The organism is Acidovorax sp. GW821-FHT11A03 (genome assembly GCF_058809075.1).
In genome coordinates, this window is record NZ_JBXASG010000002.1 from 53972 (window position 1) to 111221 (window position 57250).

Annotated in this window: 50 protein-coding genes (2 of these 50 cut by a window edge); 16 read left to right on the plus strand and 34 right to left on the minus strand. The window is 61.8% G+C overall.

Annotation, left to right across the window (positions count from 1 at the left end; all coding sequences use genetic code 11):
* The 11 genes from AC1RVY_RS04035 to AC1RVY_RS04085 form a co-directional block, all read right to left on the minus strand.
* Positions 1-388: the 5' portion of a transposase gene (locus tag AC1RVY_RS04035; RefSeq protein WP_492805418.1), read on the minus strand. The gene continues 311 nt to the left of window position 1, outside the view; only the first 388 of its 699 coding nucleotides appear in the window; its start codon is at positions 386-388; its stop codon lies beyond the left edge, outside the window.
* Positions 389-475: 87 nt separating this feature from the next.
* Positions 476-1444: a class I SAM-dependent methyltransferase gene (locus AC1RVY_RS04040; protein WP_492805958.1), complete on the minus strand. Its 969-nt coding sequence runs from the start codon at positions 1442-1444 to the stop codon at positions 476-478.
* An 8-nt stretch (positions 1445-1452) separates the two neighbouring features.
* Positions 1453-2079, minus strand: coding sequence for a DUF1415 domain-containing protein (locus AC1RVY_RS04045; RefSeq protein ID WP_492805419.1), 627 nt, complete (start codon positions 2077-2079; stop codon positions 1453-1455).
* 116 nt (positions 2080-2195) lie between these two features.
* Positions 2196-3401: a deoxyguanosinetriphosphate triphosphohydrolase gene (locus AC1RVY_RS04050; RefSeq protein WP_492805420.1), complete on the minus strand. Its 1206-nt coding sequence runs from the start codon at positions 3399-3401 to the stop codon at positions 2196-2198.
* Positions 3402-3455: 54 nt separating this feature from the next.
* On the minus strand, positions 3456-4559 hold the full coding sequence (gene aroB / locus AC1RVY_RS04055) for a 3-dehydroquinate synthase (RefSeq protein WP_492805422.1): 1104 nt from the start codon (positions 4557-4559) through the stop codon (positions 3456-3458).
* Between the two features lie 340 nt (positions 4560-4899).
* Positions 4900-6426, minus strand: a complete 1527-nt coding sequence (locus AC1RVY_RS04060) for an Ig domain-containing protein (RefSeq protein WP_492805424.1) — start codon at positions 6424-6426, stop codon at positions 4900-4902.
* Positions 6427-6448: 22 nt separating this feature from the next.
* On the minus strand, positions 6449-8593 hold the full coding sequence (locus AC1RVY_RS04065) for a type IV pilus secretin PilQ (protein WP_492805425.1): 2145 nt from the start codon (positions 8591-8593) through the stop codon (positions 6449-6451).
* Positions 8590-9132 carry a pilus assembly protein PilP gene (locus AC1RVY_RS04070; RefSeq protein ID WP_492805427.1) on the minus strand — a complete coding sequence of 181 codons (543 nt, stop codon included), beginning with the start codon at positions 9130-9132 and terminating at the stop codon, positions 8590-8592. The genes AC1RVY_RS04065 and AC1RVY_RS04070 overlap by 4 nt, the downstream gene beginning before the upstream one ends.
* Entirely contained in the window at positions 9129-9806 is a 678-nt protein-coding gene (locus tag AC1RVY_RS04075; RefSeq protein WP_492805429.1) for a type IV pilus inner membrane component PilO, read from the minus strand. Before AC1RVY_RS04075 ends, AC1RVY_RS04070 begins: the two co-directional genes overlap by 4 nt.
* Positions 9807-9809: 3 nt before the next feature.
* Positions 9810-10418: a PilN domain-containing protein gene (locus AC1RVY_RS04080; protein WP_492805431.1), complete on the minus strand. Its 609-nt coding sequence runs from the start codon at positions 10416-10418 to the stop codon at positions 9810-9812.
* Positions 10415-11494: a pilus assembly protein PilM gene (locus AC1RVY_RS04085; protein ID WP_218293418.1), complete on the minus strand. Its 1080-nt coding sequence runs from the start codon at positions 11492-11494 to the stop codon at positions 10415-10417. The genes AC1RVY_RS04080 and AC1RVY_RS04085 overlap by 4 nt, the downstream gene beginning before the upstream one ends.
* A gap of 268 nt (positions 11495-11762) precedes the next feature.
* Between AC1RVY_RS04085 and AC1RVY_RS04090 the strand changes: the two genes are divergently transcribed.
* Positions 11763-14156, plus strand: coding sequence for a penicillin-binding protein 1A (locus AC1RVY_RS04090; RefSeq protein ID WP_492805432.1), 2394 nt, complete (start codon positions 11763-11765; stop codon positions 14154-14156).
* 67 nt (positions 14157-14223) lie between these two features.
* Here the strand turns inward: AC1RVY_RS04090 and cyaY are convergent, their stop codons facing one another.
* A complete protein-coding gene (gene cyaY / locus AC1RVY_RS04095) occupies positions 14224-14553 on the minus strand; it encodes an iron donor protein CyaY (RefSeq protein WP_218293416.1) in 330 nt (109 codons plus the stop codon).
* Positions 14554-14565: 12 nt separating this feature from the next.
* Here cyaY and lptM point away from each other — a divergent pair, with 12 nt between their 5' ends.
* The gene (gene lptM, locus AC1RVY_RS04100) at positions 14566-14775 is read left to right on the plus strand and encodes an LPS translocon maturation chaperone LptM (protein WP_218293415.1); all 210 of its coding nucleotides are present in this window, start codon (positions 14566-14568) and stop codon (positions 14773-14775) included.
* Between the two features lie 134 nt (positions 14776-14909).
* Positions 14910-15728 carry an oxygen-binding di-iron domain-containing protein gene (locus AC1RVY_RS04105; RefSeq protein ID WP_218293414.1) on the plus strand — a complete coding sequence of 273 codons (819 nt, stop codon included), beginning with the start codon at positions 14910-14912 and terminating at the stop codon, positions 15726-15728.
* Between the two features lie 109 nt (positions 15729-15837).
* Here the strand turns inward: AC1RVY_RS04105 and msrQ are convergent, their stop codons facing one another.
* The 5 genes from msrQ to AC1RVY_RS04130 all read right to left on the minus strand — a co-directional run bounded on the left by msrQ (position 15838) and on the right by AC1RVY_RS04130 (position 21985).
* A complete protein-coding gene (msrQ, locus tag AC1RVY_RS04110; protein ID WP_218293413.1) occupies positions 15838-16488 on the minus strand; it encodes a protein-methionine-sulfoxide reductase heme-binding subunit MsrQ in 651 nt (216 codons plus the stop codon).
* A 64-nt stretch (positions 16489-16552) separates the two neighbouring features.
* Positions 16553-17557, minus strand: a complete 1005-nt coding sequence (gene msrP / locus AC1RVY_RS04115; protein WP_492805435.1) for a protein-methionine-sulfoxide reductase catalytic subunit MsrP — start codon at positions 17555-17557, stop codon at positions 16553-16555.
* A gap of 150 nt (positions 17558-17707) precedes the next feature.
* Positions 17708-19054, minus strand: coding sequence for a c-type cytochrome biogenesis protein CcsB (gene ccsB, locus AC1RVY_RS04120; RefSeq protein WP_218293411.1), 1347 nt, complete (start codon positions 19052-19054; stop codon positions 17708-17710).
* A complete protein-coding gene (locus AC1RVY_RS04125) occupies positions 19051-21207 on the minus strand; it encodes a cytochrome c biogenesis protein ResB (RefSeq protein ID WP_218340351.1) in 2157 nt (718 codons plus the stop codon). The genes ccsB and AC1RVY_RS04125 overlap by 4 nt, the downstream gene beginning before the upstream one ends.
* A 148-nt stretch (positions 21208-21355) precedes the next feature.
* A complete protein-coding gene (locus AC1RVY_RS04130; RefSeq protein WP_218340352.1) occupies positions 21356-21985 on the minus strand; it encodes a c-type cytochrome in 630 nt (209 codons plus the stop codon).
* Positions 21986-22057: 72 nt separating this feature from the next.
* On the opposite strand from AC1RVY_RS04130, the gene yihA reads away from it, so the two are divergent.
* Both yihA and AC1RVY_RS04140 read left to right on the plus strand, forming a co-directional pair.
* Positions 22058-22801, plus strand: a complete 744-nt coding sequence (gene yihA / locus AC1RVY_RS04135; protein ID WP_218293408.1) for a ribosome biogenesis GTP-binding protein YihA/YsxC — start codon at positions 22058-22060, stop codon at positions 22799-22801.
* Positions 22802-22850: 49 nt separating this feature from the next.
* A complete protein-coding gene (locus AC1RVY_RS04140) occupies positions 22851-23756 on the plus strand; it encodes an alpha/beta fold hydrolase (protein WP_492805437.1) in 906 nt (301 codons plus the stop codon).
* A gap of 120 nt (positions 23757-23876) precedes the next feature.
* Here the strand turns inward: AC1RVY_RS04140 and AC1RVY_RS04145 are convergent, their stop codons facing one another.
* Positions 23877-24743, minus strand: coding sequence for a lysophospholipid acyltransferase family protein (locus AC1RVY_RS04145; protein ID WP_218293406.1), 867 nt, complete (start codon positions 24741-24743; stop codon positions 23877-23879).
* The gene (locus AC1RVY_RS04150) at positions 24740-25594 is read right to left on the minus strand and encodes a lysophospholipid acyltransferase family protein (protein ID WP_492805439.1); all 855 of its coding nucleotides are present in this window, start codon (positions 25592-25594) and stop codon (positions 24740-24742) included. The genes AC1RVY_RS04145 and AC1RVY_RS04150 overlap by 4 nt, the downstream gene beginning before the upstream one ends.
* A 132-nt stretch (positions 25595-25726) precedes the next feature.
* On the opposite strand from AC1RVY_RS04150, the gene metK reads away from it, so the two are divergent.
* The 3 genes from metK to AC1RVY_RS04165 all read left to right on the plus strand — a co-directional run bounded on the left by metK (position 25727) and on the right by AC1RVY_RS04165 (position 27833).
* On the plus strand, positions 25727-26908 hold the full coding sequence (metK, locus tag AC1RVY_RS04155) for a methionine adenosyltransferase (protein WP_492805440.1): 1182 nt from the start codon (positions 25727-25729) through the stop codon (positions 26906-26908).
* A 227-nt stretch (positions 26909-27135) separates the two neighbouring features.
* Positions 27136-27321 (plus strand): DUF1328 domain-containing protein, encoded by a 186-nt coding sequence (locus AC1RVY_RS04160; RefSeq protein WP_218340356.1) that lies wholly within the window; start codon positions 27136-27138, stop codon positions 27319-27321.
* A gap of 59 nt (positions 27322-27380) precedes the next feature.
* Positions 27381-27833 (plus strand): hemerythrin domain-containing protein, encoded by a 453-nt coding sequence (locus tag AC1RVY_RS04165; protein ID WP_218293402.1) that lies wholly within the window; start codon positions 27381-27383, stop codon positions 27831-27833.
* An 84-nt stretch (positions 27834-27917) separates the two neighbouring features.
* Here AC1RVY_RS04165 and AC1RVY_RS04170 read toward each other — a convergent pair whose 3' ends face one another.
* A complete protein-coding gene (locus tag AC1RVY_RS04170) occupies positions 27918-29162 on the minus strand; it encodes a diguanylate cyclase (protein WP_492805442.1) in 1245 nt (414 codons plus the stop codon).
* A gap of 192 nt (positions 29163-29354) precedes the next feature.
* A complete protein-coding gene (locus AC1RVY_RS04175) occupies positions 29355-30056 on the minus strand; it encodes an NUDIX hydrolase (protein ID WP_492805443.1) in 702 nt (233 codons plus the stop codon).
* A gap of 157 nt (positions 30057-30213) precedes the next feature.
* Here AC1RVY_RS04175 and AC1RVY_RS04180 point away from each other — a divergent pair, with 157 nt between their 5' ends.
* The 4 genes from AC1RVY_RS04180 (at position 30214) to AC1RVY_RS04195 (ending at position 35295) form a co-directional block, all read left to right on the plus strand.
* Positions 30214-31071, plus strand: a complete 858-nt coding sequence (locus AC1RVY_RS04180) for a cysteine hydrolase family protein (RefSeq protein ID WP_492805445.1) — start codon at positions 30214-30216, stop codon at positions 31069-31071.
* A gap of 46 nt (positions 31072-31117) precedes the next feature.
* Positions 31118-32308, plus strand: a complete 1191-nt coding sequence (gene pncB / locus AC1RVY_RS04185) for a nicotinate phosphoribosyltransferase (protein ID WP_492805446.1) — start codon at positions 31118-31120, stop codon at positions 32306-32308.
* 142 nt (positions 32309-32450) lie between these two features.
* Positions 32451-34151, plus strand: coding sequence for an NAD+ synthase (locus AC1RVY_RS04190; RefSeq protein ID WP_492805448.1), 1701 nt, complete (start codon positions 32451-32453; stop codon positions 34149-34151).
* Between the two features lie 106 nt (positions 34152-34257).
* Positions 34258-35295: a bifunctional nicotinamide-nucleotide adenylyltransferase/Nudix hydroxylase gene (locus AC1RVY_RS04195; RefSeq protein ID WP_492805450.1), complete on the plus strand. Its 1038-nt coding sequence runs from the start codon at positions 34258-34260 to the stop codon at positions 35293-35295.
* A 79-nt stretch (positions 35296-35374) separates the two neighbouring features.
* On the opposite strand, the gene AC1RVY_RS04200 is transcribed toward AC1RVY_RS04195, so the two are convergent.
* The 5 genes from AC1RVY_RS04200 to AC1RVY_RS04220 all read right to left on the minus strand — a co-directional run bounded on the left by AC1RVY_RS04200 (position 35375) and on the right by AC1RVY_RS04220 (position 42545).
* Positions 35375-36631, minus strand: coding sequence for a Zn-dependent hydrolase (locus tag AC1RVY_RS04200; protein WP_492254678.1), 1257 nt, complete (start codon positions 36629-36631; stop codon positions 35375-35377).
* Positions 36632-36669: 38 nt separating this feature from the next.
* On the minus strand, positions 36670-38121 hold the full coding sequence (hydA, locus tag AC1RVY_RS04205) for a dihydropyrimidinase (RefSeq protein WP_218340363.1): 1452 nt from the start codon (positions 38119-38121) through the stop codon (positions 36670-36672).
* 71 nt (positions 38122-38192) lie between these two features.
* Entirely contained in the window at positions 38193-39653 is a 1461-nt protein-coding gene (locus tag AC1RVY_RS04210; protein WP_369641623.1) for an NCS1 family nucleobase:cation symporter-1, read from the minus strand.
* A gap of 179 nt (positions 39654-39832) precedes the next feature.
* On the minus strand, positions 39833-41146 hold the full coding sequence (gene preA, locus AC1RVY_RS04215; protein WP_218340365.1) for an NAD-dependent dihydropyrimidine dehydrogenase subunit PreA: 1314 nt from the start codon (positions 41144-41146) through the stop codon (positions 39833-39835).
* A 31-nt stretch (positions 41147-41177) separates the two neighbouring features.
* Entirely contained in the window at positions 41178-42545 is a 1368-nt protein-coding gene (locus AC1RVY_RS04220; RefSeq protein ID WP_492805453.1) for an NAD(P)-dependent oxidoreductase, read from the minus strand.
* A gap of 330 nt (positions 42546-42875) precedes the next feature.
* Between AC1RVY_RS04220 and AC1RVY_RS04225 the strand changes: the two genes are divergently transcribed.
* On the plus strand, positions 42876-43589 hold the full coding sequence (locus tag AC1RVY_RS04225; protein WP_218340367.1) for a TetR family transcriptional regulator C-terminal domain-containing protein: 714 nt from the start codon (positions 42876-42878) through the stop codon (positions 43587-43589).
* A 185-nt stretch (positions 43590-43774) separates the two neighbouring features.
* On the opposite strand, the gene AC1RVY_RS04230 is transcribed toward AC1RVY_RS04225, so the two are convergent.
* Positions 43775-44662 carry a LysR family transcriptional regulator gene (locus AC1RVY_RS04230; RefSeq protein WP_492805455.1) on the minus strand — a complete coding sequence of 296 codons (888 nt, stop codon included), beginning with the start codon at positions 44660-44662 and terminating at the stop codon, positions 43775-43777.
* A 103-nt stretch (positions 44663-44765) separates the two neighbouring features.
* On the opposite strand from AC1RVY_RS04230, the gene argC reads away from it, so the two are divergent.
* From argC to AC1RVY_RS04245, 3 genes are all read left to right on the plus strand, one after another.
* Positions 44766-45704 (plus strand): N-acetyl-gamma-glutamyl-phosphate reductase, encoded by a 939-nt coding sequence (gene argC / locus AC1RVY_RS04235; RefSeq protein WP_492805457.1) that lies wholly within the window; start codon positions 44766-44768, stop codon positions 45702-45704.
* A 200-nt stretch (positions 45705-45904) separates the two neighbouring features.
* Positions 45905-47899, plus strand: a complete 1995-nt coding sequence (locus AC1RVY_RS04240) for a tetratricopeptide repeat protein (RefSeq protein WP_492805459.1) — start codon at positions 45905-45907, stop codon at positions 47897-47899.
* Between the two features lie 70 nt (positions 47900-47969).
* Entirely contained in the window at positions 47970-49808 is a 1839-nt protein-coding gene (locus tag AC1RVY_RS04245; protein ID WP_492805461.1) for a glycosyltransferase, read from the plus strand.
* Positions 49809-49999: 191 nt separating this feature from the next.
* Here AC1RVY_RS04245 and AC1RVY_RS04250 read toward each other — a convergent pair whose 3' ends face one another.
* The 7 genes from AC1RVY_RS04250 to AC1RVY_RS04280 all read right to left on the minus strand — a co-directional run.
* Positions 50000-50758, minus strand: a complete 759-nt coding sequence (locus tag AC1RVY_RS04250) for a glycosyltransferase family 2 protein (RefSeq protein ID WP_492805462.1) — start codon at positions 50756-50758, stop codon at positions 50000-50002.
* Positions 50755-51702, minus strand: a complete 948-nt coding sequence (locus AC1RVY_RS04255) for a GDP-L-fucose synthase family protein (protein WP_492805464.1) — start codon at positions 51700-51702, stop codon at positions 50755-50757. The genes AC1RVY_RS04250 and AC1RVY_RS04255 overlap by 4 nt, the downstream gene beginning before the upstream one ends.
* On the minus strand, positions 51695-52780 hold the full coding sequence (gene gmd, locus AC1RVY_RS04260) for a GDP-mannose 4,6-dehydratase (RefSeq protein ID WP_492805466.1): 1086 nt from the start codon (positions 52778-52780) through the stop codon (positions 51695-51697). Before gmd ends, AC1RVY_RS04255 begins: the two co-directional genes overlap by 8 nt.
* Positions 52781-52892: 112 nt before the next feature.
* Complete coding sequence (locus AC1RVY_RS04265) at positions 52893-54890, minus strand: hypothetical protein (RefSeq protein ID WP_492805467.1); 1998 nt, start codon at positions 54888-54890, stop codon at positions 52893-52895.
* A gap of 93 nt (positions 54891-54983) precedes the next feature.
* The gene (gene rffA, locus AC1RVY_RS04270) at positions 54984-56108 is read right to left on the minus strand and encodes a dTDP-4-amino-4,6-dideoxygalactose transaminase (RefSeq protein WP_492805469.1); all 1125 of its coding nucleotides are present in this window, start codon (positions 56106-56108) and stop codon (positions 54984-54986) included.
* Between the two features lie 52 nt (positions 56109-56160).
* On the minus strand, positions 56161-56535 hold the full coding sequence (locus AC1RVY_RS04275; RefSeq protein WP_492805470.1) for an EamA family transporter: 375 nt from the start codon (positions 56533-56535) through the stop codon (positions 56161-56163).
* Positions 56532-57250, minus strand: the 3' portion of a protein-coding gene (locus AC1RVY_RS04280) for a hypothetical protein (protein WP_492805471.1). It continues 211 nt past the right edge of the window; 719 of the gene's 930 nt are visible here — the last part of the coding sequence; its start codon lies off the right edge, out of view — the gene reads right to left on this strand; the stop codon is at positions 56532-56534. The genes AC1RVY_RS04275 and AC1RVY_RS04280 overlap by 4 nt, the downstream gene beginning before the upstream one ends.

Below are 57250 nucleotides of genomic sequence, written 5' to 3' on the forward strand. Positions count from 1 at the left end.
GCCCCGCGCGCACCGGGTTCAAATCAAGGTAGACCATGCAGGGCAGCAGATACCGTTCTGGCTGCAGCACCGTGGAGCGATAGCGCCCCTCCCACAAGGTGCCCGTGCGCGCATGGCGCCGGTTGAAATACTGCACATAGCGTCGCCCCACCGCCTGCATCATCTGCGGCAAACCATCGACGGTGGTGGGAGTTGCCAGCAGATGAAAGTGGTTGTCCATCAGCACATAGGCGTGCACAGCCACCCCGTATTTCTGAGCGTTGTCCGCCAGCAGCAATAGCATGGTCTCGAAGTCTTCGTGGTCGATGAAGATGCTTTGGCGGTTGTTTCCACGCTGGATGACGTGGTGCAGATGACCGGGCAAGGTCAGGCGTGGCAGGCGGGCCATGGATGTCGATGGGAGCAAGGATGGGGGGCGATCATAAATCCGTCCCCGATTATCCCGTCCAGGCGGAGCCCTGCGTGCGGTGCGAGGCTAGTGTGGCACTGCGTCCGCAGCCACTGGCGTATCGCCAGCCTGCGGCTTCAATCCAAAACGCGCCCCCAGCGCCCTGTCGAGCCCGAACTCTTCCAGAATGGCGCGCAGCCGATCCGAGGCGCTGCGCTTTTTCTGGCCTGTGTACCGGGCAATGATGAGCTCGTTCTTCATGCTGTGCTCCCAGCCCACCAACTCCGTCACCGTGACCTGGTAGCCACTGGCCTCCAGGTACAGGCAGCGCAGCACATTGGTGACCTGGCTTCCCAGCTCGCGGGTGTGCAGCGGATGGCGCCAGAGCTCGGCCAGTGGCGTGCGCGCCAGCTGCAGGGCCTTGCCCTGGCGCAGGCAGGCGGCCATTTCGGCCTGGCAGCAAGGCACCAGCACCATGGCCCGGGCGTTTTTCTGCAGGCCGAAAGCGATGGCATCGTCGGTGGCCGTGTCACAGGCATGCAGGGCGGTGACCACGTCGATGTGGGCTGGCAATTCATCTGCGCCTGTGGATTCCGCCACGGACACATTCAGGAACGACATGCGCTGAAAGCCCAGCTTGTGCGCCAGCACACGCGACTTTTCCACGAGCTCGGCGCGCGTCTCCACGCCGTAGATATGGCCACGCCCGAGCGCCTTGAAATACAGGTCATACAGGATGAAGCCCAGGTAGGACTTGCCCGCGCCATGGTCTGCGAGCGTGGGTCCCTGGCTGGTGGTGGACAGCTCTGCGAGCAGTGGTTCGATGAAGTTGAACAGGTGGTACACCTGCTTGAGCTTGCGCCGCGAGTCCTGATTGAGGCGCCCATCGCGCGTGAGGATGTGCAACTCCTTGAGCAATTCCACAGATTGCCCGGGCCGCAGCTCGGACAGTTCCCCGGTCGGGGCAGCCTTGGCCTTAGCGCCAGCACCACTACCCGAGGAGCCCGGCACCTGGGAATGGGTGCGGGCAGCTTTCTCTTTCGCGGCTTTCGTCATTGCCATGGTCATCGCTCCGTATCTTTTACCGCTGGCGGTGCCGGCAGGGAGACCCCAGGCCCTACGCTCAGAGCGGCCCAACCCGACATGCCTAGTTCTTGCAAAACCTCGATGTTCCGCTCGAAGATCGTTTCCGCCTCGGGGAACACCTCGACAGCGCGGTCGATGCTCTCTTCGCGCAGCAGGTGCAACGTGGGATAGGGTGAGCGGTTGGTGCAGTTGGTCACATCGTCTTCCCGCGTACCCGCAAACTGGAACCGCGGGTGAAAGCTGGCGATCTGCAGCGTGCCTTCCATGCCCACTTCTTCCAGCACGGCCTCTGCCTCTTCCAGGAAGTCGTTGAAATCCAGGAAATCATGGAGGCAATGGGGAAGGATCAGCAGCGTGGTGTCTCGCACCTCGGAAGGATTAGCCGCCAGGGCGGCAAGTTCACTGCGCAGTACCTCCAGAATCGTTGCCAGATCCCCAGTCAGCGCTACCGCGTAGTGAATCTGCCCCTTCACGTGAACGCCCTTTGCAAAGGGGCACAGGTTGAGGCCGATCACCGCCCGCTCGAGCCACTGGACCGTGTCGCGAATGAACAATGCGGCAGGCTCCTCGGAGCCCACCGTAGCCGTGGAAGGGAATGAAGTCATGGGGAGGCGCGCGAAGCGCAATGAAGTGCCTGCGGATTTTACCGGGCGCCATTGCCTCCGGCGACAGCCTCCGCCGGCAACGACACGCCCCTCATGCGCACAGCCGCGCGCAGTCCTCAGTCGAGAAGTCGCCGCCCAGTAAGGCGCTCATGTTCGCGCGCCGCAAATCGGTCGGTCATGCCCGCAATGAAATCCGCCACCGCCCGTGCCCTCAACGGGCCCTGGTCTGCCGAGGCCTGCTCCGCGAAAGCCGCCTTCATCTCTTGCGGCGACACCGTGTAAGCCGCGAACAAGTCGCGAACCACTTCCTGCGCGCGGCCCGTGGTCTCCATCACACGCGGATGGCGGTACAGATTCTTGAAAAGAAACCGCTTGAGAACCTGGGAGCGCTCCCGCATGCCATCACTGAACATCACCAGCGCGGGGGCTTGGCGAACTCCATCGACGCTGGCCGGGCCATGCCGTGCGAGCGCCGTCCTAGTGGTGTCGATCACGTCATAGACCTGCGCGCTGAGCATGCGCCGTATGGCCTCGTACAGCAGGCGCCGCTGGCGTGGCAGCTGGGCGAGGTCCGGATGCTCCGACTCGGCAGCAGCCCGGTACTCGTCGAACAATGGCACATCCTGCAACTGGTCCAGCGTGATCAGCCCCGAGCGCACACCGTCGTCGATATCGTGCGCGTTGTAGGCGATCTCGTCTGCCAGATTGCACAGCTGTGCCTCCAGGCTCGGCTGTTCGTGGCGCAAGAACCTCGCACCGACGCCATCGGGCTCTTCGTCTTCCAGCTGCCGGGCGTGCTGCCGGGAACAATGCTTGAGAATCCCTTCCCGCGTTTCGAACGTGAGATTCAGCCCGTCATACTGTGGATAGCGCTCCTCCAGCTTGTCCACCACGCGCAAGCTCTGCAGGTTGTGCTCGAAGCCCCCGTGCTCGGCCATGCAGCCATGCAGCGCGTCCTGGCCAGCATGCCCGAAGGGCGTGTGGCCCAGGTCATGGGCCAACGAGATGGCCTCTACCAAATCCTCATTGATGCGCAGTGAACGTGCTATGGAACGCCCGAGTTGGGCTACTTCCAGCGAGTGGGTCAGGCGAGTACGGAACAGGTCGCCTTCGTGGTTAAGAAAAACCTGCGTCTTATAGACCAGCCGCCGAAACGCTGTGGAGTGAACAATTCGATCCCGATCCCTCTGGTACTCCGTCCGCGTAGGCGCAGCTGCCTCAGGATAGCGCCGCCCACGGCTCACTGCGGGGTCGCAAGCATAGGGGCGGAGATCCGAGTTGCGCCCCCAATTGGGGGCCAGCGCTCCGTCTTTATCGCGCATTTCTAGCTACAAAAAAATAGCAGCAATCGGCATTGCAATTGCATCGCGTTTGTATCACTTGCAGCAGGCCTCGATCACGTCACGCACCAGACGGTCGGGCGCGGAACGCAGGGCAGCTCGGCCGGGACCATCGATGACGACAAAACGAATTTCGCCTGCTTCCGATTTCTTGTCCACGCGCATCAGCTCCAGGTAGCGTCCCGCGTTGTCGTTTGAATCAAGCACTGGTCCTTGGGTGGGCAGCCCAGCGCGGGCGATCAGCACCGTGAGTCGCTGCACAAAGGCCGCATCCACAAGACCCAGGCGATGCGACAGCTCAGCTGCCATCACCATACCGGCTCCCACACCTTCACCATGCAACCAAGCGCCATATCCCATTCCGGCTTCGATCGCATGTCCAAAGGTATGGCCAAAATTCAGAATGGCACGCAAGCCCGATTCACGTTCGTCCTGCCCCACCACCCATGCCTTTATCTTACAACTGCGACGCACGGCGTGGACCAGCGCAGCGCGGTCGCGCGCCAGCAGGGCATCGATATGGGCTTCAAGCCATTCCATGAAAGCCATGTCCGCGATCGGTCCATACTTGATTACTTCCGCCAGACCCGCGCTGAGTTCGCGCGGAGGCAGCGTGTCGAGCACATCCAGATCGCACACCACCAGCTGAGGCTGATAAAACGCGCCGATCATGTTCTTGCCCTGCGGATGGTTGATCGCCGTTTTGCCCCCCACGGATGAATCCACCTGCGCCAGTAACGTGGTCGGCACCTGCACGAATGGCACACCACGCATGTAGCTCGCAGCGGCGAAGCCGGTCATATCACCCACTACACCACCACCGAGCGCAAACAGGACCGTCTTGCGGTCGCAGCCGCGCTCCAGCAGCACATCAAAAATCTTCTGCAGGGTCTGCCAGTCCTTGTGTGCTTCGCCATCCGGCAACCGTACCTCATGAACCTGCGGGTAGCGCTCCGACAGCGCGGCCCTCAGTGCCGCCATGTAGAGCGGGGCGACCGTTGTATTGCTCACAATCAATGCGGCACCGGCGCGCGGCAGGCCATCATAAGTGGTGGCACTACTCAATAGACCACCGCCAATCGCAATGCGATAGCTGCGGTCACCTAAGTCAATAGCGACTTCTTGGGCAGTAAGGGACATAAAAAACGGTATTTTTACGACGACGCGATGCTTCGTCGCCAAAGCTATTGTGCATGCTGGAGATGCTGGCGGCGGCCCTATCACAGCGAGAGGGTTCCGAGCAAGCCTCGCAGCGAAAAAGATTCATCCCGAATGGCTTTGCGTACGCCAACCACGTTACACAAGACCTTCATCCCGACTGCCAAAACCTTCATCCAGCGATGAAGCCCAGAAATCGGCGTCACCCACTGGCAAAAACTCGAATCAAAAAAATCCCCGGACACGCCGGGGATGAAGTCATAGAAATCCTAACCAATTGCCCACCACCCTCCTTCTCTATCGGAGGTGGCGGGCCAACTACTCAAGGGCACGTGTAATCTGCCGCCACACCACCAGGAGGTATTGATCCCGTCACAACGTCGACATTGAAAGTGCGAGTCACCGAGGTCGCCCCCTTCGTCGCCGTGACCAAGAATCGTTGGCTACCACAATTAGCCACCTTGGGTACGCCATTCAAAACACCAGCTGTAGGCGATGTTCCGGCAGTCAACCACGCTGGCAAGCCCGCAAAGGACCATGTCACACCCGTTGTCGACGAAACGAACGAATAAGTGAAGTTTTTCCCGACAGGTGCAGATCCCAGCGAGCAAACTGTCGTGGAGTTGCAATCGCCGATGGCAAAGTCTTCTGGCAGGCCGCCGACCACCTTGAATGTAATCGTGGCAGTTGCAGATATTTTATTCTTATCAGTGGCAGTCACCGTAACGCGGTACTCACGCTCTGCCGCATCCTGGCTTACCGTGCCGCTCAGAATACCCGTACTCGCATCCACGGTCAGCCCTGTTGGCAGGCCAGTAGCCGCCCAAGTGAAGGGTGGCAAACCGTTCTTCGCCTCCAAGTACGCCGTGAATGGTATACCCTTAGTAATAGTCCCTAAATCCTTATTATCGATCGTAGGCGCAATTGTGCGCGCCGCCATCACTTGAATCGGGAGAATACCAACCATCGGCTCCGAGATGCCATTGCTGACATTGTTATCCGCCCGATCAGCCGTCATCTCCAGGAAGATCGTCCCGGTTTCCGTGCCACTCAGCAACGAAAAGAGTGCAACCCCGCCAATCGAAGGCAACTGAAGCACACTGCCACTCTGGCTCCCCGCAACCAAACGGGCGCCTACGGCTGCGTCGGTTCCCGAGAGAATACGAACCTGCACATTCGAACCCGACGTGCTACCAGTTGGCTGGTTCGCGTCATCCATGACAAACGCCTGAATGGCCATTTGATTCAGAATACCGTTCGCATTGAACTTGGTTCCCAGAATATCATTGACTTGGGCTGCCAAACGGACGCTGGCAGGCTTGCCCGTTGCACCTCCAACGGAAATCTCCACGCTGGCTGACTTTTGCTGCTTATCCAGGGGATCTTGAACCGTACATGTGATACGGACATTTCCTGCTTGATCGCCTGCATGGAAATGAAAAGAATTACCACCAGCATTTGATCCTAGCGTGATATTTCGATAGGCATTGGGAATTTTTATTTTTCCACCGTTGCCATCATCAACTTCTTTTTCGTGTTCCGAATTACCATCCAGATAATACAGCGCCCCGGAGTCCAAACCTCCTGCAACATTACATGCGAAAATATCTTCACCACCAGGTATCGGCAAATTTCCCTTGCGAGCCTCAACATAAAGAGTTGTCGTGTAGGGTCGGTAAGCACCAAGACCAGGCAGCGTGTCAGCGATATTGATCGGCAACTGCGCCTTATCTGTACGCAACGTAATAGTGTAATGTTCCTGGGTCTCACCCGGGCTTCCACCACCTCCACCACACGCTGACAGCGCAATGGTTGTTGCGATCATGAGAGTTTTGAATATTTTTTGCATTTTCTTTCCCTATAAATTTGCATCAACGAACCGCAGTACGTTCAGTAATTACCTTGGGCGTAATAAATATGAGCATTTCTTGCTTATTTGCCTGCTTGGTTTTTGTTTTAAACAAATTTCCAACACCTGGGATGTCCCCCAGAAACGGAACTTTGGCCTCTGCATCATCTTCAAAAAGCTCAAAAATCCCGCCAATCACAACCGTTCCGCCATTTTCAACCAATACCTGGGTTTTAATATGCTTGGTATTAATTGCCCGTACATTCTGAAGAATTTCCCCCGGACTGTCTTTGTTAACATCCAGATCAAGAATGATATTTCCTTCAGGGGTTATCTGAGGCAGGACCTCTAACTTCAACACGGCTTTTTTAAAGGCTATGACGGTTCCGCCATTAGGAGCAGTCACTGGATAAGGAAATTCCGTACCCTGCTCTATCGATGCCTTGGTCTGATCTGCAGTCACAACCCGAGGACTGGAGACAATCTTGCCTTTCCCATCAGCTTCCATCGCCGATATTTCAAGGTTCAAGAATCGATTGGCCGCGGAATTGAAAATAGATATTGCAAAACTAGCTGGATCGAATCCACCTTGCGCCTGTGCGGGTAGGTTAACAAAATTGCCCAGGGTATTCGCAGTCCCGCCCGCACCAGAAGATGCGACAGCGTTGCTGTAGCTAGTGCCGAAAGCAACACTATTACCACCGCCAAGGTTGTACCCGCCTGTCCCGCCGCGATTAGCTCGCAGATCTGTCCCACCCAAGCGAACGCCCAGCGACCGCCCAAAAGTATCGGAAGCCTCAACAATTCTTGCCTCAATCATCACTTGCCGAACAGCGACATCCAGAGTCAACAGCAACTGGCGAACTTCCTCTAATTTGCTCGCCGTATCAGTCACAAACAGTTGATTGGTTCTGGGTTCAGCAATTGCACTCCCTCTCTCAGAAAGGAATCTATTTGATGTCCCTCCGGATCCCCCACCGCTACTTGACGTAGACAATTGAGTGACCATGTCCACCGCCTTCGCATAGTTCATTTGAAATGCCTGAGTCCTTAGCGGTTCCAGCTTTTGAATCGCCAGCGCGGCTTCATAGTCCTTTCTTGTCCGATCATCAATTTCATCTTTGGGAGCAATCCACAAAACCGTTCCTGATTTACGCATGCCAAGGCCCTTGGCATCCATGATGATTTGGAGCGCTTGATCCCAAGGCACATCTTTGAGGCGGAGAGTTAGTGAGCCCGAGACGGTGTCCGAGGTAACAATATTGAAATTTGTAAAATCAGCTATCACTTGCAAAAGTGAGCGAACTTCAATATTCTGGAAGTTAAGAGACAGCTTCTCCCCACTAAACCCAGGGCCTTGAGTAAGCTTGTTCAGATCCACTTTCTTTTGGCGAATCTCAATTACAAACTGGCTATCACTTTGATATGCACTGTGCTCCCAATCGCCAACGGGATCGATCGTCATCCGCACTCTTTCACCTTGCTGCACGGTCGTAATGGCTTGCACAGGCGTACCAAAATCACCTACATCCAATCGACGGCGCAGACCTTCCGGCAAAGAAGATTTCAGAAAATCGACGACCAAGCCCTTGCCCTGTTGGCGTATATCAACCCCAACCTGACTGGATGGAAGCATCACGATGACCCGTCCGGAGCCATCGCTTCCTCGCCTGAAATCCACGTCTTTTAATGTTTGAATATCATTATTTATAGGATCCGAAAACGTTAGCGCCTGAGCAGGCTGGGATGCGGAATACGCTGAAGGAGCTGTTGCCAAAGAAATCAACAACGAGTTTCCTTGGATTTCAGCTTGATAGGATGTCGATTGCTTCAAGTTAAGAACAACCCGAGACCGATCACCAGCTTGAACCACATTGACAGATTTTACATTCCCCTGACCGACTTCGATATTGTTTTTTCCGATTGCATTCGATGCACCAGGAAAATCCAACGCAATGCGCGGAGGCGTTTGAATCGCAAAGCCTGTTGGGATTTCTTTAAGAGGTTCCACAAAATCAATACGTATGATGTCCACGCCGTTTTGCACGCTCCCCGTCACAGAACGGATAACAGTATCTGCAAGAACCTCAAGAGGGGCCAGAATAGCGATTGAGAACCCAATCGCAATTCGACAGATTTTTACTATGTAAACTTTCGAGTATTTCATTTTTTGCCCTCTTGCAGATCCAGCGAAACTGCGCGCTCAATCCAGTCACCTGTAGCGTCCTGCACGATCTCTCGCAGTTGAATTGAATTTTCGGTTATTTTTGTTATTTTCCCGTAATTTTGCCCGATATAATTTCCAACTCGTACCTGATAAAGTAACTTGTCAACCTTTAAAAGTGCGGTGGGCATTCCTTTTTTATCTAGGCTACCGACCATGGCCATGACATCCAACGGATAAGCCTCGAGCGGCTCTTTTCGTCTAGCCATCTCTGGCGCGATGAGAGCGGCGTTTGAGGTAGATTGCGTAGACTCCCGGCGTAGCGCCTGCGTCAATTTCACCGCGTTAAAAGGCTCCACGCCCGAATCCATCGAATAAGCCTGAGGAATGAATTGCTTCGGTTCGATCAACGGAGTAATGCGAGGCTTGGTTGTTGCGCGCAATTCAGACATCCATTGGCGCAGCTCTTCGTCGCCCGATGATCCACAGCCGCTCAATAATAAAGAGACGAAAACCAACCCAGTCAGTTTATAAGACGTCATTTTTTATTAGCCTTTATCGCCTGCTTCTGAGCCTGAATTTCTTCGGGATCAAGATACCTGAAAGTACGCGCCGTCGCTTCCATTGTCAGGACTCCGTTACCATCCTTTGCAACAGGAGTTATTGATATATTATTAAGAGTGACAATTCGAGAAAGATGAGCGATATCTGATGCGAACGCCCCCATATCATGATACTTCCCCGTGACACGCACCTGGATTGGCAACTCGGCGTAATACTCCCTAGCGACCACCTGCCCCGGTCGAAACAGGTCGAACTGCAAGCTTCGACCAAGCCCAGCCTGATTGATATCGGACAAGAGTGCTGCCATCTCAGCCTTGCTAGGCAACTGCTTCTCAAGCTGAATCACGTATTGCTGCACCTGCTCTCTTTGTCGCTTCAACGCCTCCAAGCTCACCGCTTTAACCAATTTAGATTGATAGTCCTGACGAAGAGCTTGCTCCTTCGCCACTTCAGCAGTGAGCTCCACCTCATACTCATTGATTTTTACGAACCATAAGATAGTTGCTACAGTAGCTGCAATAAAGAGGCAAAGCAACACTCTGGGGACTACCGGCCACAATGAAGGATCTTTGGTGTCCAGGTTTCGAAATTGCTTGGAAAGGCCGTCCTGCAAAGCAACGAAATCAACATTTGCCTTTGATTTTTTTGCCATTTTTTATTTCCCGATCGCGGTGCTGGCAGCGTCTTTTGCTTTTTGCGCTTCCCCGGTGCGCATCAGCCGGAAGCGCAGATTAAAGGATGAGACCCGACGCTGATCCTTGGAGGAAAGCGCAACGTTACTTGCCACAATCTCCACCAGTTCCGGCTTCGACAACCAAGGGGTGTTATCCGTGAGATTGCGGAGCATTTCAGAAACACGCTCATTGGATTGAGCGACACCTTGCATGGCAATGACCTGTTCAGTTTGCTTGATGCTGGTCACATACGCACCCTCCGGTATCTGGCGCACAAGCTCATTGAGCAAATGAACGGGCAGATTGCGGTCAGATTGGAGATCTTCCACAGCTTTTTGCCTGGCTCGCAGAGCAGCAATCTCATCTTCAATAGTCGCGATCTCCTTGATCTGCCCTTCAAGAACTTTAATTTCGCTCTGCAAGAATGTATTTCGCTCCTGCTGAGCTGTGATCATCGTCTGAAACCACCAGTAAATCGAACCTGCAATAGCCAAACCGATGAGAAATGATGCAAACATCGTGGCCTGAAAGGCCTCTTTTCGACGTTTGCGCGCAGCTTCCCGGTGAGGAAGTAAGTTGATCAATATCACTGCAGGAACCTCCGCATGGCCAGACCGCATGAGGTCAGATACGACGGTGCTTCACGCACCATTTTTTTCAAACGAACGGAACTTCCAATTTCCATGCCGTCAAATGGATTGACGGCGCTGCATGCGAATCCGGTTTGCTGGGTCACTGCTTCTGTCAGGCCTGGCAATGGAGCAGATCCTCCGGCCAACATGATGTGATCAACGCGGTTGTGGGGTGTACTCGTGAAGAAGAACTGTAATGCCCGGCCAATTTCTTGCGCCATGCTGTCTACAAAAGGCCGAAGGACGGCAGATTGATAATCTTCAGGAAGGTCACCATTTCGCTTCTTGCTTTCGGCCTCTTCGACGGAGAACCCGTACTGGCGAACAATCAGTTGGGTAAGCTGCGCGCCACCAAATGCTTGGTCGCGGTCGTAAAGAACTTCCTCGTTGCGAATGACCTGCATGCTCGTGGTCAGGGCTCCCACTTCAAAAAGTGCGACCATGGCATCCACCCCCTTCTTCGGCAACGCCTCAATCAGGCGGCCAGCAGCCAGACGGGACGCATGGGATTCAATGTCCACCACTACCGGCTTGAGCCCGGCTGCCTCCGCCAAACCTTGCCGGTCCTGTACCTTCTCGCGGCGCGACGCTGCAATGAGGACGTCCACATCGCCAGGAGCGTTCTTGCTGGGCCCGATGACGCAGAAGTCCAGACTCACTTCGTCGAGTGAGAAGGGAATGTACTGATTGGCCTCGGACTCGACCTGAACTTCGAGTTCCTGTTCTGTCATCCCGCCTGGCAGAGTGATCTTCTTGGTGATGACAGCCGACGGCGGCAGCGCCAAGGCGACGTTCTTCGTGCGCGTGCCGCTTTTCTTGACCAGTCGGCGCAGGGCATCAGCTACCTCATCGAACTTCTCGATGTTGCCATCCGTGATCCACCCGCGCTCCAGCGGCTCGATCGCACAGCGCTCCAGCACCAGACTGCCCGCCTTATCACGCCCCAGCTCGACCAGTTTGACGCTGGAAGAACTGATGTCGATTCCCAGCAGCGGCGCAGACTGGCGACTGAACAAAGACCCCATTGAGCTCAAGATTGGTCCCCTGTAACTTGCCAAAATGAGGCAACAAAACTTAACACTTCACATGAATGCTATCAGTAAGATAGTTCTCCAGCAAAGATTTTTCCCCGCGTAACACTTGCGGAGCGTTGCCAAAAGCAGACGAATTTTTCGCGCTTTGCAAGACCGTTTGGGGAGGGTGGCGCGCCTTTTGGCGACCTGCTGATCTCACGGCGCTGCGATTTTCCGTGCTCAGGAGCAGACATTTTTATAATGGGGGGTCTTACCCCTCCGGAGCGATATGCCGCCCTCTCCATCGAAGTCCACCGACAAGCCGGACTCCTCCCCCGCTCCCCACCGTCCCACTTGGCTTCGTTGGTTCCTGCGTGCAATCCTCTGGATCGCAGGCTTGGCAACTGCAGCCGCTTTCGGGCTGGCGCTGACCATCGCCGTGGCCCTGGCCGTCGCCTACCCGAACCTGCCGGACATTTCCGACCTCGCCGACTACCGGCCCAAGCTGCCCCTGCGCGTCTATTCAGCGGAAGGTGCTTTGCTCGGCGAGTTTGGGGAAGAGCGCCGCAATCTCACCCCCATTGGAGAAATCCCCAAGGTCATGAAGGACGCAGTATTGGCCATTGAGGATGCCCGCTTCTTTCAACACGGCGGCGTTGATTACAAGGGCGTGGTTCGCGCTGGTCTCGCCAATCTGGGCCGCGTGAAAAGCCAGGGGGCATCCACTATCACCATGCAGGTTGCACGCAATGTTTACCTCTCTTCAGAGAAAACATTTACACGCAAAATTTACGAAATCTTACTGACATTCAAGCTCGAGCATTTACTGAGCAAGGATCAGATTCTTGAAATTTACATGAATCAGATTTATCTCGGCAATCGCGCTTATGGATTTGCGGCGGCCTCGGAGGCGTATTTTGGCAAGCCATTGAAAGCCGTGTCGGTGGCGGAGGCTGCCATGCTGGCCGGCCTGCCCAAGGCGCCCTCCGCGTACAACCCGATCAGCAATCCGAAACGGGCGCGCTCCAGGCAGCTGTACATCATCGAGCGCATGGAAGAGAACGGATTCATCACGGCCCAGCAGGCCACGGACGCCAAGAAGGAAGAACTCAAAATCCGGTCAGGACCGGACAACACCCGGATCCATGCGGAGTACGTCGCCGAGATGGCGCGCCAGCTGATCTTCACTCAGTATGGCAACGAGGCCTACACACGGGGATTGAATGTCTACACGACCCTCAACGCGGCAGAGCAGGAAGCTGCCTATGGGTCGCTGCGCCGGGGCATCATGGACTACGAGCGGCGACAGCAGTACCGGGGGCCGGAGAAGTTCGTGGCCTTGCCCACTGCAGCCCAGGAGGTCGAGGATGCCATTGACGACGCATTGGCCAATCACCCGGACAACGGGGATGTCCTCTCCGCCGTCGTTCTGGAAGCCTCTCCCCGCAAGATCATTGCGGCCCGGGCCAACGGCGACAACCTCGAGATCACCGGCGATGGCCTGAAGCCCGCGCAGTCGGGCCTCAGCGACAAGGCACCGCCGAACATCAAGATTCGCCGAGGTGCGGTGATCCGGGTCGTGAAGACCCCCAAGAACGCCTGGGAGATCACACAACTGCCTGAAGTCGAGGGCGCGTTCGTGGCCCTGGACCCGCGCAGCGGAGCCATCCGGGCCCTGGTGGGTGGGTTTGACTTTGACAAGAACAAGTTCAATCACGCGGCCCAGGCGTGGCGCCAGCCGGGGTCTAGCTTCAAGCCCTTCATTTATTCCGCGGCGCTGGAAAAGGGGTTCACGCCCGCTACGGTCATCAATGACGCCCCGCTGTTCTTTGACGCCGGCGTCACGGGCGGCCAGCCGTGGGAGCCCAAGAACTACGACGGAAAGTACGACGGGCCCATGAGCATGCGCACCGGCCTGGCCAAGTCCAAGAACATGATCTCGATCCGGATCCTGCAGGCCGTGGGCCCCAAGACGGCCCAGGAATGGGTGTCGCGTTTTGGCTTCGATGCGGAAAAGCACCCGGCCTACCTCACGATGGCCCTGGGCGCGGGTTCGGTCACGCCGCTGCAGATGGCGACCGCCTATTCCGTGTTCGCCAATGGCGGATACCGTGTGAACCCCTGGCTCATCGCCAAGGTCACGGACCACAAGGGCCGCGTGATCTCGGAAACAACGCCACCGGTGACCAGCGAGCAGCCCCGCGCCATCGACGCCCGCAACGCCTTCATCATGAACAGCCTCCTTCAGGAGGTGACACGGTCCGGCACCGCCGCGCGCGCGCAATCCACGCTCAAACGCCCGGACCTTTACGGAAAGACCGGCACCACCAATGATTCGGTCGACGCATGGTTCGCCGGCTACCAGCCCACCATCGCCGCCGTGACCTGGATTGGTTACGACACGCCCCGCAACCTCGGAAGCCGCGAAACCGGGGGCGGGCTCAGCCTGCCGGTATGGATCAATTTCATGGAACGCGCGCTCAAGGGTGTGCCTGTCATGGAACCCACGGTGCCGGCTGGCGTCGTCAACGTCGGCGGGGAGTGGTTCTACGAGGAGTACGCCCGCCACAGCGGCATCTCCAGTGTGGGCATTGATGACCGCTCTGCGTCACCGGCGGTGGCCCCGCACGCACCGCCCCCGGCGGAGGAGCGAAACCGCATCCTGGACCTGTTCCGCAACTGACACGGCCGGGACTATCAGAGGCCCAGCCTGGGGGGCAGCAAGCTTGAGCCAGGCTGAGGCGGTTTCCCTAGGCCGAGAACTGCAGCGGCAGGCCCGCTTGCCGGGCTGCGTCCCGGCTCAGGCAGTCAAAGAACTCTCCCGCGCCCTTGGTGTCTTGCCATGCCTGGCCATCGAAACGGTAGTGGTAGCCACCGGAGCGCGCCGCCATCCAGACCTCGTGCAGCGGCTTTTGGAGATTGATCACGATCTGGCTGCGGTTGGGGAAGGTCAGCGTCACCATGCCCCCCGAGCGCTGGGCGTCCACATCGGCCTCGGTCGCGTCGTTGATACGATCACAACTGCGCTCGACGGCCAGAAGCAGTTTTTCGGCGTGGTCCAGGAATTCAAGGTCGGTCATTACAATTTGCGCATGTTGATAGCTTCCCAAATTCTAGTCAGGACGCTTGTCCTTGCCGCCAGTACGGCGGCCCTTGCGGGCTGCGGCCAGCGAGGCCCCCTGTATCTTCCCAGCAGCCCCGCGGCTGCACAGCGCGCAACCCTTCCGCAGACCCTGACACCCAGCGTCGGCACGACCACGCCCGCCCAGGCACCGGCGGCTGCCGCGTCGCAGCCGCGTTAAGCCGCGGCGAATCGCCGGCAGGGGCCAGCGGCCCACCTGGCTGCCACTACCAATGCCGAGGTGCTTGATTTCCATCAAGGACACCTCGAAGGGTCAATCGTACAGTCCGTGCTTTATCGCACTGCAGGATGGCCATGGCCCTGGAACTCTACCGCGACAAGAATCACGCTTGTCTGATGTTCACCGACCTCATCGAGGAAGACGGCCAGGCCGTGCAGGCCAACCAGTTCCTGATCGTGGACGACGACACGGGCGCCATCATCGATCCCGGCGGCAACCTCGCTTTCAACGAGCTGTTCATGGGAATGACCAAGCATTTCCCGCCACACAAGCTGTCGTACCTGATCGCCTCGCACGCGGACCCGGACATCATTGCCTCGCTGGACCGGTGGATGACCAGCACCAAGGCAGACTTGGTGATCTCGCGCGTGTGGGAGCGTTTCGCCCCGCACTTCACCAAGGTCGGCAAGACGGAGAACCGGGTCATCGGGGTGCCCGACAGCGGCGGCCACCTGCCGCTGGGCCGCCATGAACTGGTGCTGCTGCCTGCGCATTTCATGCATTCCGAAGGCAATTTCCATTTCTACGACCCGGTCAGCCGCATCCTGTTCACGGGCGATCTGGGGGTGTCCATGATGTCCGGTGCCGAGGCACGCGTGCCGGTGACCGACCTCAAGGCGCACATCCCGCGCATGGAAGGGTTTCACCGCCGCTACATGGTCTCCAACAAGATCCTGCGGCTGTGGGTGCGCATGGCGCGGCAGCTCGATATTTCCATGCTCGTTCCGCAGCACGGCGCGCCGATCATCGGCAAGCAGGCCATCAGCGACTTCATGGACTGGATCGAGAACCTGATGTGCGGCATCGACCTGTTCGACGATCGGGCCTACCAATTGCCCACCAGCTACATCGATCCGGTGACCCGGCAGCTGCGGCCCGGGCTGGGGCGGTAGCACGGGCCGTTTGCTCGATCTTCAATAAAAACAGGGCCTGGCGCTTTACTGGTAAGGTAGATAGCTATATATTTTATAGCAATCGACCTAGCATCCCATCCGCATTGCGTTACCGGGCCCCAGCGGCCGTCCGGCGGGGAGCCGCCGCCCCCTGCGCCGCCTGCCGCTTGCGCAGCCGGTGCCACAGCCGCCAGCCGAGCAGGGCCGCGAGCACCACCGCGTAGACCGCCACCTCGCCAAAATCGTTCTTGCCCGCGCGCATCCAGAAAAAATGCAGGATGGCCAGCCCCGCCACCGCGTATACGCTGCGGTGCAGGGCCTGCCAGCGCCTTGCACCCAGCGCCTTGATGGCGCGGTTGAACGACGTGGCGGCGAGCAGCGTGAGCACCAGCAGCGCCAGGGACCCCACCAGGATGAAGGGCCGCTTGACGATGTCGCGCACGATGTCGGCCACATCAAAGCCCATGTCGAACCAGGCGTAGCTCAGCAGGTGCAGCAACCCATAGAAGAACACGAACAGCCCCAGCATGCGCCGAAAACGCGCGAGCTGGGGCGTGGAGGCCAGCACGCGCAGCGGTGTCACCGCCAGCACCAGGCACAACGCGCGCAGCGTCCAGTCGCCCGTGGCGCGGATCAGGGCTTCGGCAGGGTTGGCCCCCAGTTCGTTGGCGGCCGCGGCATACACCAGCCAGGCCAGCGGAAGCAGGCACAGCACGAACACCACGGGCTTGGCGGCAGGATGGAGCAGCAGTTTTCGCATGGGGGAAGGGCCAGGCCGGGCTTTCGCCACCGGACGTGACGGCGGAGCCGGGCGGACGCGGCGGTCAGTAGAACTTCTTGAGGTCCATGCCCGCGTACAGCTGCCCCACCTGGGATTCGTAGCCGTTGAACATCAGCGTCTTGCGCTTCTTGGCAAAGAGGCCGTCTTCGCCAATGCGCCGTTCGGTGGCCTGGCTCCATCGGGGGTGGTCCACCTCGGGGTTCACGTTGGAGTAGAAGCCGTACTCCTGCTTGGCCGCCTTGTTCCACGCCGTGCCTGGCTCCTTCTCGACAAAACGGATCTTGACGATGCTCTTGGCACTCTTGAATCCATATTTCCAGGGCACCACCAGGCGCACCGGCGCGCCATTCTGATTGGGCAGCACTTCGCCGTACATGCCGAACGCCAGCAGCGTCAGCGGGTGCATGGCCTCGTCCAGGCGCAAGCCCTCCACATAGGGCCAGTCAAGCACGCGCGAGCCGACAAACGGCATGGTGGCCTTGTCGGCCAGCGTCACGAACTCCACATACTTGGCGCTGCCTTGCGGCTCCACCCGCTTGATCAGTTCGGACAGCGAATAGCCCACCCATGGAATCACCATCGACCAGCCCTCCACGCAGCGCAGCCGGTAGATGCGCTCTTCCTGAGCACTGAGCTTGAGCAGGTCTTCCATGCCGTACTTGCCAGGCTTCTTCACCAGCCCTTCGACTTCCACGGTCCATGGCGTGGTCTTCAGGGTGTGAGCGTTGCGGGCGGGGTCGGCCTTGTCGGTGCCGAACTCATAGAAGTTGTTGTAGGTGCTCGCGTCCTTGTAGTCGGTGAGCTTTTCCATCGAGATGGCGCCCGGCACGGTGGACTTCGCACTGGCCAGCGCCGCCAGCTTGCCAGGACGCGCGACAGTTCCCTGCTGTGCCAGCGCCTCGCGCCCGGCCCAGGCGGCCAGTGCCGCGCCCGCCGCCCCGCCGGCCATCAGCCGGAGCATCCTGCGCCGCTCCTCGTACACCGAGCGGGGCGTGATCTCGGAGGAATGCGGGTGGTTGAAACCCGGTTCGCGGGATGGAATCAGCATGGGTGTCTCCGGTGGTTCTCGGTTGAAACGGACTCTGCGATAGAGCGGAACAACTGCTAGTTCGTTCCCTGGGCCGTTCAGGTTACACCGAAGACACAATAGTTGCAGGCGCCTCTCTTGCCTGGGAGGCGCGTGCGGGCAACCGCGGGCCTACAGCGTGCCGTAGCTGTGCAGCCCGCTCAGGAACATGTTCACGCCCAGGAATGCGAACGTGGTCACCGCCAGGCCGACCAGCGCCCACCAGGCCGAGACGGTACCCCGCAGGCCCTTCATGAGGCGCATGTGCAGCCAGGCCGCGTAATTGAGCCAGACGATCAGCGCCCAAGTCTCTTTCGGGTCCCAGCTCCAGTAGCCGCCCCAGGCCTCGGCCGCCCACAGCGCCCCCAGCACGGTGGCGATGGTGAAGAACGCAAAGCCCACGGCGATGGACTTGTACATCACGTCGTCCAGGATCTCGAACGACGGCAGGCGCGCCGCGATGCGCTTGCGGCCGAAGAGGATGCCCGCCACGATGAATGCCGAGATGCCGAAGTACACCATCCAGTAGCTGCCGCCGTTCTCGGTGGCGCCCTGGCGGAACACGATGGGCTCGAAGCACAGCACCACGCCCAGCAGCCACAGGGGGGCCAGCTTGTACCAGCGGGTTTCGGTGGCCTGCTGCTTGATGAGGTAGGCGAACGCCACCATGGCAGCCAGCGCGAACGTGCCGTATCCGATGAAGTTGGCGGGCACGTGCAGCTTCATCCACCAGCTCTTGAGCGCGGGCACCAGGGGCTGGATCTCATGCGCCTCGCGCACCACGGTGTACCAGAGCAGAAAGCCGACCGCCGCGCTCACCACCAGCATCACGAAGCCGCCCAGCGCGCGGGTGTCGTACTGCTGCTCGTAGTACAGGTAGAACGCCGCCGTCATCCAGCAGAACAGCACGAACACTTCATACAGGTTGCTCACCGGGATGTGGCCGATGTCCGGGCCGATGAGGTAGCTCTCGTACCAGCGCACCAGCGTGCCGATGAGCGCCATGGCCACGGCCACCCAGGCGATGCGCGAGCCGAGCATGCCCATGGTCCTGCCTTCGCCGCGCGAGAACATGCCGATCCAGTAGAACGCGGTGCTGATGAAGAACAGCATGCTCATCCAGAGGATGGCGGACTGGCTCGACAGGAAGTACTTGAGGCCGAACACCGTGTCCGCGCGCGCCAGGCTGCCCGCGCCGTCCTGCTGGTACAGGCCGATGGCAAAAAGCGCCACCGCCGTCACCACCAGCATCAGCACGCGCAGCGGCCGCCAGAACCAGCCCAGCCAGATGGTGCAGGGAATGGCACCCAGCAGGATGCCTTTTTCGTACACATCCATGTAGCTGCCGTAGCGCTGCAGCGCATAGAGGCCGCCCACCGCCACGATGGCCGCGAACAGCCAGTCGAACCAGTTGCGGCGGGCGAAGAACCCCTCATTCAGGGTGATCGCGGTGTTCGTGTTGCCGGTGGCGGTGTTCATGCGGTGCCTTCCGGGGCCTTGCCGGCCCCGATCAGTTTCTGTGCGAGCTGTACAAACTCCTGGTCCCCGTCCATGGTCTTGCGGTTCGTGGACAGCGCCATGGTGGCGTGGCTGCCGCCGCCCTGCGGCGCCACCCAGACCCAGACGCGGCGCTCGCGCACGTACAGCATGGCAAAAACACCGAGGATCAGCAAGGCGCAACCCAGATAGACAATGTTCTTGCCAGGGGCTCGGGCCACCTGGAACACGCTGGCCTGCACCTGGGTGAAGTCCTTGAGCTCGAACGCCAGTGGCGCGGGGTAGATCTGCGCGTCGCTGAGCGACAGCACGGCCTGGGTCATGAAGCCCCGTGTCTGCTCATCCTGCGGCAGGCGCGGCAGGCCCGCGTTCTGGCGCGACAGCTGGGCCACCTCAAACAGCGTGCCATTGAGAATGCGCACCAGCACTTCGCCGGCGCGCGCGCGCTCGGCCTCCGGCACATTCGCCTCCATGAAGTCCGACACCGCCTGCAGGCCACCGGTGGGCTTGCCGTCCACCATGCCGCGTCCGGCGAACAACGCCAGCGCCCGCGATGCGGACTGCTGCAGCTGCTCGGCCAGATCCGTGCGCGAGGCATCGATGGCCTGCGCCACATAGCGGCGCACCGCCTGTTCGCGCGCCACCGGGTCGGCCAGCGTGGCCTTCAGGCGCATGAAGCCGTCCATGCCACCCTTGTCATCGGCCGGCACGCGAAGGTATCGGAACGGTTCCGCCGGGCTCTCGCGCACCCCCAGCAGGAACACCGGCACGCCGTCCCCCGTGTCCACGGGCAGCATGTAGTTGTGGAACTCGCGGGCCTGGCCCGCCGCGTCCCGCAGCTTGTAGCTCACGCTGGGGCCCACGTTGCGCAGCTCCTTCTTGGTCACGGTCTTGTTGGCCGCGCCCAAGCGGGACTCCACCGACTCGCGCAGGTCCACCTTGCGCACATCGACACCGGTGCCGCCCGGGCCTGCCCCGCCGAAGTTCTCGACATTGATGGTGCGCAGCGCCGTGAATTCCAGCGTCAGCGTCTCGCTGCCAGTGCCGCCGCCGTTGTTGGTCAGCTGGGTGGAATTGCCCACCACGCCCTCGACATCAAAGGCCTTGGCGCCTGCCACCATGGGCACGGCCCGCAGCTTCAGGTGCGAACCACCGTCGTCGAAGCTCGACTGGTAGATCTCGATGCCGCGGTAGCTGGCCGGGTGGTTCACCTCCACGCGCGCCGGGGTCTTCTCGCCCGTGGCCTTGTCATGGATGACGATCTCGCTGGCAAACAGCTTGGGCATGCCGGTGGAGTAGTGCTCGACGATGAATTTCTTGAGCTCGATGGCGAACGGCAGGTCCTGCAGCAGCACGCCGTCGGACTGGTTCAGGATCGCCGTGCTCGACTGCGTGCCCTCCGCCACGAGCAGGTTGCCGCGGAAGGTCGGGTTGCGCTCCGACAGGCGGTGCTCGGGCTTCACATCGGCGATCAGCCCGCCGCCCTGGTACGGGGTCTTGCCGCCCAGCAGCATCTGGGCGCGCACGATGAGGTCACCGTCCAGCAGGCCACCCACGCACACCAGCACGATGGCGCTGTGCGCCGCGATGTAGCCCAGCTTGTTGGCAGCCCCCGCCTTGGCGGCCACCATCCAGCCGGTACCGGGGCCGGCGGCCGTGTCGCGCTGCTGCAGGCGCACTTTCCAGCCGCCGCCCGCCAGCATCGTGCCGATGCGGCGCGCCTCGGCCTCGGCGGACCCGCTCAGCCCTGCCTCGGCCTTGTGGTGGAAGGCCTTGAGGCTTTGCTCCCGGATGTTTTCCTTGTAGACCTTCAGGTCGATGAGGATCTTGGGCGTGTTGCGGGCAATGCACAGCGAGGTGCTGACCACCAGGAACGCCAGGATGAGGAGGAACCACCAGGCGCTGTAGACCGCGTTGAGCTGGATGGCGCCGAACAGCTCGGCCCAGAACGGCCCGAACTGGTTGACATAGTTGACCGCCGGCTCATGCTGCTTGAGCACCGTGCCGATCACGGAGGCGATGCAGATCACCGTCAGCAGCGAGATGGCGAACCGCATCGAGGACAGCAGTTCGATCCCTGCGCGCAAGGCCTGGGAACCAGACTGGATGCGAAGGCCTTGGGTGTTGTCGGACATGGATGGAAACGTGGGCTTCGGGGCGCGAAAGAAAGAAAAAGGGCGGGACCATCTGTGCGATGGGCCCGCCCGTTTTGGGATTGTTATTGGCGGTAGGTTCCGTGCGGCCCGGTCTTTCGGGCCACAAGATTGACGAAAATCAAATCGCTCAGCGCAGGCCGGCGATGTAGTCGGCCACGGCCTTGATTTCCTTGTCGTTGAGCTTGGCCGCCACTTGCGTCATCTGGATGCTGTTGGCGCGCGAGCCGTCGCGGAAGGTGTTGAGCTGTGCCACGGTGTAGTCTGCGTGCTGGCCCGACAGGCGGGGGTACTGCGCGGGGATGCCGGCACCGTTGGGGCTGTGGCAGCCCGCGCAGGCAGCGATCTGGCGGTCGGCGATACCGCCACGGTAGATGCGCTCGCCCAGGGCGACGAGGTCCTTGTCCTTCGCGAAGCCGGCCTTCGCGGGCTTGGCGGTCACCCAGTACGCGATGTTCCGCATGTCGTCATCCGACAGGGCACTGGCGAAACCCTTCATGACGGCGTTGTTGCGCTTGCCGGACTTGAATTCCTGCAGCTGCTTGACCAGGTATTCGGGGTGCTGCTGCGACAGCTTGGGGTTGGCCGCGATGGCCGAGTTGCCATCGGCGCCGTGGCAGGCGGCGCACACCGCGGTGTAGCTGGCCTCGCCCTTGACGAGATCCGGCTTGGCCGCTTTGGGGGCATCGCCCGCCGCAAAGGCCGAAATAACAGGTGCTGCCAGTGCGGCAGCCGTCAGCAAGGAGGCGAGCAACTTCATATCGAGGGTCTGTGTTTATGTGCGCAAAACCTCGCGATTCTACAATGAGGCTCCCTCGCATCCCAATTCCCCATGACGACATCTCCTACCGCGCCAGTTGCTGGCTCCCTTCCGCCCGCACCTGACGCCAAGACCGCCATGGGCTGGATGCACACGGCCAAGTTCCTGACCACGGCCGCGCAGCTGCACCACCTGCCGCCCATCGACGTGCCCGAAATCGCCTTCGTGGGCCGCTCCAATGCGGGCAAATCCACCTGCATCAACACGCTCACCCAGCAAAAGCAGCTCGCGTTCGCGTCCAAGAAACCCGGGCGCACCCAGCACATCAACCTGTTTTCCCTGGGCAAGCAGGGCGTGATGGATGCGGTGCTGGCCGACCTGCCCGGTTACGGCTACGCTGCCGTGTCGCGCTCGGACAAGGTGCGCTGGCAGCAGGTGATGGTGAACTACCTGGTCAGCCGCCCCGGGCTCACGGGCATCGTGCTGCTGTGCGACCCGCGCCTGGGCCTGACCGAGCTGGACGAGGCCCTGCTCGAAGTGGTGCGTCCGCGCGTCGAAGAGGGCCTCAAGTTCCTCATCGTGCTGACCAAGGCCGACAAGCTCACCCGCGCCGAGCAGGCCAAGGTGCTGTCGATTACGCGACTGAACGCGGGCGGTGGAGAGGTGAAGATGTTCTCGGCCCTCAAGAAACAAGGCGTGGACGAGGTGGCGCAGCTGCTGTGGCAATGGGCACACCCGGTACAGCCGGCCGCCCCTGCAGCAGCGCCCGACGGCACCGCCGCACCGGAAGCCCCTGAGGATTCTCAGCAAAATTAGGCACGGCGCTTGTCTGTCATGCGCTGCTAGCTATTCAATTCATAGCATCATGATCCAGACCCGCTCCGTCACCCTGCCCCACGGCATCACCCTGCACTGCCGCGTGACCGGCGTGGCCGGCCGTCCGGTGCTGCTGCTGCTGCACGGTTTCCCGGAAGGCGCCTTCATCTGGGACGAACTGCTGCTGCACTTCGCTCGGCCCGAAAACGGCGGCTACCGCTGCATCGCACCCTACCTGCGCGGCTTCGGGCCCTCCAGCAGCCCGGCCGAGGCCGAGGCCTACCGCGCCAAACACCTGGTGCAGGACCTCGCGGCCCTGATCGCGGCCGAGTCCCCGGGCGGCCCGCTCGAATGCCTGGTGGCGCACGACTGGGGCGGGGCCGTGGCCTGGAACCTGGCCAACCAGCAGCCGGGGCTGATGAAGCGCCTGGCCATCATCAATTCGCCCCACCCGGGCACGTTCCTGCGCGAGCTGCAGCACAGCCCCGCGCAGCAGGCCGCCAGCCAGTACATGCACTTTCTCTGCCGCCCGGACGCCGAGGCGCTGCTGGCCGAGAACGATTTTCGCCGCCTGTTCGGCTTTTTCGACGCACCGGACGGCCGCGCCCCCGCCTGGCTCACCGAGAGCGTGCGCGCCCAGTACCGCGCCCTGTGGCAGCAGGGCCTGACCGGTGCCTGCAACTACTACCGCGCCAGCCCCCTGCGCCCACCCCGCGAGGGCGACGACAGCGTGCAGGCGATCACCCTGCCGGACAGCATGCTCACCGTGGCCGTGCCGACCCTGGTGCTCTGGGCGATGGACGACCCGGCCCTGCTGCCCGGGCTGCTCGACGGCCTGCCGGGCTGGATTCCCCAACTGCAGCTGCACCCCGTGGAGCAGGCCTCTCACTGGGTCGTGCACGAACACCCCGAGCGCGTGGCGATGGAGCTGCGGCACTTTTTGCAGCAAAAATGATAGCTGTCAGCGCTTGAAGCGTAAGCGCTGCAGCCTGTTTGAACCCAGTGACAACGGGTGCCCCGCCTGTCCGCGCCCGCGAGCGGCCAGCCAGCAGGAGCCGGCTGCGCCTGGCTTCATTCAGTACACCGAGCCTTCGCCCTCGGGCCGCGTCTTGAAGCGCTTGTGCACCCAGTAGTACTGGCCGGGCGACACATCGATGTAGCGCTGCAGATTGGCGTTCATGAGGGCGGTGTCCGCCTGCACGTCGTCGGTGGGGTAGCCGGGCCAGGCAGGCGAGATCTCGGCCACATAGCCCGTGGGCGTGAGGCGTGTGACCATCGCGATCACCTTGGCCCGCCCCAGCCGCGCAAAGCGCGACAGCGACGGCACGGTGGCGGCCTGCATGCCGTAGAACGGCACGAACAGCGAGTCGTTGCGGCCGAAGTCCATGTCGGGCAACAGGTACAGCAGGCCACCCTTGCGCAGATTGGCGATGATGGGCTTGACCCCGTCGTTGCGGTTGAGCATGCGCACGTCGCCAAAGCGCTGGCGCCCCTCGCGGAACCAGGCATCCACGGCCGGGTCCGGGTGGGTGGAGAAGATCGACGTGAACGCGCGCGACGTGTGCAGCGTGAGCGCCGAGCCGCCCGCATCCATGCCGTAGAAATGCGGCGCGAAAATGATGGTGGGCGTGTCGCCCTCCAGCTCGTTGAGCGCTCCCCGCAGCTTCACGCGCTCGAGCACCACATCCCGGGGCGCGAACCACAGCCAGCTGCGGTCCAGCCACGACTGGCAGAACACCACGAAAGTTTCCTGCGCCCAGGCACGGCGCTGCTGCTCGCTGGCATCGGGATAACACAGCGCCAGATTGCGCAGCGCCACACGCCGGCGCGGCCCGGCCAGCACGAACAGGATGCGGCCGATCAGCCAGCCCATGCCGCGCAGCACCGGCAGCGGCAGGCGCGCCAGCACGCGCATGAACCAGACCCCCAGGCGGCCCGTCATGCGGCCACCTCGGGCGCCGCGGCGGACTCAGCGCGCGGCTGCTTGTAGCGGGCGTAGCCCCACAGGTACTGTTCGGGGCATTGGCGGATGAGGTGTTCCATGGCCTGGTTGATCTGCAGGACGGCGACGTCGATCTGGTCGGACAGCGGCTGTGCCAGCGGCTCGAAGTGGGTGACGAAACCCCGGCCCCAGGGCAGGCGCTCGCAGCGCGCCAGCACCACGGCCGCGCCCGTCTGCTGGGCCAGGCGCACGGCCAGGGTCATGGTGTAGGCGTCCCGGCCAAAGAAAGGCGACCAGTGGCCCTGCCCTTCGGGCGGCACCTGGTCAGGCAGCAGGCCCACGGCCTCGCCCCGGCGCAGGGCCTTGATCATCTGGCGCACCCCCGCGAGCGTGGTAGGCACGGCGAGCATGCCGGGCCGGTTGCGCGCGGTTTCCATCACCTTGGCCAGCCAGGCCTGGCGCGCGGGGCGGTACAGCACGGTGATGGGCCCGCGCTCGGCGCTCCAGCGCCGGGCCGCGGCCTGGGCCGACAGCTCGAAGCACCCCTGGTGGGGCGTGAGGTACACGATGCCGCGCCCGGCCGCGTAGGCCGCCTCGACGCAGGCCTCGCCCTCCAGCCGGCAGGGCATGGGCGCGCCCAGCCACAGGCGGGGCAGCTCGGTCACCATCCGCCCCGCATGGGCCACGGCCGCGCGCACGGCCCCGAACGGATAGCCCGCCAGCGCCACATTGGCCAGGAAGCGGCGCCGGTAGGTGGGCGAGGCGGCGAACGCCACCCAGCCCATGGCCGCGCCCATGATGTGCAGCAACCACAGCGGAAATACGGAAAAGAATCGGAAGACGACTGGCATTAAAATGGATGGGTCGCTGAGTTAAATGAGCAACTTGCAGGGCGACGTTAAATAATTCTGCTAAAGCGTTCGCCAAAGCTCCTTCGGGGTGAGGGCAACGCCCCAAATGCCGGAACACAGGAGTTTATTCAAATGGCGAACGACTTTCTCTTTACCTCGGAATCCGTCTCCGAAGGCCACCCCGACAAGGTGGCCGACCAGATCTCGGACGCGATTCTCGATGCGATCTTCAAGCAGGACCCCCGCTCGCGTGTCGCCGCCGAAACGCTGACCAACACCGGCCTCGTGGTGCTGGCCGGCGAGATCACCACCAACGCCCACGTGGACTACATCCAGGTGGCGCGCGACACCATCAGGCGCATCGGCTACGACAACACCGACTACGGCATCGACTACAAGGGCTGCGCCGTGCTCGTGGCCTATGACAAGCAGTCCAACGACATCGCCCAGGGCGTGGACCACGCGTCCGACGACCACCTGAACACCGGCGCCGGCGACCAGGGCCTGATGTTCGGCTACGCCTGCGACGAGACGCCCGAGCTGATGCCCGCGCCCATCTACTACGCCCACCGCCTGGTGGAGCGCCAGGCCCAGCTGCGCAAGGACGGCCGCCTGCCCTTCCTGCGCCCCGACGCCAAGTCGCAAGTGACGATGCGCTATGTGGACGGCAAGCCCCACAGCATCGACACCGTGGTGCTCTCCACCCAGCACCACCCCGACCAGAGCGAAACCCAGACCAAGATGAAGGCCTCGTTCACCGAAGCCATCATCGAAGAGATCATCAAGCCCGTGCTGCCCAAGGAATGGCTGCAGGACACCCGCTACCTGATCAACCCCACGGGCCGCTTCGTCATCGGCGGCCCGCAAGGCGACTGCGGCCTCACAGGCCGCAAGATCATCGTGGACACCTACGGCGGCGCCTGCCCCCACGGCGGCGGTGCATTCAGCGGCAAGGATCCCACGAAGGTGGACCGCTCGGCCGCCTATGCCGCCCGCTACGTGGCCAAGAACATCGTGGCTGCCGGCCTGGCGCGCCAGTGCCAGATCCAGGTGGCCTACGCCATTGGCGTGGCCGAGCCGATGAACATCACCGTCTACACCGAAGGCACCGGCGTGGTGTCGGACGAGCGTCTGGCAGCGCTGGTGCGTGAGCATTTTGACCTGCGCCCCAAGGGCATCATCCAGATGCTGGACCTGCTGCGCCCGATCTACGAAAAGACGGCGGCCTACGGCCACTTCGGCCGCGAAGAGCCCGAATTCAGCTGGGAAAAGACGGACAAGGCGGCGGCACTGCGTGCAGCAGCAGGGCTGTAAAACCCGCCGCGCGAATCACGCGCCGTAAGCCCTCCCCGGCCCCAAGCCGCAACGCCCAGGCGTTGCGGCTTTTTTTCGCGCTGCGTCTGGCAGCCGCGCCCAGGGGCCCTCTCCTACAGCGGCAACCCGCCCGGGCTGACGGCCGCGCACCCGCCCCACCGGTATCGTTCCTGCACACCCTCACGCAGCCCCGGGCTGCTCTTCAACCCCCGCAAGGAGCGACCATCATGCTGAAGTACGCCATCATTTTTGCCCTGATTTCCCTGGTTGCAGGCGCGCTGGGCTTCACCGGTGTGGCTGCCGGCGCCGCTGGCATTGCCAAAGTGCTGTTCGTGATCTTCCTGATCATCGCCGTGGTGTTCGTGGTCCTCGCCGCCGTGGGCGTGGGCGCCGCGCGCAAGGCGCTGAAGTAGCCGCCACGGCTTGGTTGCACCCCCACGATCCACGCACAAGAAAAGAAATCAGGAATCCCATGGCCCTCAACATCTTTGAAGCGCTGCGCGAAAGCCACGAACGGCAGCGCGCGCTGTGCAAGCAGCTGGTCGATACCAGCGGCGACACGCCCGAGCGGCACGACCTGTTCGAGCAGCTCAAGACAGAACTGCTGGCGCACGAGCTGGCCGAGGAGCGGCATTTCTACATTCCGCTGATGGCGCACGATGCGGGCGTTGATCTATCCCGCCACGCGATCTCCGAACACCACCAGCTCGATGAACTGGTGGAATCGCTGGAGGATGCCGACCCCGCAACGCCCGCCTGGCTGCCGCTGGCCAAAAAACTGGCCGAGAAGGTCGAGCACCACCTGGAAGAAGAGGAACACAAATTCTTCCAGATGGCCGGCAAGCTGCTGACCGAAAAGCAGAAGATGCAGCTGGCCAAGGAATACCTGGCGACCTACGAAGAAGCAAAGACGACGACTGCCTGAGCGGCGACGGCACCCTTCTCACCCCATGTGAAGACAGTGCGTGAATTGCGCGTCGCGCCCCCGCGGGGGAACGTGATCAGCGCCTCAGGCCACCGCTTCCTCGGCCTGCACCACGCAGTTGCGGCCCCGGGACTTGGCCACATACAGGGCGGTGTCCGCGCGCTTGATGAGGGCATGGGCGTCTTCGTGGTGGTCCCAGGTCGCCACGCCAAAACTCGCGCTCACATGGCCCACCGAATCGAAGGGCGCGCCGGCGATGCGGGCACGCACGGCCTCGGCCATGGCCATGGCGGCGTCCACCGGGGTTTCCTTGAGCAGGATGATGAACTCCTCCCCGCCGAAACGCGCCGCGCAGTCGGACGAGCGCAGCAGTTCGCGCACGCGCAGTGCCGTGCTCTTGAGCACCACGTCGCCCGAATCGTGCCCGAAGGTGTCGTTGATGCGCTTGAAGAAGTCGATGTCGAACATCACCACAGACAGGTGGCTCTTCTTGATGCGGGTGTCGGCCATCTCGGTCTCCAGCCGTTCGAAGAAGCGGCGGCGGTTGACCAGATCAGTCAGGAAGTCCTTGGTGGCCAGGTCCTCGAGCTTGCGGTTCAGGCGCGCCATGGGCTCGATCACCAGCGAGGACAGCGACAGGTTCAGCACCACGAACAGCAGCACGAAGCTGCCCACCAGCGCGCCCATCACGGTATAGAAGGTCTGGCGCGCCTTCTCCAGCGGGAAGTACATCGGCACCTTCACCACCTGGATGCCCACCGTTTCGTTCATGCCCCAGCCAAAGCCGTTCTTGTCGCCGTACACCTTGAGCATGGTGGGGGGCGCCACGGCCGGTGTGCTGTGGCAGGTCATGCACTGGGCCTGCTTGATGGTGATGGGGCGGGCCACGTACAGGGCGCGGTGCATGCCCTCGCCCACCTCGCCGGAAACCTCCTTCTTGAGGTCCGCGCGGCCTTCGCGGAAGTCGCCGATGATGCGCTCCTCCCATTCCGTGGCGCGGTCGCGCAGATTGGTGGGATTGAGCACCGCCTCCTTGTACTCATACCCGGGAAAGCGGCTCTGCAGGCGGCGCAGGGTCTCCGTGGCGGCATAGGCTGGCACCGTCTGGGGGAGGAATTTTTCCGCCAGCGTCACGTCCAGATGCGGCTTGACGAGCTCGGTGGTGTAGTCGCGGATCGCCATGGCCGCATGCATCATGATCTGCGAGTTGTGCTGCACCTCCTCGATCGCCGACTGCTGCAGGAAGCGGTGCACGTACAGCCCCGCCCCCACCACCGCCAGCAGCAGCACACCCGCCAGCACCAGATTGAATTTCAGCCGCAAAGACATGGATGACCCTCAGGCGCCAGCGTCGGGCCGGCTTGTTGTTGTTGGCGGTGCGTTGGCGGCCCTCCCGGGCCGCCGGCGCGCACCCACCCTTCGTGGGACACAAAGTTTGCGTTTGTGCCAGATTTCCCCGGCGCGGTCCAACTTTTTCGTTCGTTCGTTCGTTCGTGCGTGCGCGCCGCCGCCGCCAGGGCGCTACAGCCCCCGTGCGCTCAGCGACAGGCTGCGCCGGTAGGCGGGACGCACCCGGTACAGCTGCGCGGGCCGGTGGGCGCCGCCGGTCTGCAGGGCACCGGGCAGTGCCTCCAGCATCGCGAGCTCGTCCATCTTGCGGCGAAAGCTCACCTTGTTGATCGCCTCGCCCAGCACGGCTTCGTAGACCGCCTGCAGCTGCGGCAGCGTGAAGGGCTCGGCGCACAGGTGCACGGGCATGGACGAATACTGGCTCTTGCTGCGCACGCGCAACACGGCGGCGTCGACGATCTGGCGGTGGTCGAACGGCAACGGCGGCAGGCCGCCGTCCACGGCCACCAGGTGCACACGGCCCTCCGCCTGGGCCAGCGTCCCGGGCGGGACCAGCGCACAATACGCCACCGCCAGGGACCAGCCCCGCGGGTCCCGCACCGCGCCCGAGAAGGTGGCCAGCTGCTCCAGATAGGGACTCTCCAGGCCCGCCTTGGCACGCAGCACGCGGGCGGCGGCGGCCTGGGCGTCCACATCGTCCTGAGCGTGGATGTAACCGCCCGGAAGCGCCAGCGCCTGGGCGAACGGCGCGTGCTCCCGGCGCACCAGGGCCACCTTCAGCACCCCCTCTTCCAGAGTCAGCAGCACCACATCCACGGTGCAGATCACGGCACAGGCGCTGTCGTCGTTCATGGGGGAAGGCACATGGTTCATTGCAGAGATATACGAACGAGGCTACCACCGGGCGGCGCAAACCCCAAGCGCTTGCGTGCTGGCCGCTGGCGCACAGCGGAAACATGAGGTTTCACATTAGTTAGTTGCATTATTAACCTAACAAACCTACACTGCCTCCATACCGAAGGAGAAGCCCATGGCCCGCAATATCCAGCTGCTGGTGATCGACCCGCAAAACGACTTCTGCGACCTGCCGGCCGATTGGCAACCCCGCCAGCCGGACGGCACCCGCACGATGCCCAGCCTGCCCGTGGCTGGCGCCCACGCCGACCTGCAGCGCGCGGCCGCCTTCATCCGCGCGCAGGCGGGGCGGCTCGACGCCATCACGGTGACGCTCGATTCGCACCAGCGCTTCGACATCGCCCACCCCGGCTTCTGGCAGCAGGCCGACGGGTCGGCCGTCGCGCCCTTCACGCCCATCACGGCGGCCCAGGTGCGCAGCGGCGCCTTCACCCCCCGCAGCGCCGCCGCACTGCCGCGCACGCTGGCCTACCTGGATGCGCTGGAAGCCCAGGCCCGCTACACGCTCATGGTCTGGCCGGTGCACTGCGAGATCGGCAGCTGGGGCCACGGCGTGCATGCCGACGTGCTGGCCGCCTGCGGCGACTGGCAGCTGCAGCAACAGCGCGCGGTGCACCACGTGTTCAAGGGCACCAACCCCTGGACCGAGCACTACAGCGCGATCCAGGCCGAGGTGGTCGATGCCACCGACCCGGACACCGCCCTCAACACCCGCCTGCTCGCGGCGCTCGACACCGCCGACCTGCTCCTCATCGCCGGCGAGGCCAGCAGCCACTGCGTGCGCGCCACCACCGAACACATCGTGCGGCACCTGCCCCGCCTGCAGGCGGCGAGCGCCCGGCCCGGCCACATCGTGCTGCTGACCGACTGCATGAGCCCCGTGGGCGGCTTCGAGGCGCAGCACCAGGCCTTCCTCGACGCCATGCGCGCGCAGGGCGTACAGCTGGCCACCAGCACGGAAATCAGCCTCTAGCGCTTGCGGAAAAAGCGCAACAAGCTATAAAAACAGGAGCATCATCATGACCCGCATCATCACCAGCCTGCTCGACACCGACCTGTACAAGTTCACCATGTGGCAGGCCCTGCTGCACCGCCATCCGCAAACACAAAGCGAATACCGCTTCGTGTGCCGCAACCAGCCCCTGTACCCGTTGTCCGAGCTGCTGCCGCAGGTGAACGCCGAGCTGGACCACCTGTGCTCGCTGCGCTTTACCAAGGGCGAGCTCGACTACCTGGGCGGCCTGCGCTTCATCAAGAGCGACTTCGTCGACTTCCTGCGCCTCTTCCAGTTCCAGCGCAACTTCATCGAGGCGCGGGCCGAGGGCGACACGCTGACCATCGTGGCCCGCGGCCCCCAGGTGCATGTGATGGGCTTCGAGATCTTCGTGCTGGCCATCGTGAACGAACTGTACTTTCGCCGCTTCGAGGCGGCAGCAGCGCTGGCCAGCGGGCGCGAGCGCCTGGCCGCCAAGGTACAGCGGTTGCAGGACCTGGCCCGGCAAGCCACCTTGCGCCACCCCTTCGAGCTGTTCGACTTCGGCCTGCGCCGCCGCTACAGCGGCGACTGGCAGCGCGAGGTGGTCAAGACATTTGCAGAGCAGACACCCCAGTGGTTCAAGGGCACCAGCAACGTGCTGCTGGCGCGCGATTTGAACCTGGTGCCCATCGGCACCATGGCGCACGAATACCTGCAAACCTACCAGGCGCTGGGCGTGCGGCTGCGCGACTTTCAAAAGGCCGCGCTGGAGGACTGGGTGCAGGAGTACCGGGGCGACCTGGGCATCGCGCTGACCGACACGGTGGGCATGGACGCCTTCCTGGCCGACTTCGACCTGTACTTCGCCAAGCTGTTCGACGGCCTGCGCCACGACTCGGGCGACCCGGTGGCCTGGGGCGAAAAGGCGCTGGCGCACTATGCCAGGCTGCGCATCGACGCGCACACCAAGCGGCTCGTGTTCTCCGACGGCCTCGACCTGGAGCGCGCCCTCATGCTGTACCGCCACTTTGGCGACCGCACGCAGCTCGGGTTTGGCATTGGCACGAACCTCACCAACGACATGGGCGCAGACCACAAGCCCCTCAACATCGTGATGAAGCTCACGCACGCCAACGGCCAGCCCGTGGCCAAGCTCTCGGACACGCCCGGCAAGACGCTGTGCGACGATGAAACATACTTGGCATACCTGCGCCAGGTCTTCAGCATTGCATAAGAAGCCCCCCTGAGTCGCTTCGCGCCTTCCTCCGGGGAGACGACGCCCTCACTGCGGGGCGGCCCTTGCTCGGCGTCCCTGGCATGGGCTGCGCCCGTGTCGGCGGCTGCCGACGAAATCGAACCTTAGGAGGAATGACACCATGCTCCGCATCACCATCGCCCAGCTCAACTTCACCGTCGGCGACATCGAGGGCAACGTGGCCCGCATGGTGGCCGCCGCGCAGCAGGCGGCGCGCGAACAGGCCGACCTCATCGTGTTCAGCGAACTGTCGCTGTGCGGCTACTACCCCGGCGACATGCTGGAGGAAAGCGCCTTCCAGCAGCGCATCGAGGCCGGCCTGGCCGCGCTGCAGCAGGCCTCCGCCGGGCTGCCGCAACTGCACTGGGTGGTGGGTGCGCCCACGCCCGCGCGCGGCCCCGGCAAGCGGCTGCACAACAGCCTGCTGGTGCTGCAGGGCGGCACCGTGCGCCTGCAATACGCCAAGCAGCTGCTGCCCACCTACAACATCTTTGACGAGCGCCGCCATTTCGAGCCGGGGCCCGACGTGGCCAAGGTGCTGCGCATCGGCAACGCCCAGGTGGGCCTGCTGGTCTGCGAGGACGGCTGGAACGACCACGGCGCCGACTACGCGACGAACCCCTTCGAGCGCATGCGCGACGCGGCACCCGACCTGGTGGTGAGCATCAATGCCAGCCCCAGCCACATCGGCAAGCGCGAACAGCGCCACCAGATCTTTGGCGGCTCCTCGCGCCGGCACGGCCTGCCCATCCTGTATGTGAACCAGGTGGGCGGGCACGACCAGGTGGTGTATGACGGCGCCTCGTTCGCCGCCGAGCCCGAGGCCGGCATCGTCTTCGAGGCGCCACGCTTCGTGGAGGACGTGCGCACGCTCCGGTTCGAGGGCGGAAGCTTCTTCACGGCGGAAGGCGCACGCCCCGCGCCCGTGCCGGAGCAGGGCCTGCCCACGATGGATTTCTACCGCCAGCAGATCGTGCTGGGCCTTTCGGACTACGCGCGGCGCTGCGGCTTCACGCAGGTGGTGGTGGGCAGCTCGGGCGGCATCGACAGCGCGCTCACCCTCGCGCTGGCGGCCGAGGCGCTGGGACCCGGGAACGTGGTGGGCATCACCATGCCCTCGCGCTATTCCAGCAGCGGCTCGGTCGATGACTCGGTGGCGCTGTGCCGCAACCTGGGCGTGCAGCTCTTCACGCACCCGATCGCCGATCTGGTGGCGGGCTACGCGCGGCAGTTCGAGGCCAGCTTTGGCCCGCCGCTGGCGGGCCTGCCGCTTGAAAATTTGCAGGCGCGCATCCGTGGCACGGTGCTGATGGAGTATTCCAACGCCTTCGGCCACCTGCTGCTCACCACCGGCAACAAGTCGGAAATCTCGGTGGGCTACTGCACGCTGTATGGCGACACCAACGGCGGGCTGGGCCTGATCGGCGACCTGTACAAGACCGAGGTGTTCGCGCTTGCGCGCCATGTCAACGAACACGCCGGGCGCGAGCTGATTCCGCAGGCCATCATCGACAAGGAGCCGTCCGCCGAGCTGGCGCCAGGCCAGCGCGACGTGGACAGCCTGCCCCCCTACCCGGTGCTGGACGAAGTGCTCAAGCTGCTGATCGAGGGCGACCGCCTGTCGAGCGCCGAGCATGCGGCCGCGCAGGCCTTCGTGGCGCAGCTGCAGCAGGAAGAAGCCGGCCGCGCGCTGGTGCAGCGCGTGCGCATGATGGTAGCGCGCAACGAATACAAACGCCGCCAGGCCCCGCCCATCGTGCGCGTGCGGGCCCGGGCCTTTGGCAGCGGGCGGCAGATGCCGATTGCGGCACGGTATGCATGAACCATCGATCAGATAAAATCACTACAAAAAAGATAGCTGCTGGCGCTTGATGGACAAGCGCCAGCGGCCAAAAAACCTCAAAAATACAACCCAGCAATGGAGACACATGCTCGATACCGCCATCTACATCGGGCGTTTTGAACCCGTGCACAACGGCCACATCGCGCTGCTGCGGCGCGCGCTCGACAGCGCGCAGCAGGTCATCGTGGTGGTGGGCTCGGCCTGGCAGGCGCGCTCGCCCAAGAACCCCTTCACCTGGCAGGAGCGCGAAGCCATGCTGCTGATGGCGCTGCCCGAGGCCGACCGCAGCCGCGTGCAGGTGCTGCCCATGCGCGACTACTACAACGAGGCCGTGTGGGTGCAGGCCGTGCGCCAGGGTGTGGCGCGTTTGACCGCACCGAATGCGCGCACCGGGCTGGTGGGCCACTTCAAGGACGCCACCAGCGGCTACCTGAGCGCGTTCCCCGGCTGGGAGCTCATCCATGTGGAGCGCCAGGGCCCCATCGACGCCACGGCCATCCGCGACGCCTGGTTTGGTGCGAGCCCCGACACCGTTCCCTCCGCCCTCGCCCCCCTGGCCAACCAGATGCCCCCCAGCACCCTGGCCACGCTGGTCCAGTTCGCGCAGACCCCGCACTACCTGGCGCTGCAGCAGGAGTGGCGGATGCTGCGCGGCTACCGCCAGGCCTGGGCGGCCGCGCCCTATCCGCCCGTGTTCGTGACGGTGGACGCCGTGCTGCGCTGCCGCGACCATGTACTGCTGATACGCCGCGCCCACGCCCCCGGCAAGGGCCAGCTGGCGGTGCCCGGCGGTTTCATCGAACAGCGCGAAACCGTGTGGCAGTCGTGCCTGCGCGAACTGGTGGAAGAAACCCACTGCAACCTGCCCGAGGCCACCATGCGCGCCGCCCTGCAGTCGGTGGCCGTGTTCGACCACCCCGACCGCAGCCAGCGCGGGCGCACGCTCACGCACGCGCACTACTTCGATCTGGGGGACGCGCCGTTTCCCGTGGTGCAGGCCGATGACGATGCGATGCTGGTGCAGTGGACGCCCATCGGCCAGCTGGCGGGCCTGGAAGAGGAGTTCTTTGAAGACCACTTCCACATGCTGGACCACTTCCTGGGGCTGACGGAACTGCACTGACGGCGCACGGCCGCATTTCGGGCAAGAACTGCTGCCAGCGCTTGTACATCAAGCGCTGGCAGCTATTATCTAGATAGCATCAAGTCCCCGCCCGCTCGAGCATGGCATGCAGCAGCACGTTGCACCCCGCCGTGATGTGCTCGGGCTTGGCATCCTCGATCTCGTTGTGGCTGATCCCGTCCTTGCACGGGATGAAGATCATGCCGCTGGGCGCCAGCTTGGCCATGTACACGGCATCGTGCCCCGCGCCCGAGACAGCGGGCATGTGGCTGTAACCGAGCTTGGCGGCCGCGCGGCCCACGGCCTCCACGCAGTTCTCGTGGAAGGCCTGGGCCGGGTAGCTGGACACCATCTCGATGTGCACCTGCACGCCGTGTTCCTGGGCCACCTGCCCGGCCAGGGCCTTCACCTCGGCGGCCATCTGGTCCACGAGTTCGTCGGTGCTGTTGCGCAGGTCGATGCTGAACTTGACCCGCCCGGGGATCACGTTGCGGCTGTTCGGAAACACCTGCACCATGCCCACGGTGCCACGTCCGTGCGGCGGGTGGCGGTGGGCTGCCGCCACCACGTCCTGCATGATGCGCGTGGCGGCCAGCATCGCATCCTTGCGCAGCGCCATGGGGGTGGGGCCGGCGTGGGCTTCCATGCCGGTCACGGTGCAGTCGAACCAGCGGATGCCCAGCACGCCGCTGACCACGCCGATGGTCTTGTCGTTGTCTTCCAGCACCGGACCTTGCTCGATGTGGGTTTCGAAGTAGGCACCGATGGGGTGGTCGCCGGGTTCCTGGTCGCCGATGTAGCCGATGCGTTCCAGCTCGCCCTTCACGGTCTTGCCCTCGGTGTCGGTGGCGGCGTAGGCGTGCTCCAGCGTGAAGGCCTTGGCGAAGACGCCCGAGCCCATCATCACGGGCACGAAACGGCTGCCTTCTTCGTTGGTCCAGAACGCGACTTCGATGGGCGCCTCGGTCTCGATGCCGTGGTCGTTGAGCGTGCGCACCACCTCGATGCCCGCCAGCACGCCGTAGTTGCCGTCAAACTTGCCGCCCGTGGGCTGGGTGTCGATGTGGCTGCCGGTCATGATGGGCGGCAGGCTGTTGTTGCGCCCGGGGCGGCGCATGAAGCCGTTGCCGATCTTGTCGATGGTCACCGTCATGCCCGCCTCGCGCGCCCAGCGGGTGACGAGATCGCGGCCCTGCTTGTCCAGGTCGGTGAGGGTGAGGCGGCACACGCCGCCCTTGGGGGTGGCGCCGATCTGCGCCAGCTCCATGAGCGAATCCCACAGGCGCTGGCCGTTGATGCGCAGGTTCTCGATATCGGGTTTGACTTTGGTGTCCATGGTGTTCTCCAGCGGCATTGAATCGGTCAGCGAGTCCATCAACGTGCGACAGCGGTAGGCGCCAGGTCCTGCGCGCGCTTTTGCACGGCCTGGAAGTTGGCGCCGAACGCGGGGCGCTTGATGTAGCGGCCCTTGCCCTGTTCGGCCCGCAGGTCGCCGTTGGCGAACACCACGCGGCCCTGGCTGATGGTGTGGCTGGGGATGCCGCGCACGGTGCGGCCTTCAAAAATGTTGAAGTCGCCCTTGCTGAACTGCGTCTTGGCCGAGAAGGTCTTGGTGCCCTCGGGGTCCCACAGCACCAGGTCGGCGTCGGCACCCTCGCCGATGAAGCCCTTGCGCGGGTAGATGTTGAACAGCTTGGCGCAGTTGGCCGAGGTGATGGCCACGAACTCAGAGGGAGTGAGGCGCCCGGTGTTCACGCCCGCATCCCAGATGGCGGCCATGCGCTCTTCCACCCCGCCCGTGCCGTTGGGGATCTTGGCGAAGTTGTCCTTGCCTGCCGCCTTCTGCGCGGCGCAGAAGGTGCAATGGTCCGTGGCGGTGGTGTGCAGCTGGCCCGACTGCAGGCCGCGCCACAACGCCTCCTGGTGGACCTTGGGGCGAAAGGGCGGGCTCATCACATAGGCGGCGGCCTTGGCGAAGTCCGGGTCGCGGTATACGCTGTCGTCCACCAGCAGGTGCCCCGCCAGCACCTCGCCGTACACCCTCTGGCCGCGCGCGCGGGCGCGGGCGATGGCGTCGGCCGACTCCATGCAGCTCACATGCACCACGTAGATGGGCACGCCCAGCACGTCGGCAATGGCGATGGCGCGGTTGGCGGCCTCGGCCTCGACCATGGGCGGGCGCGAGAGCGGGTGGCCCTCGGGGCCGGTGATGCCCATCTTGGCGACCTCCTGCTGCAGCAGGTAGACCAGCTCGCCGTTTTCGGCATGCACCGTGGGCATGGCGCCCAGCTCCAGCGCGCGCTTGAAGCTGTTCACCAGGGTTTCGTCGTCGCACATGATGGCGTTCTTGTAGGCCATGAAGTGCTTGAAGCTGTTCACGCCTTCCTGCTGCACCAGGGTGCCCATGTCGGCGCGCACCTGCTCGCTCCACCAGGTGATGGCGACATGGAAGGAATAGTCGGCAGCCGACTTCTCGGCCCAGCCGCGCCACTTTCGGTAGGCGTCGAGGATGGGCTCCTGCGGGTCGGGAATCACGAAGTCGATGATGCTCGTGGTGCCCCCGGCCAGGCCCGCGGCCGTGCCGGTGAAGAAGTCGTCCATGGTGACGGTGCCCATGAACGGCAATTGCATGTGCGTGTGCGGATCGATCCCGCCAGGCAGCACGTACTGGCCGCTGGCGTCCAGGGTCTGTGCGCCCGCGGGGGCCTGCGCCGCCACGCTCTCGCCCACGGCCACGATGCGGCCGTCCACGCACAGCACATCGGCCGGCTGTTCGCGGTCGGCATTGACCACGGTTCCACCGCGGATCACAAGGGCTTGGGTCATGGGGATCTCCTTCAGGGATGCAGATCAAAAAGAGGCCCTGCGCTGGCACCAGGCCCAGGCAGGGCCGGAGGTCATTGCTTTTTCTTCGCGGTCAGGTAGTAATAGGTGCCGGCCACGGCCAGGCTGAAGAACCAGCCCGAATCGAACAGGGTGAGCCAGATGGCGGGCATGCCGGCCTTGTCCACCACGCCCGACACCGCCAGATAGCCCGGCAGGCACGGCAGCACGCCCAGGAAGAAGGCCATGAGCGCATGCAGGTTCCAGCCGTTGCTGTATTCGTACTCGCCGCCGCGGCGGTACAGGTCATCCACCTTCAGCTCGCTCTTGCGCACCAGGTAGTAGTCCACCAGCAGGATGCCCGCGATCGCGCCCAGCAGCGTGCCGTAGCCGCCCAGCCAGGTGAAGAGGTAGCCGCCTGATGTGGCCAGGATCTTCCAGGGCATGAACACGAGCCCGATCAGCGCGGCGATGATGCCGCCCATGCGAAAGCTGATCCTGGTAGGCGCGCACTGGCTGAAATCATAGGAAGGCGACACCAGGTTGGCGGCCACGTTGGTGGTCAGGTTGGCCAGCAGGATCACCAGCAGGCCCAGGCCGGCCGCCACGCTGCCCATCTGGGTCAACAGGCCGTCGGGGAACAGCTGGGCCTTGCCGTACAGGATGGCCGACGCGGAAAAGCCGATGACGCCCACCATCGAGAACAGCGCCATGGGAATCGGCAGGCCGATGGCCTGGCCCAGGACCTGGTCCTTCTGCGATCTGGCGAAACGCGTGAAGTCCGGAATGTTGAGCGCCAGCGTGGCCCAGAAGCCCACCAGCCCGGTGAGCGCGGCCCAGGTCTTGGGCCCGCCTTCCACCACCTTGGCGGGCAGGTTGAAGAGCTGGCCCGAGGGCACCCGCACCATGAGCACCACCACCAGCAGGATGGAGGCGGCGATCATCAGCGGCGCGGCGATCACCTCCAGCTTGCGGATGGATTCCGGCCCTCGCCAAATGAACCAGATGTGCACCGCCCAGAAGGCGAGGAAACACATGAACTGCGAGGTGCTGATGGTCTGGCCATCGGCCGGCCCCGCGAGGTTCATGCCCACGATGTTCAGGAAGCCATGCAGCGCCAGCGCACCAAAGTAGCAGTTGATGGAGAACCAGCCGCAGGCCACCAGGCCGCGCAGCACGGCGGGCAGGTTGGCGCCCTTCACGCCGAACGATGCGCGGGCGAGCACCGGAAACGGCACGCCGTACCTGGGGCCCACGCGCCCGATGAGTACCATGGGCACCAGCACGATGCAGTTGGCCAGGAACACCAGCCACACGGCCATTTGCCAGGAGAAGCCCTGGTCCAGCATGGAGCTGGCCATGGTGTAGGTGGGCACGCAGACCACCATGCCCACCCAGAGCGCGGCAAAGTCCTTCCAGGTCCAGTGCCGCTGCGCGGCGGTGGTGGGGAGCAAATCTTCGTTGGCCAGCGTGTTGGATGCTGCGCCGGGCATCAGCCCCGCCACATGGGCAGCGCCACCGGTACTGTTCGTCATGCCTGTACTCCTGTCAAAGACCTCATTGGGGTTGCACACAACCCGCTGTCTGGTCCGGCGCCCCGGTGCATTCAGATGCGGGCCAAAGGAAGCGAGCGATGCTATAGATCACGCAAGGACCGCACCAGATGCAGCGCAGCACGCGTTGCGAACGCGCACCACATCGGGCGCCTCCAGCGTCATGCCGCCGCCGGCACGCGCTGCGGGTTGTTGGGGTGCGTCGTCCAGTTGGCGTATTCACCGGTGACCGTCTTGCCCGTGCGCACATCCACCTCGCCGGGCTCCAGCGCGCGCATGGTGATGCACTCAGGCACGGGGCAGATCGACACGCACAGGTTGCAGCCCACGCATTCGGCCTCGTTGATCTCGAACTTGCGCACGCCACCGTCCTTGGTGAAGGTGATGGCCTGGTGCGAGGTGTCTTCGCACACCACATGGCAGCGGCCGCACTGGATGCAGGCATCCTGGTTGATGACGGCTTTCTCGATGTGGTTGAGGTTGAGGTTCTTCCAGTCCTTGACGGTGGGCACGGCCTGGCCCTTGAAGTCGTCGAGCGTGGCGTAGCCGTGCTCATCCATGAAGTTCGACAGCCCGTCGCACATGTCCTGCACGATCTTGAAACCGTAGACCATGGCCGCCGTGCACACCTGCACCGTGCCGCAGCCCAGGGCGATGTATTCGGCCGCGTCGCGCCAGGTGGTGATGCCGCCGATGCCGCTGATGGGCAGGCCGGCGGTCTGCGCGTCGCGCGCGATCTCTGCCACCATGTTCAGCGCGATGGGCTTGACGGCCGGGCCGCAATAGCCCCCGTGCGAGCCCCAGCCGTCGGTGCTGGGGCTCATCACCATGCGGTCCAGGTCCACGCCCATCACGGAGTTGATGGTGTTGATGAGCGACACCGCGTCCGCCCCGCCCGCCTTGGCCGCGCGCGCCGGGTGCCGCACGTCGGTGATGTTGGGGGTGAGCTTCACGATGACGGGCAGGCGGCTGTAGTGCTTGCACCAGGCCGTGACCATCTGGATGTACTCGGGCACCTGGCCCACGGCGGCGCCCATGCCGCGCTCGCTCATGCCGTGCGGGCAGCCGAAGTTGAGCTCGATGCCGTCGGCGCCGGTGTCCTCGACGAGCGGCAAAATGCTCTTCCAGCTCTGCTCCTCGCAGGGCACCATTAGCGAGACGATCATGGCGCGGTCGGGCCAGTTGCGTTTGACGCGCTTGATCTCTTCCAGGTTGGTGTGCAGCGGCCGGTCGGTGATGAGCTCGATGTTGTTCAGGCCGATCACGCGGCGGTCTTGCGACATCAGCGTGGAGTAGCGCGGGCCGTTGACGTTGACCACGGCCGGGTCTTCGCCCAGCGTCTTCCAGACCACGCCGCCCCAACCGGCTTCGAAGGCGCGGGTGACGTTGATCTCTTTGTCGGTGGGCGGTGCGGAGGCCAGCCAGAAGGGGTTGGGGCTTTGGATGCCCAGAAAATTGCTGCGAATGTCTGCCATGGGGTGCTCCCGTGAGTTGCAGTTGACGACGTCAGGCCACGAGTGCCACGGGCACGCTCAGCGCTTGATGCATGGAGACAGCGGCGACCTTGCCGTGCTCCACCGCCTCCACCGTGAGGTCGCGGCCACCCACGCGGCAGTCGCCTCCGGCCCAGACGCGCGCCAGACTGGTGCGGCCCTCCAGGTCCGTCACAATGCGCCCGGCTTCCAGCGCGATGGAGGCACCCACCGGCTCGGCCACAAAGGTCTGGCCGATGGCCTTGAGCACCATGTCGGCCTCCAGCATGAAGGTCTCGCCGGTTTCCACCAACTTGCCGCCACTCAGCGCCGTGGCGGCAAAACGCACGCCCTTGACAACACCGCCTTCGCTCAGCACCTCTTTCGGTGCAGCCCAGTGGCGGATGGTCACACCATTCGTCTGCGCCCACTGCTGCTCCACAGCGGACGCCGACATGGCCTCTGCGCCGCGACGGTAGACGATGGTCACTTCTTCGGCGCCCAGCTTGCGCGACTGCACGGCGGCATCCACTGCCGTCATGCCGCCGCCGATCACCACCACGCGGCGGCCCACGGGCAGGGTCGAGAGATCGGTGCTCTGGCGCAGCTCGGCGATGAAGTCCACCGCATTGCGCAGGCCGGTGGCCGTGGGCTCAGCCACGCCCAGCGCGTTCACGCCCTGCAGGCCCAGGCCCAGGAACACCGCATCGTAGGCGCCCAGCAGGCTGTCGAGCGTGATGTCACGGCCCAGCTGCTGGCCCGTGCGTACCTCGATACCGCCGATGGACAGCAGCCACTCCACTTCCTTCTGCGCGAAGTTGTGGGTCGTCTTGTAGCTGGCCAGGCCGTATTCATTCAGGCCGCCCAGCTTGGGGCGCGCCTCGAACAGCACCACGTCATGGCCGCGCACGGCCAAGCCGTGGGCACATGCCAGGCCAGCCGGCCCTGCGCCCACCACCGCCACGCGGCAGCCGGTGGAGGCTGCGCGCTGGAACAACGGTGCGCCCGGGCTGGCAAAGAATGCGTCGGTGGCGTAGCGCTGCAGCGAGCCGATCTCCACCGGCTTGTCCTCGTTGGTGTTGCGCACGCAGGCCTGCTCGCACAGCACCTCGGTGGGGCACACGCGGGCGCACATGCCGCCCAGCGGGTTGGCCTGCAGGATGGCGCGGGCCGCGCCCCGGTTGTTGTCCTGCGCGATGCGATGGATGAAGGACGGGATGTCGATGCCCGTGGGGCATGCCGTGGCGCACGGAGCGTCGTGGCAGTAGTAGCAGCGTTCGGCTTCGATCAGCGCCTGCGGGCGGGTGAGCGGCGGGTGCGCGTCGCTGAAGTTGCGGGCGTAGTCGGCCAGGTTCAGGCGCGCGGCATGTATGCCGCAGGCACGGCTTGCGGGTGTGTCCATCAGTCTTGCTCCGGAAGGTTCGGGGTGGAGATCCAGGCATGCGCGGCACGGGCCGCCCCGCGCCCTGGGGCTTTGTGGCACCTGTGGCGGGCATGCCGCGTGCCAGCCAACGCAGCGCAAGCCAGAATGCTTGCGCCCGCGAACTTCGGAGGTTTCATCGTGGTCCTCGCTGTGGGGTGCAGGTGCCCGCCGCTTTATTTGCCGCGGTGCCCTGCGATGTGGGTCAATTTACCAACCCGTAAAAATTTACCAATTGGTAAAATCCCTAGAGCAAGCGCCATGCCAGCCAATTGCCAGTCTTCGAGGCCTCGCTTGTTCCACAATGGTGCGATGACAGACGCCCGCCAGTCCCCTCCAGATCCCGCCGCGCCCCCGCGGGCCAAGGCACCGAGATCCCCCGCCCTCGACGACACGGCCGCCACCCGCGCGCCCACGGCATCCCGCCTGCTCAAGGAGCAGGGCATCCTGGCGGAGGCCGAGAACCACTTCGCGCAATTCGGCTTCGAAGGCGCCTCGCTGGAGAACATAGCGGCCGCCATCGGCATCAGCCGCCACAACCTGCTGTACTACTTTCCGAGCAAGGAAGCGCTGTACCAGCGTGTGCTGGACGACGTGCTCACCCAGTGGCTGGCCGGCATGGAGGACCTTTCGCACAGCGAAGATCCCCAGCAGGCCCTGCGCCGCTACATCCGTGCCAAGCTTCAATACTCGCGCGTGCACCCCCAGGGAGCCAAGGTATTCACCAAAGAGGTGATTGCCGGTGCACCACGCTATGGCAAGGCCATCCGCGAGCGCGTCGGCCCGCTGCTCAAGACCGAGGTGCGCACTTTCGAGCGCTGGGCGCGCGAAGGCCGCATCGCCAAGGTGAACTTCACCCATCTGATGTTCATCATCTGGTCCGTGACGCAGGCCTATGCGGAACAGGAGGCGCAATTCGCCTTGTTGCTGGGCAAGCCGTCACTGACCGAACGCGACTATGAAAACGCCGAAGCGTTGATCGTGCGCATGGTGCTGAGCGCGCTTGCGCCGGATGCCGTGGCCTGACGCCGCCAGGGCCCCGAAGGCGTGCACCGTGAAGACCGCCGCCAGGGCCCCCAAACCGCTACTCAATCCGTAGCACGAGGCCATGCAGAGGCGGGCGCCACCGGCAGATCTTCTCGGTACGGGTTCTTGCCGGCGCGCCGCGACGCCAATGCTCCCCAGGCCGCCCACACGCCTTCGTTGCGCCTTCACGCCTGCCGCTGCTGCCACAGCACGTCCAGCACATGCTGGGTCGCCCGCTCCACCGCCCCCGCCCGGTGCGCGATGCCCAGTGGCCGCCACAGTGCGGGGCGCAGCGCCAGCATGCGGATGCGCGGGTCCAGTGGCACGGCCGCGGACGCCTCGTGCGGTAACAGGGTGGCCCCATAACCCGCCGCCACCAGGCTCTTGATGGCATCGTTGTAGTTGAGCTGGATGCGCGCCTTGGGATGCCTGCCCGCCAGGGCGAGCCACTCGCTGGCCAGGCGCGACAGGCTGGTACCCACGTCGTTGAGGATCAGCGGCTGGCTCGCCAGCCACTGCGGCGTCGCACGCCGGGGTGCGGGCCATGCGGCCGGGACAAACGCCATCACCGGGTCACGCCGCCACGGCAGCACCTTGACACCTTGCACGGCGCCCTGCGGGAGCGCGACAAGGCCCACATCCAGCGAGCCGTTGGCCAGGCGCGCCATGGTCTCCTGCGAAGTGAGCACCGCCACCTGCACGTCAATGCCGGGGTGATGCTGCCCGACCACCTCCAGCGCCCGGGGCAGCAGGTGCGCAATGACACCGGTGGAGGCACCCAGCCGCACGCGGCCCGACAGGCCCTGGACCTGCCGCTGCACGACGTCCAGCGCCTCCTCGGCATCCTCCAGCAGGCGGCGCGCCCTCTCGACCAAGGATTCGCCCACGCCGGAGGGTTTCACTTCGCCACGCTTGCGCACGAGCAGGGGCGCGCCTATCTGCGCCTCCAGGTCGGCGACATGCAGGCTGACCGTGGGCGCGGCAAGGTGCAACACGCGGGCGGCCTCGGCGAACGAGCCGAGGTCGGCGATGGTGACCAGCGTGCGCAGGCGGTCCAGATTGAGTTCGCGCATGACGTTCAGTAAAACTGATGCTGATGTTTGTGAAATTCAACTTTTCAAATTCTATGCCTCCGTTGAAGATTCCGTACCCACATTCACACACCAGGAACACCCCATGAGCGCTCCCCTTGTTTTCATCGATGGCGACCAGGGCACCACCGGGCTGCAGATCCACGACCGTCTGCGCCATCGCACAGACCTGCGCCTGCTGACGCTGCCCGAGGGCGAGCGCAAGGACGCGGCCCGGCGGACCGAGGCCATCAACAGCTGCGACGTCGCAATCCTCTGCCTGCCGGATGCCCCGGCGCGGGAAGCGGCCGCCGCCGTCGTCAATCCCTCGGTCCGCGTGATCGATGCGAGTTCCGCGCACCGCACCGCCCCCGGCTGGGTCTACGGATTTCCCGAAATGGACAAAGAGCAGGCCGCGCGAATCGCCCGCGCCCGGCGCGTGAGCAATCCCGGCTGCTATCCCACCGGTGCCGTCGCCCTGCTGCGGCCTCTGGTACAGGCGGGCCTGCTGCCTGCGGACCACCCCATCACCATCCACGCAGTCTCTGGCTATTCAGGTGGCGGCCGGGCGCGCGTGGAGGAGCATGAAGGCGCCCACACCGCCAACGCGCCGGCCTTCCAGATCTACGGCCTGCAGCTGGAACACAAGCACACGCCCGAGATCGCCCTGCATGCAGGCCTGTCTGAGCGCCCGTTCTTCCTGCCCGCCTATGGCTCTTTTCGCCAGGGCATTGCGCTCACCATTCCGCTCTTGCTGCGGCAGCTGCCTGCGGGCACGACGGGCAGGCACTTGCACGCCTGCCTCGCGCACCACTTCGCTGGCGCGGCGCATGTCGACGTCATGGACCTTGCCCAGGCCGAGGCGGCCGAGCATCTGGACCCGCAGGCCCTCAACGGCACCAACCAGCTGCAGTTGGGGGTCTTCGCCAACGACCGCCATGGACAGGTGCTTCTGACCGCGGTGTTCGACAACCTGGGCAAAGGGGCTTCAGGGGCCGCGGTTCAGAACCTGGAATTGATGCTGGCCCACAGTGCCCGGGAATGACGGGTGCCGTGGTCCGCGGGCGAGGTGCGCATGTAACAAATCAACACCACAGAAAGCGAATGTATGTGCGGCATATGCAACGCCGCAGGCAGTTGTTTTGTGGGCTTTTTCACGGTTCGCCGCGTATTTTTGGTCTGCTACACTGCCTTCGCTGTACCGTTTTCTTGCAGGCGCGCAGCCCACATCCCCCACTCGCCCTCATGGCTGCACACGGCAAAGCACCCTATCTTTACGCTCTGATTTTGTTGTTGGCCGTGCTGGGCGTCTACGTGCCTGGACTCCACAACGAATTGCTGTTTGATGACATGCGGCTCACGGATGGTTCCATCTTCGGCAGGTACGGCAACCTGCTGGAGATCAAGCAGCGCATGGTGTCGTATGGCAGTTTCGTCTGGGTCGACCAGCTCGTGGGCAGCGGCTGGTGGAAGCAGCGGCTGGTCAATATGGCGTTGCACCTGGGTGTGGTGGCTGCGATGTACGCGCTCTTCAAGTCGCTGATGGCCCATACCCGCTTCCCGCAGGACATCGAGGAACAGGCTCACTTCGCATCATCCCAAGACGCCGCATTGCGCGTGGGCATCGCTTTGTTTGCGCTCAATCCGGTAGCCGTCTACGCGGTGGGCTACCTCGTACAGCGATCAATCCTCATGGCAACGCTGTTCTCGGTGCTCGCGTGCTGGGCGTTTGTGCGCGCTTTGGAAACACAGCGAATGGTCTGGTATGTGGGCGCATTGGCCAGCTACTTGCTGGCCTTGCTGTCCAAAGAGCATGCGGTCATGACCGTCGCCGTGTGCATGGCACTGTATGTCCATGTTCGCCGCCCCAGCCTCAAAAACATCGCCATGGCGATGGGAGCCACGCTCTTGCTGCTGGCCTTGGCTACTGCCGCGCTCCTGCGCTTTCGCGGCGAGCTGATAGGCCAGCTCTTTGATGCGCAGTCCGTGGCCTTCGCCCAGCAGCTTGAGACGCTGCGGCCTGGAATTTCGCAGCAGATGTTCCCCTTGAGCATCCTCAACCAGGCTGCACTCTTCTTTGCTTATGGCCTGCTGTGGGTGGTGCCTTATGTTGGATGGATGTCCATCGATTTGCGCCCGGCCTTTCCGCTGGGTTTTACATCATCCTGGCATGTCGTGGGAGCCTTTGGCTACGTGGCGCTGCTTTGCGGCGCGGCTTGGCTGCTCCTGCGTCGCACGGGCGCACTCAGCCTTGCTGCGCTGCTTGTCCTCTTTCCGCTGTTGTGGTTTGCCACGGAGTTCATCACCGTCTGGGTGCAGGATCCGTTCGTACTGTACCGCAGCTATCTTTGGGGGGTGGCACTTGCCGGATTGCTGGCGATTGCACTCACGGGCTTCAGGCCCCGGGCAATCTATGCGCTTGGTGCCGTGCTGGGTTTGCTGTTCGGTGCGCTGGCGCTGGAGCGCAATCTGTCGTTGCGCGATGAGGTGACGGCCTGGACAGATGCGGCAGAAAAAATCGATCTCCGGGCACCCGCGAACGCTGTGGGACGCAGCCGTCCATTCCTGAACCTGGGCGCGTACTACCAGAGCAGAAGCATGGTGGAGCCGGCAGAACGCAGCATCTCCACAGCCTTGGCCCTGGGGGATCGCGGCGAACTAGGAGGCAGCGCACGGTTCAATGCTGGTGCCATTCTACAGCTCAAGCAAAGGCACGCTGAAGCACTCCAGGCGTTCGCAGTGGCCGAGGCCCAAGGCTATACCGGCATGCCCTTGTACTATCAGCGCGCAGAGTCGCAAGCCGCTTTAGGCCAATTCATCCCGGCGTTCGAGAGCTTTACCGTCGCGCTGGGCAAAGCCGAGGGGGATCCACGGCAGCAGAGCACTGCCTCCACACTTCGCTTGCGCCGGCTGGAAACGGCCATGGCAGCACAACTGTTCGACGAAGCCATTCGCGGCTTTAACGAACTGTTGCAAAAGCATCCCAACGATCAGAAATTGTTGCTTGGCCTGGGTTTGGCACAGGTGGGCAAGGGCGACACCAAGGCAGCCCTGGCGTTGTTTAACCCCCTGATTGCCAGCGCGCCCACCGCGCCCCTTTACTATGGCCGTGCCATGGCCTACCACCGTGCAGGCCAGGGGGCAGACAGCCTGAACGACCTGGATCAAGCAATGGCGCTGGATCCACGCAACCAGCAGTACGCTCAGATGCGCGCTGTGATTGCGGCAGGCAAGAAATAACGTCGGGCCCAACGCCGTGGCTTTGCGTGTCCTGCATGTAGGCAAGTTCTATCCTCCGTACCGAGGAGGCATGGAAGTTTTTCTGGCCGACCTCATCAAGGCGCAGCGCGCCGCGGGCATCGATGCTGCTGCAGTGGTGCACGGCAGTCCTGAGCCTGGAGATCCACCTTGGCTCGTGCGAGTGCCTGTGCAGTTCCAGCTGGTCTATGCCCCCATGGCCCTGGGGTTTCGCACCGCACTGAAGAATGCCATTGGCAGGCATCAACCCGAGATATTGCATCTTCACATGCCCAATAACTCGGCCCTTTGGGCGCTGACGCTTTCCGAGGCCCGCGCGCTGCCTTGGGTGGTGCACTGGCATTCCGATGTAGTGGTTTCGCAGATCCGGATTGCCGTAGCGCTAGCCTATCGTCTCTACCGGCCGTTCGAACAGGCAGTGCTGAGGCGTGCTGAACGCATCATTGCCACGTCAACGCCCTATCTGGAAGCCAGCGAGCCCCTCCAAAATTGGCGAAGCAAATCAGCCGTCATTCCACTGGGCCTCGGGGCTGCCCCGCTGAACAGCCCCGCCCCCACGCCAACACCGTGGAATGGAGGCACCAATACCCTGCGCTTGCTGTCCATCGGACGGCTAACCTACTACAAAGGCTTTGAAACGTTGATTCAAGCCGCAGCTGGCCTGAGCGGCGTGGAACTCCTGATCGCAGGAGAGGGCGAACTGCGAAGCAAATTGCAAATGCTGATCCAGGCCCACACCCCGCCCGACGGATCCGCCAACGTGCGCTTGCTTGGCAACGTGGACGATGCCGAGAAAACCTTCCTACTGCAAAGTTGCGATGTGTTTTGCCTTGCCTCGCGCGAACGCACCGAAGCCTTCGGCATGGTGCTGCTGGAAGCCATGCACCACGGCAAACCCTGCATCGTGTCGGATTTGCCGGGCTCTGGCATGCCATGGGTGGTGTCCAAGGCCGGCGCAGGCCTGCGGGTTCCGCCAGAAGATGTGCCCGGATGGCAGGCCGCCATAGAGCAACTGAAAAACAGCCCCGCACTGCGCACGAAGTGGGGTCATGCGGGGCAGCAGGCGTTGGATCGGTATTTTTCCATCGTCGCCTGTGAACAGCAGGTCTCCGCACAATATGCACTGGCCGCACCGGAAACGGCCCATGGATCACCGCACAAGAAGGACGTACTGATCGTCATTCCCGCTCGCAACGAGGCCGCTGCCATTGGGTCGGTGCTACACCACCTGAAGGCTGCGGGCTGGAACAACGTGCTGGTCATCAACGATCAGAGCACAGACGATACGGCTTCGATTGCGCGCGCGGCTGGAGCAACAGTCCTAAGTCCGGTACTTCCTATGGGTGCTTGGGGCGGAATGCAGGCAGGCATTCGCCACGCCCTGCGTGGCGGGTACCAGGCCGTCATCACCATGGACGCCGACGGCCAGCACGAAGTGCAGGAAATCCCGACGCTGCTCCAGGCACGCGGCCAAGCGGATTTGATCGTAGGCGCATTCCCAGAGCGCGCCAGCCGACTGCGCCAGATCGCCTGGCGGTGGTTTCGCCAACTGGCAGGGTTCGACCTGCGCGACTTGACTTCCGGATTTCGGCTGTACAACCGCGAGGTCATGGGCGTGTTGGCTTCCCGCGAAGCCACCCTGCTGGACTACCAGGATCTTGGTGCCCTGCTTTTGATACGCAGGGCAGGCCTCACGATTTCGGAAGTGCCGGTTTCGATGAATCTGCGCATTGAAGGGAAGTCGCGCATCTTCAATTCGTGGTTCAGCGTAGCAAAGTACATGGCCGCAACCACGCTGCTGTGCCTGGCGAAATGGGAAGTACCCACGGGAAGGAGATCTTCAATAGCTGCCGTCCGCCGTCCACCCGTTGGCGAAGATGCACGACCCTGATTCTCGCTAAATAGTGATCAATGGCGCGAGCCTCGATGCTCGACGGGAAACGCTTCACTTCGGTGATATCAGTTCGCCGCGAGCTTGGTACTGAAAGCGCGGAAGTTATCGCAGCATCATCCCTTTGCGATCGGTAGTCTCTCCAAAAGAATGATGGCACCAAGCTGAATACACTGAGGCTGGCAGCCTCACTACTCCGCCGAACTACGCCAGCCCCGCCACCACACCGCGTAAGGATAGGCCAGCCACCATTTGAGCGGAATCTTGCCGTGGTACTTTCGAACCACGGCCATCGCCTCCTGATAGTGCCGTCGCCGCTTCATGTTGGTCTTTGTCTGGCCATGCACGCGATTGACGGCGACCACCTCCTGCACCCTCACGGGCGGCCCCGCATAGCGGTGCAGCCGCCACCACAAGTCGTAATCCATCGCCATGTGCAAACTGGCATCAACGCCACCCACCGCCTCCCAGGCACTGCGCCGCACCAGCGTGCCAGGCTGGGAAATGACGTTGACCCGTGCCATAGCCCACTCGCTGAAGGGCAGTACCATTGAGCGGCGACGCCGGCCTGTCGCCTCCATCCAGTCCCAGGTGCCTCCATAGGCGAGCACCGCGCCAGGCGCTTGCTCCAGCGCCGCCAGCAGGCGCGACAGCCCCTGGGGCAATAGCCAATCGTCGCTGTTGAGCCAGCAGACGTAGGGCGCACGCCCACTGGCGATGCCTTCATTGATGGCCTCGGACTGTCCCCCATCGGCATGGCTGCGCCAGCCCGCCAGCCGGTCCTTCCACCGCTCCAGCACGGCCAGCGTCTCGTCGTCCGACCCGCCATCCATGACGAAGACCTCCACAGGCACATCCTGCGCAAAGAGAGAAGACAAGGCTTGCTCCAGAAAACGCCCCTGGCGAAACGACGGCACTGCCACGGTCACCAACGCCTGGGTCATGCTCATGCAGACTCACAACGCTGCAGGAAATCGGCATACGCCAATGCAATTCCCTCGCGCAGCGGTGTCGAAGCAGTCCACCCTCTCTCGCGCATGCGTCTCACGTCGAGCAGCTTGCGCGGCGTGCCGTCAGGCTTGCCGGCATCGAACACGATGCTGCCATGGAAGCCCACGACCTCCATCACCGTGGCCGCCAACTCCCGGATCGTCACATCCTCTCCGGTCCCGATGTTGTAGATACCTTCGCTCACACCCCATTCCATGAGGCGCACGCATGCATCCGCCAAGTCGTCCACGTAGAGAAACTCGCGCATAGGCCGGCCCGAACCCCAGACAACAAGTGCAGCATCTCCCCGCACCTTCGCCTCGTGGGCCTTACGGATCAGGGCGGGTAGCACATGGCTGTTGTTCAGGTCATAGTTGTCGTTAGGCCCATAGAGGTTGGTCGGCATCACCGACACATAACGCGTGCCATGCTGGTGATTGAACGCCTCACACAGCTTGATGCCAGCAATCTTGGCGATCGCATAAGGCTCGTTAGTCGGCTCCAGCGGGCCAGTGAGCAGATAGTCCTCGCGGATCGGCTGAGGGCAATCGCGAGGATAAATACAGCTCGATCCCAGAAGCATCAGCCTGTGCACACCGTTGCGACGCGCCGCCTCGATCACGTTGCACTCCATCGCAAGGTTCTGGAAGATGAAGTCGGCTCGCTGTGTATTGTTGGCCTGTATCCCTCCTACCCGTGCCGCCGCCAGAAACACATAGTCGGGGCGTTCCTGCTCGAAGAACGCCTCGACCGCCGCCTGCCGCGTCAGGTCCAGCTCGGCATGTGTGCGCGTGGTCGGCTCACCATATCCGCCGGAACGCAGGCGGCGCACGATGGCCGCCCCCACCATGCCACGGTGGCCGGCCACGTAGATTTTCTGGGGACGCAGGCTGTCGTCACTCATGGAAGTCATAGGCTGAAAAACCATGTTTCTTGACCAGTTCATCGCGCTCGGCACTCTTGAGGTCCTCGCGCACCATCTCGGAAACCAGTTCGTCGAATGAGGTCCTGGGCACCCAACCCAGCTTCTCCTTGGCCCGCGTGGCATCGCCCAGCAGGGTCTCGACCTCGGTCGGGCGAAAGTAACGCGGATCGACACGCACGATGACTCGCCCCCGAGCATCGGCCCCGACCTCGTCCACGCCCTGGCCACTCCACTGGATGGCAGTACCCAGTTCACGGGCGGCCGTATCCACAAAATCACGCACGCTGTACTGCACGCCCGTGGCAATGACAAAGTCTTCCGGAGAGTCCTGCTGCAGCATCAGCCACTGCATCTCCACATAGTCGCGAGCATGGCCCCAATCCCGCCGGGCATCGAGGTTGCCCAGGTACAGGCAATCCTGCAACCCCAATTTGATCCGGGCCATCGCACGAGTAATCTTGCGCGTGACGAAGGTTTCGCCCCGCACCGGCGACTCGTGATTGAAAAGAATGCCATTGCAGGCATAGATGCCATAGGCTTCGCGGTAATTGACCGTGATCCAGTACGCATACAGCTTGGCCACCGCATAGGGGCTGCGCGGATAGAAAGGCGTGGTTTCCTTTTGCGGCACCTCCTGCACTAGGCCATACAGCTCGCTAGTGCTGGCCTGATAAAAGCGGGTTTTTTTTTCCAGCCCCAGAATACGGATGGCCTCCAGCATTCGCAGCGGCCCCAGCGCATCCGAATTGGCCGTGTATTCGGGCTCCTCAAAAGAAACCGCTACGTGCGACTGCGCCGCCAGGTTATAGATTTCGTCAGGCTGGACCTGCTGGATGATGCGTATGAGGCTGGACGAATCCGTCATGTCTCCATAGTGTAGAAAAAGCCGCCGGCCCTGGACATGGGGATCCTGGTAAAGATGGTCAATGCGGTCGGTATTGAGCAATGACGAACGCCTCTTGATACCATGGACTTCGTAACCCTTGTCGAGCAGCAACTCCGCAAGATACGCACCGTCCTGACCAGTAATACCAGTAATTAAAGCCTTACGAGTCATATTTAAATCTTTCAAATTACTCCAACACAACGTCGATCACTTACAAGCATCAACACCAGTCCGATTCAGCCAATTTCTCAACAAGGCTCCTGGTGTTCGTACAACAAAACAATTACCACAGATCATCACAGCGCCCCCTCTGAATAGAAAGAGAATTCAACTGGGCAACCAAATTTCTCCTGTCGGCATTGGTGCTGAATTTTTTATCGGACACCAGCTTATAGCTGCCGGGCTTTCCCGAAAAATTCATACAAAGAGATGATTTTCCGTAAGCTGATATTACTCCGCTTGAAATTTTACGGTCCGCCTGATCAAGAAGCGTGAACTCAATAGGCGGTGCAAATTCGGGTTGTCCTGGATCGTGAACCTGGATATCAAAATCCAACAAGAACCCTTCGAGAACCGCTTCCGTTGTATCAGATATACCGATGCTCACTTCGGACTCCAGCCACCCATCCCCACTCACACCAGCGCGGACGCTTGGCTTGACCCATACATCAAATGGCAGCCGGGGATTCTTATCATAAAGGTAGGAAGCCACCCGATGAAACCCCAATCCGGGCGCAATATCAACAGCAAGCCCATAGACATCAGCCACATACCTGTTCCAAGCGACATAGTCAGGCCAAAAGTAATTGTCGCGCGCTAAAATCATCATATTAGATCTGGAGAGAAGTGCACGCAACTCACCTTCTCCAACACCTTCGAGCCGACCTGTCATATTAATTCTACGGGAATAACCAATGGATCGCCCGACATACAACTGCATTCCCGCAGTATCAAGCGGCCCAACGCCATGAAAATTGGCAAAAACTACGGGATTTTCAATTTTTGCTATTTCCTTGGACAATTCTCTAGAGACTTCTGAAAATTGACGCCGAGAATCGGTCACTCGCAATTGCTGTTGAAAAGCAATCCACAAAAAACATACAACATATATCGAAACCATTATCGATAGCGCGCCAACAAATCTAGGGTTGATCCAACGCAGGAGCACGACAGCGATCAAGCCACACGACACATAAAACCAATAGACAAGATTTACATTACTGACGGCGGGCGCAGCCAACGCCACTCCCATCACAAAGACGGCGCCCCAAAAACCCAGGACACTCGCTGGCTTGATTTGCCTGACAGGTGCTCTATAGATCAAACCCACGGCACTCAACACACCCCCGCCAACGAAGAGAACAACAAAGACCGGATTGTACTGCTTCATCGCGATATTCCAATAGTAAGAAAGCAACTCCCATTTATTGTGAATACCCGACATCGCCACCCACACATGCAAATTCTGCCCTCCCTTTTTGTAGTAATCAAGGAAGTCCCAAAAATTATTAGGCAATATTAACAAATAGATCACAACTGGCGCCAGCAGCGCACAAAGCGTAAGCAGCAGCTCTCTAAAATCACCTTTTCGAAAATTCACCGCAAAATAAACAAACGCGAATGAAAGTACAAAAGCACTATTAAAGACCCTCAAAAACACCAAAAGGGCAGACACTGCAAATATTTGCCAGCGAACCCGCGCCGCATCAGCGATAAACAACAGCAGGATAATTGCCACATAACCCAAGCCAACTTTTAGCTCGGATATAAAATGTACGAACTGCGAAAAAAACAATCCATACCCAACACATACGCTGAACAATAGCAGCGCGTATGCAGGCTCAAGTGTTTTTCTAAATATATAGAAAAAAAACAACAAATACGCCGAATGGACAAGAAAGATGCTAATGTGAAAGTCCAAAAATGGCCAAAGCACCGCCAAAATCAGCACATCCAGCGTATTTGTAAATGGCAAAGGGAGCAACGATAAACCCTGAGCCGACATTACCGCCTTGTAAGGAGCCCCATCAAACAGAAATTCTTTCAGCATCAATGCATTGGTTACATAGGACAAAGCGTCATAGTCCGGCGCCAACTCAAAACTCCTGGCAGCAATCACTCCTCCCAAGTACAGTATCCATAAAATCAAGAAAACCCCAAATCCATTGAAGGCTCTTTTTACATATACAGAATCGGGTCTCATAGCAATCTTAGTCAACGCTTTTCTACTACCAACATTTAGGTACGGCAGCATCACCTCTCCATTTTTCTTCTCACGCATTGAGCAATTGGCATGGCCCAAGCACAATCAAATCCCAGCTAGAAATGCAACATCTCGCAGCACTACAACAAGAAGGCCTGCAACCCAGTCGGCTCAAACGACTTCGTTAATGGCAGCGATCAATTCATCCATGGATTTTTCCAGTCCTATCCACAAGGGAAGACGAAGAAGGCGATTTGACAAAATTTCTGTGTTTGTCATATCTCCTCCGCACCGGCCGTACCGCTCACCCGCAGGGGAGGAATGCAGAGGCACGTAGTGGAAAACGGCAGATACACCTTTACTTTTGAGTGAATCAATTACTATCGTGCGACTGTCCAACGAGTCCAAAAGGATGTAATACATGTGAGCGTTGTGCCGGTGCTCCAAAGGCACGATAGGGCGCCGCAAAGAGCCTCTCGCCTCTATTGAAGCAAGCGCTGCATGGTAGTGTTCCCATATATCAAGACGCTTTTTAGTTATTGAATGCGCCTCCTCCAGTTGAGCCCACAGAAATGCAGCAATTACTTCTCCCGGCAGGTAAGATGAGCCAATATCAGTCCAGGTGTATTTATCCACCTGCCCACGGAAGAACTGGCTGCGATTTGTACCCTTTTCCCTAATTATTTCTGCGCGCTGAACCAGCTTGGCGTTGTTTAACAGAAGGGCTCCCCCCTCTCCGGCAATGATATTTTTGGTTTCATGAAAACTCAAACACCCCATGTCGCCAATTGTCCCCAACGAGCGTCCTTTATAGGTAGACATGATACCTTGCGCCGCATCCTCGATGACAATCAAATTGTGACGGCGAGCAATATTCATGATTACATCCATTTCGCAAGCAACCCCTGCGTAATGCACAGGGACAATGGCTTTCGTGCGATGGGTAATTGCGTCTTCGATCAATTTCTCATCGATATTTAGGGTATCTGGACGAATATCAACAAATACGGGAACAGCACCTCGCAGCACAAATGCATTCGCTGTGGAAACAAAGGTGTAAGAAGGCATGATCACCTCGTCACCCGGCCCCAGATCAGCCAGAATCGCAGCCATTTCCAATGCCGCGGTGCACGAATGGGTCAGCAATGCCCGCTGACAGTTCAACGACTGTTCCAGCCACTCCGAGCATCTTTTTGTAAAGCCACCATCCCCGGACAGGTGATTCACGGAATGCGCCTGTGCGATATACCAGAGCTCTTTGCCAGTCATGTAGGGTTTATTGAAAGGAATAAGCATCTAGCGCCCCCAGATTTTTACTATCTACAACATGCACCATCTTCTGCACTACCTAACCCCTAGCGGCCAGAATGGTTCCCAGAACAATAAATCCAACCCCTAGCACTTTCTGCAAAGATAATGGCTCACTCAAAATCCATCCACTCAAAAGCAGAACGACTACAAAATTCAAGCTCATGAACGGATAAGCATGACTCAGATCGAATTTCGTCATGGCCGCCATCCATGCAAGAGATGCCAAAAAACCAGCGGCAAATCCTGATAATATACCTGGATCCAAAAGCAAAAGCAGAAGGAACTTAATCTTTCCAAGTAGCTCCTGCGGCAGTGCTCCCATTTGCGCAATACGCCATTTAAGCATCAACTGGCCATAAACAGTGAAGGCCACTGTAGCCAAAATGAACGAATAGTCGATATATTTAGTCATATCGCAAAATTCAGTACCGCCAAGCCGAACCCAGTTCGTCCATACCCATTTCCGTTGTAGAGCATATACCGCCGATCCCGATGATCAAAAACAAATGGGTATTCAATCATTTCAGAATCCCATCCGCTCAATGATATATCTATTGTTTTGTTTTCAAGCATTAATACCCACTCACTATCATTTTCTTTTCTCGCGTATCCAATACGGTACGTTTCACCAGCTCCACCTCGATAGGAAAACCACATCTCCAGGGCACCGTCAGTGCCAAATGCAACCGTCGGGCGCGAAAAGGCTTGCGCTTGCCCAATTTTATAAGGTACAGCCAATCCTGTGCGACGCCAAAAATGGCCATCATCGGAAGTAGCTCGATGGATCACGTGCAACATTTCGCCGTTCCCAGCATCCCATGTGCGCGTTGAGCCGTACCACATCTCAAATCCGCCCCGCAAGCTAGTTTGGACCCAGGGGTAAGACAAACTGATTAAATCTGTTTCATCCACACCCAAAAATGGCTGAGAATTATCAAGCTCCAACAATGCAGCTGGAGTGACAGTCAATCGACCAATATCTCCCCGCCAATGGCCATCTTTAGGCGTCTGCCAGCCCATAAATAACATATACCTAACGCCATTCACTTCATATACACTCCCAATGCTCACACCATCGGCATAGAAACTACTTTCCGGACCGTGTACAAAAAAAGGATGATAGTGCT

Excerpts from the sequence above, each read along its gene's own strand:
- AC1RVY_RS04040 (WP_492805958.1), bottom strand. The coding sequence starts at position 1,444 with ATGACGAAAGCCGCGAAAGAGAAAGCTGCCCGCACCCATTCCCAGGTG.
- AC1RVY_RS04045 (WP_492805419.1), bottom strand. The coding sequence starts at position 2,079 with ATGACTTCATTCCCTTCCACGGCTACGGTGGGCTCCGAGGAGCCTGCC.
- AC1RVY_RS04050 (WP_492805420.1), bottom strand. The coding sequence starts at position 3,401 with ATGCGCGATAAAGACGGAGCGCTGGCCCCCAATTGGGGGCGCAACTCG.
- aroB (WP_492805422.1), bottom strand. The coding sequence starts at position 4,559 with ATGTCCCTTACTGCCCAAGAAGTCGCTATTGACTTAGGTGACCGCAGC.
- AC1RVY_RS04060 (WP_492805424.1), bottom strand. The coding sequence starts at position 6,426 with ATGCAAAAAATATTCAAAACTCTCATGATCGCAACAACCATTGCGCTG.
- AC1RVY_RS04065 (WP_492805425.1), bottom strand. The coding sequence starts at position 8,593 with ATGAAATACTCGAAAGTTTACATAGTAAAAATCTGTCGAATTGCGATT.
- AC1RVY_RS04070 (WP_492805427.1), bottom strand. The coding sequence starts at position 9,132 with ATGACGTCTTATAAACTGACTGGGTTGGTTTTCGTCTCTTTATTATTG.
- AC1RVY_RS04075 (WP_492805429.1), bottom strand. The coding sequence starts at position 9,806 with ATGGCAAAAAAATCAAAGGCAAATGTTGATTTCGTTGCTTTGCAGGAC.
- AC1RVY_RS04090 (WP_492805432.1), top strand. The coding sequence starts at position 11,763 with ATGCCGCCCTCTCCATCGAAGTCCACCGACAAGCCGGACTCCTCCCCC.
- cyaY (WP_218293416.1), bottom strand. The coding sequence starts at position 14,553 with ATGACCGACCTTGAATTCCTGGACCACGCCGAAAAACTGCTTCTGGCC.
- lptM (WP_218293415.1), top strand. The coding sequence starts at position 14,566 with ATGTTGATAGCTTCCCAAATTCTAGTCAGGACGCTTGTCCTTGCCGCC.
- AC1RVY_RS04105 (WP_218293414.1), top strand. The coding sequence starts at position 14,910 with ATGGCCCTGGAACTCTACCGCGACAAGAATCACGCTTGTCTGATGTTC.
- msrQ (WP_218293413.1), bottom strand. The coding sequence starts at position 16,488 with ATGCGAAAACTGCTGCTCCATCCTGCCGCCAAGCCCGTGGTGTTCGTG.
- msrP (WP_492805435.1), bottom strand. The coding sequence starts at position 17,557 with ATGCTGATTCCATCCCGCGAACCGGGTTTCAACCACCCGCATTCCTCC.
- ccsB (WP_218293411.1), bottom strand. The coding sequence starts at position 19,054 with ATGAACACCGCCACCGGCAACACGAACACCGCGATCACCCTGAATGAG.
- AC1RVY_RS04125 (WP_218340351.1), bottom strand. The coding sequence starts at position 21,207 with ATGTCCGACAACACCCAAGGCCTTCGCATCCAGTCTGGTTCCCAGGCC.
- AC1RVY_RS04130 (WP_218340352.1), bottom strand. The coding sequence starts at position 21,985 with ATGAAGTTGCTCGCCTCCTTGCTGACGGCTGCCGCACTGGCAGCACCT.
- yihA (WP_218293408.1), top strand. The coding sequence starts at position 22,058 with ATGACGACATCTCCTACCGCGCCAGTTGCTGGCTCCCTTCCGCCCGCA.
- AC1RVY_RS04140 (WP_492805437.1), top strand. The coding sequence starts at position 22,851 with ATGATCCAGACCCGCTCCGTCACCCTGCCCCACGGCATCACCCTGCAC.
- AC1RVY_RS04145 (WP_218293406.1), bottom strand. The coding sequence starts at position 24,743 with ATGACGGGCCGCCTGGGGGTCTGGTTCATGCGCGTGCTGGCGCGCCTG.
- AC1RVY_RS04150 (WP_492805439.1), bottom strand. The coding sequence starts at position 25,594 with ATGCCAGTCGTCTTCCGATTCTTTTCCGTATTTCCGCTGTGGTTGCTG.
- metK (WP_492805440.1), top strand. The coding sequence starts at position 25,727 with ATGGCGAACGACTTTCTCTTTACCTCGGAATCCGTCTCCGAAGGCCAC.
- AC1RVY_RS04160 (WP_218340356.1), top strand. The coding sequence starts at position 27,136 with ATGCTGAAGTACGCCATCATTTTTGCCCTGATTTCCCTGGTTGCAGGC.
- AC1RVY_RS04165 (WP_218293402.1), top strand. The coding sequence starts at position 27,381 with ATGGCCCTCAACATCTTTGAAGCGCTGCGCGAAAGCCACGAACGGCAG.
- AC1RVY_RS04170 (WP_492805442.1), bottom strand. The coding sequence starts at position 29,162 with ATGTCTTTGCGGCTGAAATTCAATCTGGTGCTGGCGGGTGTGCTGCTG.
- AC1RVY_RS04175 (WP_492805443.1), bottom strand. The coding sequence starts at position 30,056 with ATGAACCATGTGCCTTCCCCCATGAACGACGACAGCGCCTGTGCCGTG.
- AC1RVY_RS04180 (WP_492805445.1), top strand. The coding sequence starts at position 30,214 with ATGGCCCGCAATATCCAGCTGCTGGTGATCGACCCGCAAAACGACTTC.
- pncB (WP_492805446.1), top strand. The coding sequence starts at position 31,118 with ATGACCCGCATCATCACCAGCCTGCTCGACACCGACCTGTACAAGTTC.
- AC1RVY_RS04190 (WP_492805448.1), top strand. The coding sequence starts at position 32,451 with ATGCTCCGCATCACCATCGCCCAGCTCAACTTCACCGTCGGCGACATC.
- AC1RVY_RS04195 (WP_492805450.1), top strand. The coding sequence starts at position 34,258 with ATGCTCGATACCGCCATCTACATCGGGCGTTTTGAACCCGTGCACAAC.
- AC1RVY_RS04200 (WP_492254678.1), bottom strand. The coding sequence starts at position 36,631 with ATGGACACCAAAGTCAAACCCGATATCGAGAACCTGCGCATCAACGGC.
- hydA (WP_218340363.1), bottom strand. The coding sequence starts at position 38,121 with ATGACCCAAGCCCTTGTGATCCGCGGTGGAACCGTGGTCAATGCCGAC.
- AC1RVY_RS04210 (WP_369641623.1), bottom strand. The coding sequence starts at position 39,653 with ATGACGAACAGTACCGGTGGCGCTGCCCATGTGGCGGGGCTGATGCCC.
- preA (WP_218340365.1), bottom strand. The coding sequence starts at position 41,146 with ATGGCAGACATTCGCAGCAATTTTCTGGGCATCCAAAGCCCCAACCCC.
- AC1RVY_RS04220 (WP_492805453.1), bottom strand. The coding sequence starts at position 42,545 with ATGGACACACCCGCAAGCCGTGCCTGCGGCATACATGCCGCGCGCCTG.
- AC1RVY_RS04225 (WP_218340367.1), top strand. The coding sequence starts at position 42,876 with ATGACAGACGCCCGCCAGTCCCCTCCAGATCCCGCCGCGCCCCCGCGG.
- AC1RVY_RS04230 (WP_492805455.1), bottom strand. The coding sequence starts at position 44,662 with ATGCGCGAACTCAATCTGGACCGCCTGCGCACGCTGGTCACCATCGCC.
- argC (WP_492805457.1), top strand. The coding sequence starts at position 44,766 with ATGAGCGCTCCCCTTGTTTTCATCGATGGCGACCAGGGCACCACCGGG.
- AC1RVY_RS04240 (WP_492805459.1), top strand. The coding sequence starts at position 45,905 with ATGGCTGCACACGGCAAAGCACCCTATCTTTACGCTCTGATTTTGTTG.
- AC1RVY_RS04245 (WP_492805461.1), top strand. The coding sequence starts at position 47,970 with ATGGAAGTTTTTCTGGCCGACCTCATCAAGGCGCAGCGCGCCGCGGGC.
- AC1RVY_RS04250 (WP_492805462.1), bottom strand. The coding sequence starts at position 50,758 with ATGAGCATGACCCAGGCGTTGGTGACCGTGGCAGTGCCGTCGTTTCGC.
- AC1RVY_RS04255 (WP_492805464.1), bottom strand. The coding sequence starts at position 51,702 with ATGAGTGACGACAGCCTGCGTCCCCAGAAAATCTACGTGGCCGGCCAC.
- gmd (WP_492805466.1), bottom strand. The coding sequence starts at position 52,780 with ATGACTCGTAAGGCTTTAATTACTGGTATTACTGGTCAGGACGGTGCG.
- AC1RVY_RS04265 (WP_492805467.1), bottom strand. The coding sequence starts at position 54,890 with ATGCGTGAGAAGAAAAATGGAGAGGTGATGCTGCCGTACCTAAATGTT.
- rffA (WP_492805469.1), bottom strand. The coding sequence starts at position 56,108 with ATGCTTATTCCTTTCAATAAACCCTACATGACTGGCAAAGAGCTCTGG.
- AC1RVY_RS04275 (WP_492805470.1), bottom strand. The coding sequence starts at position 56,535 with ATGACTAAATATATCGACTATTCGTTCATTTTGGCTACAGTGGCCTTC.